Here is a 57671-nt window from a genome sequence, read left to right as displayed (position 1 = left end):
AACGGGGTCACTCGCGAGCTTCGCAAGGCGCGGACGGCGGCCGCCGCCGGTCAGGTACGCGAACTGCGGCGCGCCCTGGAGGTGGCGGCGGGGCTGGCAACGGAGTTGGCGGCCGCGGCGGGTGAGGGCCGCGCCGCGTTCGACTTCGACGAGACCGCGTACCTGGCGTCGGGTGAGTACTCCAAGGAGCTGCTGTCGGTGGCCGCGGAACGCCGGATAGCGATGTTCGAGGAGGACGAGCGGCTGCTGTGCTACCCGTCCCTGGTCCGGGTCGTGCCGAGCGACTCGGCAATCGAGATCGACCGGCGTCGGGAGCGGCGCTTACGGCCATCGGTCGTGGTCGAGCTGCTGGCGGTGCTCCAGCAGCGTCCGCCGAAGTTCCGGGCCGATCAGTTCCTCGAAAGCCTCGCCTCAGGCTATGAGCTGGCCGTCGCTCGGACGGGCAAGAAGCCGGATGCAGTCGTTCGGCTGACCGACGTCTGGGCCGTCCTGACCTTGCTGCCCGGCCAGGCGAGGGATTACACCCGGCCCGAGTTCGCCCGCGACCTGTACCTGCTTGACCAGACGGGCACCCTGACGACCAAAGGCGGCCGGACGTTGCGCTGGCACGCGAGCAGCGGCACCCGCAACGCAGGCGTGCTCACCACCGTCGCCCAGACCGGCCAGCAGCAGCGATACTGGGGAGTGTCGTTCACCGCGCCAAACGCCCGATGACCGCGCCCGGGCCGGCCGCCGTGCCGCCGAGCGGTGTCCTCGGCGGCGGCGTCCTCAAGGTCGACGACTATGCGGCCTTCCTGGCCGACGAGTACCTGACGTGCTATCTGCCGGCCGGCGGGGGTGCGGTCAAAGTCGCGGTCGTCGGCGACGCCGGCGCGGCCGACCGGTTCGAGGCGACGCTCGCCGCTGCTGCCGCGCGTGTCGGCTGCCTGCACCTGGCGGTGTCCGCGGAGTCGACCCGACTGCATATGGTGGACCAGATCTTCTTTGCCGTCTCCAGGTCCCTTGACTGGGACGACCTGGCCGGGGCGCATGTCCGGGCGGCCTATGACGCCGCCGGCTTCCCGGTTCCGCCCGGTGACGGGCTGATCCTCGAGGCCGTCGCGCGGCTCCACGACGTCGACTCCCGTGAGCTCTACCGCAGCGTCCGCCGGGTGCTGGAGCGACGCCTGCTGGCCGACCAGGCGCTGGCCCCCGAGATGCGCCGCGCGATCCTGCGGCTCGCCCAGAGTCGGCTCGGGGCAGGTGACGTCGACCCGGCAGAACGCGAGGCGGTGCTCGGCTGGCTCCGAGGCGAATTGCGCTCGATCACCGCGTTGCGGGGGTCGCTCATCTACCAGCGGATCGGCCGGCATAACGCACGAGCGATGCTCACCTCGACGGCCGCCCTGATGTTGTCCGCAGGTCACGCCGGGCTGGTGCTGTATCTCGACTACACCCGCGTGGCGGAGGCGCGTCGGCCGCCGATCGATTCCCGTTCCGGCTTCTACTACGCGAAGGCCGCCGCGCTCGACGCATACGAGGTGCTCCGCCAGTTCATCGACGCGACGGACGAGTTCCGCGGCGCGCTTGTGATCGCTGTCATGCCGCCAGAGCTGGTGACCGACGAGACGCGCGGGTTGCCCGCGTACACCGCATTGCAGCTGCGCGTCGCCGATGAGGTTCGCGACCGTCGGCGGGCGAACCCGTTCGCCGCTCTGGTCCGCCTGGACGTGCGCTTGGAGGCGGTTCCGTGAGCAACCGCATGAGCGCCGAACAGGTCAGTCGCCGCCGCGCCGTGGAGGCGCTGCGCTCGGGTGTGCCGAGCTGGGACGCGGTCGCCGCCCTGGGTTCGGGTCAGCCCGAGGCCGAGGACCGGTTCACTGCGTTGCTCTCCGCGCTGGACGGTTCGATACCCGCTTCCGGCGCTTCGACGGCGCTGCTGGTCGGAGGTGGCTTCGGATCCGGCAAGTCCCACCTCCTGACGCATCTGGCCCATCTCGCGTTGTCCGCCGGCTTCGTGGTCAGCACTGTGGTGATCAGCAAGGAAACACCACTGCACGACCCGGTGAAGACCTTTCGGGCAGCGGTCCACGGCGCTGTCGGCCCCGGCCGCACCCACGGGGTCGTGTCGGACGCCGCGGCGTCACTCGACGCCGATTCCCCGCGTTACGCCGAGCTCAGCCGCTGGCTGAACGCGCAATCCGGTGCCCCGGACGAGCGCTTCGCGGCGACACTGCTCTGCCATGAGCGGTTGCGGGGTGGGGAGGTGCCGGGCAGCGACGAAACCGTCGACGCCCTCGTCCGATTCTGGGCGGGTGACCCGTTGCGAGTGTCCGACCTGCGCCGTGCCTTGCGGGCGGTCGGCGCCGGCGGGATGTACACCTTCTCCCCGATCTCCGCCCGTGACCTGGCCAGGCAGCGGTTCCGCTTCATCGCCCGGCTGCTGCGAGCCGCGGGGCACGCCGGCTGGGTGATTCTCTTTGACGAGGTCGAGCTGATCGGGCGGTACACCCTGCTTCAGCGCGGCCGGTCGTACGCGGAGGTGGCCCGTTGGCTCGACGGCGACGCAGCGCAGCGGGCGCCGCTCGTCGGTGTGCTGGCCATGACGGACGACTTCGAGGCGGCCGTGCTGTCCGGCAAGGACGATCGCGGGCAGGTGCCCGCGAAGCTGCGGGGGAGGGAGACCCCGGAGTGGGACGAGACGGCGACTCTCGCCGAGGCGGGCATGCGCCACATCGATCGAGACATGCTGTTGCTCAGCCCACCCGACCGTGGCGAGCTTGATCGAGCGTACTCGACGATCAAACAGCTGCACGCTGCCGCGTTCGGCTGGTCACCGCCGGACGTCTCGGGTTTGGAAAGACTCGGCGCAACACGGATGCGACAGTACGTCCGGGCCTGGATCAACGAATGGGATCTGATCCGGCTCGACCCCGGGTACCAGCCGCAGAGCGAAGCCATCCAGATCGCCAGCGACTATCGGGAGGACGAGGCGCTCGGCGGCAGCGCCTCGGGGGACGACCACGACGAGCCTGGCTAGTCGGGTATCTGGGATCGGCGCCGGATGCCCGGCTGAGGCACCCAGTCGGCGACGATGAGGGGGCAAATCCGTTGACCGCGGTGGTGAAATGTTCTGGTGTTGCACGTTGCTCGCGGTCTTTCGCCGCGTGACCTTCGGGCGATCGCCGACCTCGAGCGGCGCGTTGTAGAGGCCGACGGTGGTCGCCTGAAACTGGAGTGGGGCACGTTGCAGGCTCGCACCGGCGAGCAAGTCGAAGACCTGCTGTGGTGGGATGACGAGCATCTGCTGGGGTTCCTCGGCATGTACGCGTTCGGCTCTGCGCTGGAATTGGCCGGGATGGTCGCGCCGGCTGCACGTCGACGCGGTATCGGCGCCGCCCTGCTGGATGCCGCGCTGCCGCTGGCCCGTGTGCGTGGTCATCGGCGGGCGCTGCTCGTCGTCCCCCGCCCGTCCGAGGCCGGCCGCTCACTGGCGCTGGGTCGCGGCGCGACCCTGGACCATTCCGAGCATGCGCTCGTTCTCCTCGCTGAGCCGGCGGGCGTGCCCCGTGACACCGCGATGACGCTGCGCCGTGCGGGGCCCGCGGACGCCGCCCAGGTCTCCCGCCTGCTGGAAGCCGGCTTCGGGCACCCGGCGGTAGGGCTCGCTGAGCAGCTTGCCGCCGAGGGGGAGCAGACTCTGCTGATCGAGATGGCCGGCTCCCCGGTCGGCTCCCTGCGCCTGACGCGCCGGGGCGAGGACGCTGGGATCTATGGGTTTGTCGTCGACCCGGCTTGGCAGGGGCGCGGCGTTGGACGCGACGTGCTGCGGCGGGTCTGTCAGCAGCTTCGCCGGGAGGGGGCTCAGCGCATCTGCCTGGAGGTGGCGGTGGACAACGAACGCGCACTCGGGCTGTATTCGGCCATCGGGTTCGCCACCGTGACGACGGAGGACTACTACATACTGCCGCTGGGCTGAGCCCGCTCGACCCGATGCGACTTTCGCAACCGGTGGGTGCCGAACATGCGGCGCGGACGGCTGCCCGACCCGGGGGAGCCCGGCTCTGGTCGTGCCCGCGGCGGTCACTCAGCCAGTCAACACGACCCGAACTCCCTGATCACGGGCCCGACGAGTCGTCACTCCTGCCGCGCCGCACCCGTTCGATATTCTAACGATGTGTGGGTCGAACATTCCGACGCTGGCTGCCGCTGACGCGGCGGTGGACGAGCGTTTGACGGCCATCCTCGCTCACCTCGAGGGGAGCGAGGATCGGGTGGCGGCCCTCGACGACTCGGGTCGGTGGCGTGCCGCACTGCAACGTCACCGAGCAGCCAAGATCGCGGTACGGCGGGAAGCTGAAGGGGAGCGGGCCGTGGACTCTGGGGTCTTATGGCCGTGAGCGTGCCGACCGCGCATTCGGCCCCGGACGTCGCGGGCACGTCCACTTTCGTCCCGGTGGCGGTGCAACCGAGGTACCGGGCCCCGCGTTCTGGAATCGACCCGGTGCGGACGCACTCTTGGCTGCGCAGGGCGATGCCGCTCGTGCTCGCGCACCGGCGGGCCTTCGTTTCCGCGCTCGTGCTGTCCTTCGCGGGTCTCGTGATGACGGTGGAGATCCCGAACCTGCTCAACGAGGCTATTACCCGCTCGATCGCCTCGCATGTGACCCCGCTCGCGCACTATGTCCGATGGGTGCTGGTGCTAGCGGCGCTGGCCGCGGTCAGTGGCTACCTGGCGCGGCTGCTGCTGATGAGGACCGCGTACGGCCTCGAGTTCGATTTGCGCAACCTGCTCTACGAGCACCTCAGTCGCATGTCGTTCGGGTTCTACGACCGGGTGCAGTCCGGGCAGCTCATCTCCCGGGCGAACTCCGACATCCGTTCGGTCCAGATGTACCTGACGTTCGCGCCGTTCATCCTCGTGCAGTGTGCGATCGCCGTGGTCGCGTTCGGCTTCATGCTGTCCATCGACGTGCCGCTGGCGTTCGTGGCCATGGCCACGACTCCGCTCGTGTTCTTGCTCGGGGTCCGGATGCGCAACTGGATGTTCCCGGTGTCCTGGCTGATCCAGAGTCGGCTCGCCGACGTAGCCACGATCGTCGATGAGAACATCAGCGGGGTTCGGGTGGTGAAGGCGTTCGCCGCCGAGCCGCAGCAGTTGCGGGCGTTGGCGCGAGCGGCCGACAAGTTGCAGTGGGCTTACGTGAAGGACGCCGACCTGCGGGCCCGTTTCGCACCGCTGGTGCAGAACCTGCCGCAGGTCGGACTGGCCCTGGTGCTGCTCTTCGGCGGGTATCAGGTGCTGCACGGGCAGCTCGGGGTGGGAGCGATCCTCGCGTTCAGCGCCTACATCGTCATGTTGCAGGCGCCGTTTCAAATGCTCGGCATGCTCGTCATGATGGGGCAGCGGGCGGCGGCCTCCGCGGGGCGGATCTACGAGATCCTCGACGAGATGCCAACGGTCGTGGACCGTCCGGGCGCGGTGGATCTCGTCGGGGCCGCGGGCGAGGTCCGCTTCGATGCGGTCGACTTCAGCTACGGGCCGGATCGGTCGGCCGTGTTGCTCGGCTTCGACGTCGGCTTGGCTCCTGGGGAGACGGTCGCCCTGGTGGGCCGGACCGGGTCCGGCAAGTCGACGGTGGCGCGGCTGCTCACCCGCTTCTACGACGTCGACGCCGGGGCGGTTCGCATAGACGGGTTGGACGTGCGGGACCTGACGCTGACGAGCCTGCGGGCGAACGTCGGCATCGTGCTCGACGAGCCGTTCCTGTTCTCGGTGTCGATCCGCGACAACATCGCCTACGGCCGGCCCGCGGCGACGCTCGCCGAGGTGGAGGCGGCGGCCCGGGCCGCGGGGGCGGAGGAGTTCATCCAGGAGCTGCCCCACGGCTATGACACGGTCGTCGGTGAACGCGGCTACACCCTGTCCGGCGGTCAGCGGCAGCGGATCGCGTTGGCCCGCACCCTGCTCGTCAACCCACCGATCCTGGTGCTCGACGACGCCACGAGCTCGATCGACGTCGAGGTCGAGCAGCGGATCCACGACGCACTGCGCGTGCTCATGCGAGGTCGGACGACATTGATCATCGCGCATCGACTGTCCACGATCAGTCTGGCCGACCGGGTGCTCCTCCTCGATGAGGGTCGGATCGTCGCCGACGGCACCCACGCAGAGCTGATGGCCAGCGTGCCCCTGTACGTGCAGGTGCTGGCGCAGGCCGACGCCGACCCGGACCCGGACGGCTGACCGCGTGGCTTGGGACGTGGGTGGCGCGGGATTCGGCGGTGGACCGCGTGCGGGGGCCAACCCCGGCGGGGGCCTGCCGTTCGCCGGGGTGCCATCGGAGATGCAGCCTGGCGTGGACGCCCTGCTCGCGGGCGAACCCGAACACGGGGAGCCGGCCGCGCAGTTCAGCTACTCCGAGCCCGCGAGGGAGCGAGCCGGACTGACCCTGCGCCGGCTCCTGTTCGCGCACTGGCGTTCGGGGGTCGTGGCGGTGGCCCTCGTTGCGCTGGTGAGCGTCACCAACCAGGCCGGTCCCAAGCTGGTGGACATCGGAATCGACGACGGCATGCTGCGCCATCACAGCTTCGCCACCATCGTCGTGGTCGCGGTCATCTACCTGCTCGCGACCGTGGTTACCGCGCTGGCCCAGCGGTCCCTGGCCCGGGTCACCGGGCGGCTGGCGGCCTGGGTGATGAACGACCTGCGGGTGCGCGTGTTCAGCCACCTACAGCGGCTCGGCCTCGACTTCTACACCGGTGAAAAGGCCGGCGTCGTCATGACCCGCATGACCTCGGACATCGAGAATCTCCAACAGCTACTCCAGGACGGGCTGGCGCAGATCGCCGTGCAGGTGCTGACCATGCTGGTCATCGCCGGCCTGCTGTTCTCGATGAACGTCAGGCTAGCGGCGATAACGCTGGTTCTAATCGTGCCCGCCCTGACGGGGATGTCCCTGTGGTTCCGCTCGCGGTCGGAGCGTGGCTACCAACGGGTCCGCGACGGCATCGCAAACGTGCTAGCCGACTTGTCGGAAAGCCTCCACGGCGTGCGGGTGGTCACCGCGCACAATCGGCAACGGCACAACGTGATCCATCACCGCAACGTTGTCGGCGCCTACCGGGACGCCAACATGTACACGGCGCAGATCGCCGCGATCTACGGCCCGGGTACCCAGGCCCTGGGCTACCTGGGTCAGGCGGTTCTGCTCGCGGTCGGTGGCGAGATGGTCCTGCACCACTCGTTGAGCATCGGAGAGCTCGTCGCTTTCTTCCTCTACCTGAACCGATTCTTCGCGCCGATCCAACTCCTTGTTCAGCAGTACAACACCTATCAGCAGAGCCAAGCTTCGATGGTCAAGCTGCGGACCCTGCTCGCCACGACGCCGAGCGTCGCAGAGCTGCCGGACGCCGCCCCCCTGCCGCCGATCGAGGGTCGGATCGAGTTCGAGGACGTGACCTTCGGCTACGACCCGGCCACGCCGGTCATCTCGCAGGTGTCGCTGCTGATCGAGCCGGGCGAGACCGTGGCTTTCGTCGGGCCGACGGGAGCCGGCAAGTCGACCCTCGCCAAGCTCGTATCCCGCTTCTACGACCCGACCGAGGGCCGTCTGCTCATCGATGGCCACGACCTGCGCCAGGTGACGCTTCAGTCGTTACGCAAGCAGGTCGGGGTGGTGCCCCAGGAGCCGTTCCTGTTCGCCGGGACGCTGCGGGAGAACATCGCCTTCGCCCGGCCCGGCGCCACCGACGACGAGGTCGAGCACGCCGTCGGCGCGGTCGGGCTGAGCGAACTGATCTCCGGGATGCCGGACGGCGTCGACACCGTCGTTCACGAGCGGGGGCAGTCGCTGTCTTCCGGGGAGCGGCAGCTGATCGCCCTGGCCCGAGCGTTCCTGGCCCGGCCGCGGGTGCTTGTCCTCGACGAAGCCACCTCGAACCTCGACCTTCGGTCCGAAGCCCGGATCGAAGCGGCGCTCGACCTTCTCCTCGACGGCCGGACCGCGATCCTCATCGCGCACCGGCTCACTACCGCGATGAAGGCCGACCGGATCGTCGTCGTGGACGACGGGGCGATCGTCGAGTCCGGCTCGCACGCCGAACTCGTCGATGCTGGCGGCCGTTACGCGCAGATGTACCGAGCCTGGATCACCCACGTGGAAGACCAGCCCTGCGGGGTAGAGAACTGCTCACCTAGATGGTAGTAGTTAGTAACTCATGGGCGTTCGTGGTAGTAGGGTGATCGTGTGAAGTTGGCCGATTGGGCTCGGGCGAACGGCGTGCACCCGAAGACTGCGTATCGGTGGTGGCGGGCGGGGACGTTGCCGGTGCCGGCTCGCCAGGTCAACGCCAGGGTGATCTTGGTCGACGACCCAGGTATGGCGGCGCGGGCTAAGGGTGGGGGCGGCGTCGGGCTGTACGCCCGGGTGTCTTCTCCCGATCAGCGTGCCGATCTTGACCGGCAGGTGGCCCGGCTGAGCGAATGGGCGGCTAAGGCGGGAAGGCGAGTCGAGCGCGTCGAGGCGGAGGTGGGCTCGGGGATGAGCGGGGCTCGCAGCAAGGCGCGCCGGTTGCTCGCTGACCCGAAGGTGACCACGGTGGTCGTCGAGCATCGGGATCGTCTGGGGAGGATGAACATCGAGTTGGTCGAGGCGGCATTGTCGGCCCAGGGTCGCAGCGTGTTGGTGCTCGACGCGGGCGAGGTCGACGACGATCTGGTCCGGGACATGACCGAGGTGCTCACCAGCTTCTGTGCCCGCCTGTACGGGCGGCGTTCGGCCAGGAACAGGGCGGAAAAGGCGCTGCGTTGCGCCGGGCACGACGTAGGACCGATGGCACTGTCACATGCCGGTGGGAAGATCGCGCCATGACTACCACGGCCTGTCTGGGCGAAGCGAGGCGCGTGCTCTCCGTGCTGCCGCCGGTGCTGAAGGCGCTGCGCTGATGGGCCGTCGCCGCCGTTTGCGGACTGTCGCCGCCCCCTTCGTAGTGGCGCCGCCGGCCGGGGCGAGGGTGCGCACCCGTTTGATGGCGGACGACGTCGACGCCGAGGTGCTGTGCGCACTCGGGGAGCATCTGGGATCGCTGGCCGGAGCTGACCTAGCCCGACGCTGCGCTGAGGGCCGTTTGGACGCCAAGGGTGCTGCGGTGTCGCGCCGGGAACGCAAGGCCGCCCTGACCTCATCGTGCTCGTCGCGTTGGGCGGGTGCGATCACCCGGACTTCCGAGGACGCCTGGTGCCTGGCCGAGCGCAACCTGGCCGCCGAGGCCCGCAGCCTTCGGGCCAGGATCGGGCGTATCCGAGCCCGCCTTGGCGTCGCGGTGGGCGAGCGGCGAGGTAAGACCCGCGGATATGCGACCACCGCCGAGCGCTTCGAGAAGGGCCGCCGGCTCCAGGCACTCCAGTTTCCGTCTCGGCGAGGTCAGCTCCGGTCTCGAAGCGGGTCGGGTGTCGATCTGCCGGGGCGGGAAGCGCTTGGCCGCTACCCGCCACCACCTCGACCAAGCCGGCCTGAGCGAGCACCGGTGGCGGCGCCGGTGGGAGTCGTCGCGGTGGTTCATCACCGCGGACGGCGAGGCGGGAAAGACGTGGGGCAACGAGACCATCCGCTGGCACCCCGACCAGCATTGGCTGGAGGTGAAGCTGCCAGCACAACTGTCCCATCTGGCCAACGCTCCCCATGGCCGCTATCGAGTGTCGACACCGGTGAGCTTCCCCTACCGCAATGACGACGTGGCCGCCCAGGCGGCCACGGGGGCGGTCCGCTACGACATCTCCTATGACCCCGACAGGGCCCGCTGGTACCTGGACGCGTCGTGGAAGACCGACCCCGCCATCGTGGTGCTCGACGACGTGCGCCGTGATCGTGTCCTGGCGGTCGACTTGAACGCCGGGCACCTGGCTGTCGTTGTCGTCGACGCCTCGGGCAACCCGGTGGGTGCGCCGGCCACGGTCCCCCTGGACCTGGCCGGGTTGCCGGCGCCGACCAGAGACGGGCGCCTGCGCGCCGCCATCTCCGAACTGGTGGGCATGGCTCGGGCCAACGGCTGCCGTGCGGTCGTGGTCGAGGACCTCGACTTCGCCGAGGCTCGGGCCGAGGGACGCGAGCACTCCGGGCGCCGCCCCGGCCGGGGCCGGCGGGGACGGGCCTTCCGGCGCCTGGTTGGGGGCATCCCGACTGCGAAGTTCCGGAACCGGCTCACCCAGATGGCCACCAACGCCGGGCTGAGCGTCATCGCCGTCGACCCGGCCTACACATCACGTTGGGGCGTCGAGCACTGGCTCGGCGCCCTGCACGATATCTCGCCCGACGCGAGCGGCCACCATGCGGCGGCCCTGGTGATCGGCAGACGCGGGCTCGCACAGCGAGCACGGCGACGGGAAAGGTGTGACTCGACCCGACCAGAGGATCGGCAACAGAGAGCTACCGACTCCGCCGTGCGGCCCACGCCGGCATCGCCCGGCCTGCGCGAGCAGCGAAACAGGGAACCCGGAAACAGCGAGGCCCGGGGGCAGCCGCACCAGCGGCAGAGGACCCGACCGGCCGAACCACCTCCCCGGGCGACCAGGACGCCGAAGACCGCTCGCGGCGCCCCGAGGAGCACTGTCCCAAGTGCTACCTCGTAAAGGAACGGTGTGAGGAATCGGCACCCCGCGCTGCGGTGCGGGTACGCAGATGCCGGTCACGCGCCGACCGTGGCGTTTTCCGCTGGCCCGCGATTCCAGTACCAGCGCATTACCTGGCGCGATGCGAAGTAACCTGCAACTGATCCTACGAGGCCGATGAGAAGGTTGAGCCAGCCAGGCCAACCCAGCCAACCCGGGATACGCGAGCCGATCGCACCAGCTGCTCCGAAGATCAGAATCGGCACGAAACCCATCCAGGCATCCCGAGGCCGAACGTCGCGCCCCACGCCCGTATAGCGACATGGCCGCAGCATCTAGACCACCGCGGTGATCCCCCATCACCTCCTGGAGCGTTGCCACCTGAGCGGCAATGGGGGGAAGCTGGCACCGCCGGCGCGAAAGGCCTCAACTCCCGCATCCAGGCGATCCGCGTTTCCGCCCGGGGCCACCGCAATCGGGAGCACTTCAAGACCGCCATCTACTTCCACCTCGGCGGGTTGCAGCTTTACCCTCAAACCCACGGACTTTCCCGGATGAGCCTTTTCTTCGAGCGAGTTCGAATACGGCGATCTGGTGGAGAAGATGATCTCTATTCAAACCCGGCTGAGCTGCGGGAACGCCCCGATGCACTGGCTTGGAGATCGTCCTAGGCACCGACTCGCCCCACGACACAGCCGGTCCTGCCACGATCCTGACGTGGGAGAACGAACCGATGTGCTACGCTATCGCACATGAAGGTCGGCGTGCGTGAACTCCGCAATCAGACGAGTCAGGTCATCGATGCCGTGCGGGCTGGCGAGCGGGTGGTCCTCACCGTGCACGGCGAGGCGGTCGCCGACATCGTGCCCCACGGTCAGCGGGCTCGCTGGCTGCCCGGTGATCATCTGTGGCGGGAACTCGCCGAACGGGCAGCCGACCCGGCGCTTCGTGACGATCTCGACAGCCTCGCCGGACAGACCCTGGACGAGCTTTGAGCGAGCCGGCCGGCCTCCTCGACACCTCGGTGTTCATCGCCCGAGAGGTCGAGCGACCACTCGGCGAGCTGCCGGCCCGGGTGACGGTCTCTGTGGTCACCATTGGCGAGCTCGAACTAGGAGTGCTAAGCGCCGTCGATGCGGCCTCCCGGGCTCGCCGGGGTGACACCCTGGCGCTCGCCAAGACGGCGGAGCCTGTCCCGATCAGCGAGTCAATCATGGGGGCGTGGGCTCGGCTCGTGGTCGATTGCCGTACCGCCGGTATCCAGCGGACGGTCAAGCTCATCGACGCGCTGATCGCCGCGACTGCGATCGACCTCGGCTTGCCGGTGGTGACCCAGGACGACGACTACGACCAGATGGCGAGAGCGCACCGAGCACTCCACGTCCTCAAGGTGTAACGGGCCGGTGCCAGGACGGATCTACCAACTGAAAGCCACGATCGTTGGCACCAAGCCGCCGGTATGGCGTCGGGTTCTCGTACCGGAGGCAGCCACGCTCCTTCGGCTCCACGAGGTGTTGCAAGCGGCCTTCGGCTGGTGGGATTCCCACCTGCACGAGTTCGAGATCGACGGTGTCCGCTCCGGCACCGACGACGGAGAGGGCTGGGGTCCCCCGCCGAGGAGCGAACGCCGGACTCGGCTGGGGGGCGTAGATCGAGGAAGGAACGACCTTCGAATACGTCTACGACTTCGGCGACAATTGGCAGCACAGGCTCGTGGTGGAGAAGATCGTCACTGCCGCGCCGGGTACGACCTACCCGGCCTGCGTCGCAGGACGCCGAGCCTGTCCTCCCGAGGACTGCGGAGGCGTGTGGGGCTATGCCGACTTCCTCACCGCCATCAGCGACCCGACACATCCCGAGCACGACTCGATGCTCGAATGGGCGGGCGGCGCCTTCGACCCCAAGGCGTTCGATCCCAGCGACTTCTCCCACCGCTTGCAGCTCGGCCGGTTCGTCGAGTGACGTAGTTGTCGGAGAGCAACGCGTCTCTCACCACACTCCGTCGAACAACAGTTCGTCCAGCTCGCGACTCACAGTTCGAATAGCGCCGCGATCACTCGATTTGGTTGGTGAGGTCTTCACGTAAGGGTTTGACCTGGGATTTCGTTGGGTTGTCGGGGGGCGGTGCACGGGTTAACAAGTGATCATCCACACCGGCCGGGCTGGCGGGCTAATGCCGTTTGCCGGTGCGGGGGTCGTTTTCAAGGGTGGCGATGCCGAGCGCCTCGAGTTGGGTGAGTAGCTCGCGGACTCGCCGGTGGTTGTCGACCCAGGGTTGGTAGTCCGCGGCTTGGTCTTGGCTGAGCCATCGGCCGACGGTTTTGGCGGCTATCTTGCGGGTCCATTGCCAGTACGGGCCGTGGCGTTGCGGGGGGTCTTGGCGGCAGCGGCAGGTGGGGTGCCCGCAGCGGGTGAGCCGGGAGCCGATCGAGCCGGGCAGGAGCTGCCCGGTGCGTGCGATCGCGGCGAGTTCGGCGGTGATGCGCCGGGCTTCGGCTCGCGCGACCGGGTCGGGACGCATGGTTCTACCTTGACACGGCATCGAGATCCACCCCTTCCAGGGTATCTTACGGTATATAGACCGTGTGAACGGGTTGCCGGTCCTTGATCCGACGGTGGCCGCGGCGATCGACCGGTGGCGGCCATGGTCGCTGCCGGAGCCGGCCATCACGTTCGCCCGCTCGGTGGTAGCCGCAGCCGGGCCACCCAGCGCGGAGCGGGCCCGCAACCTGTTGTGGGCGACGGGGAAACTGGCCGCGTTCGGCGTGTCGGTCGGGCTGTGCTGCGAGCCTGAGGTGCTCCTGCACCCGTCGGTGATCGAACGGTTCGCCGTCGCCGGTTGCGCCACGGCGTCCCCGGCGGCGCGGCGCACATGGCGGACGAATCTACGGTTCGTCGCGTCCCGGGTCGGGCCGCCGTCGGCTCCGCCGCCGGCACGACTGCCCCGGGAGAAAGCCCAAGTTCCTTACACCAGTGCCGACATCGCCGGTTATCTGGGCTTGGCCGATGCGCAGCCCACCCTGGCTCGGCGGATGCGGCTGTCCGCGTTGATCTGCCTGGGTGCCGGAGCCGGGTTGATCGGCGCCGACCTGCGTGGGATCACCGGCGCCGACGTGCACCCGCGCTCGGGCGGGGTCGTCGTCGACGTGCGCGGCCGGCGCCCGCGGGCCGTGCCGGTGCGCGCCAACTACCACGATCGGCTGCTGGCGGCAGCCGCCTTCGCCGGCACCGCCTCGCTGATCGGCGGGGTGAACGAAACCCGCCGTAACCTGACCACTCCGCTGGTGTCCTCGCTATCGGGTGGGCTGGACCTGCCGCGGCTGCACGCGGGCCGACTGCGGGCCACCTGGCTGACCGACGCTGCCGCCGGACTGGGTCTTTCTGCGTTCATGACCGCCGCCGGGATCGTGTGCTCACAGCGCCTCGGCGACCTGCTCGCCACCCTCCCCCCGGTTGACGAGGCGAGCGCGGTCGTCCTCCTCGGCGGCACCCGGCGGTGAGCGAACCGAGGACCCTGGCCCGGCTGGAAGCCGTCGTGGACCGCGCCGCGGTGGCCATCCGCGTCGAGTTGGCGCTCCCGATCGGTGGCCGGCCCCGCCAGCTACCGGTCCGCACCCTGCTGCTCGGCATCCTGCTGGCACTAGCCGATGGCCGCCCCGCGCACCTGACCCGAGTCCACCACGCGCTAGTCGCGCTACCCGAGGCCGACCAACGCCGGCTACAGGTCCTGCTCGACTGGGCCGCCGGCCCGCACCAGCTCACCTACCGGCAGGTCGAACGCACCTACCGCCTCGTGGTGCGCGCGCTAGCCAAAGACCTCCCCAACGGCACGCCCAGCGCAGCGCTCTCCCAACTCGTCGACGCGCTGCTGGAGGCCAGCGTGCCCGAGGAGCACAAGACGGCGAGTAGCGCGCTAGCCATCGACTGGAGCGACCACGAGACCTTCTCCAACCCGCCCGCCGAGAAAGGCGGCCCGTGCGCGGACGACGAAGCCGCCTGGGGACACCGCCGCGGCGGTGCCCCGGGGCAGAAACACGAACTGTTCTACGGCTACTACCTGCAAGCCGCCACCATGGTCAACGAGGAGACCGGACCCCCCGTGCCCGAACTCGCCCGCCGTATCTCACTCACCGCCTGCGACCACGACCCGGTCCGCGCCTTCCTCCCCGTCCTGGCGAACCTGACGGCCACCGGCGTAGCTCTCGGCGACGTACTCGCCGACTCCGGCTACGCCCACCGCGACGCCGAAGCCTGGGCCCTGCCCCTGCGCCAGCTCGGCGCGGCACTGGTCACCGACCTGCACCCGCACGACCGCGGGCCCAAAGGCACCCACGCCGGCGCGGTCATCTCCAACGGCAACCTGTACTGCCCGGCCACCCCGCGAGCCCTCCTCGAACTAGGCCCGCTCGCCCGCGGCGCCAGCGAACAGCAAACCGCCGACCACGACCGGTCCACCACCGAGCTCTCCCACTACAAACTCGGCCGGATCACCAACCACGACGCCGACGGCTACCACCGGGTCACCTGCCCGGCCACCACCGGCAAACTCCGCTGCCCCCGCCGAGGCGAATCGATGACCCTCGGCTACCAGCGTCCCGAAGTGCTCACCCCACCCGAACCCGCCCCGGTCTGCTGCACCCAGCGCACGATCACCGTGCCACCGGAAGTGACCGCGAAAACCGCACAGAAACACGACTACCCCTCCCGCGCCCACCGGGCGTCCTACGCGCGTCGCAGTGCCGCCGAACGGACCTTCGCCACCGCCAAAGACCCAGCCAGCAACGACATCAACCGGGGCTGGTGCCGACTGATGGGACTCACCGCCATCACCGTGTTCGCAGCCTGCCTATTCGTCGTGCGCAACGAGCGGATCCTCACCGCCTACGACAACCGGCAAGCCGACAACACCCGACGACTCACGGCCGGACTCCCACCGAGGACCCGCCGTCGGCGGCGGCGCACCCTCGCCGACCTCGTCACCGCCGCCACCCCGCCCTAGCCGGCAACGACCCACCCCGCTCCACCGAAAGCCAGCCGGCCGGTCGCGCGCGGCCCAAACATCCCGCCCGGCCACTCCCAGGCCAAAACACAGCCCGTCCAGCCCCACGCCAGCGCCCCGCCCGAAAATGTCACACCCTTCGGTGAACATGAACAGGCGACTTCGGTGAAGACGTCCTTGTGGAGCTGAGGGGATTCGAACCCCTGACCTCTTCGATGCGAACGAAGCGCGCTACCAACTGCGCTACAGCCCCAGAAGATCCCGAACCTACCATTCGTGCCGGCTGGCGAACTCCAAGATCCACCGGCGGCGGTGGCCCGGGCGGGGAACCGAGGCCTCAGTCTCCGACTGCGCGGCGCCGCTCGACGATGACGTCGAGCTCGTCCTCGTCGTCCTCCCACAGCCCGAGGTCGTCGATCAGCCCGGTCCCGGCCTGGGTCAGGTCCACGATCGTTTGCGGGGCCTCCGGTGATCCGGCTTGTGACTTGGTTACGTAGGTGGGCGGCGGCACCGGAACCGGATCCCAGCTGTCCCCGTAGCCGACGGCCGGGTCGAGTTCCTGTCCGACCAACGGCTCGGTCAGCAGAACCTGATCCGCCTCGTCGGCCACGACGTCACCCCGGTACTCCCGCGGCACGGCGGTGGCCCGGCGACGGTGGCGGGACACGGCCGCGGCCCGCCTCGCCTCGCCGCGCAGATGCACGGCGTACCCGGCGAGGGCAAGATCGAGGAGAAGCTGCAGCGGCCATGGGAACGCTCCGACGACGACCAGCAGAGCCGTCAGCACGACCCCCCCGCCGAGGCCGGCGGCTAGCCGGCGACGGCGCGCGAGCAGGCGGGACCGTGCAGTGACGGGACGCAGCACCCGGGCAGGATCCTCCTGCGGAGCCGCCGCGGTGGTCGAGCGGCCGGCGCGGGGGGAAGCCGGCGTGGGGGAACCGGAGACGTGCCAACTGACCGAGTCGGGCAGGCGACGGGGCATGACTACATACCTCTTGTCCGGGGTGGAAGAGGTGCGACGGGACAGCGTGCGCATCGCGGCGGCGAACTTGTCGACCGACCTGGACTCGGTCGCCGAGTCGTGGCGGCGCAGCCACATCGGGACGAGCACGACCGCCCAGATCACGACGATGGCTGCGTAGATCACCCCGTTGCTCAGCGGATCCTCCCCGGACCGGTCTCGGAATTCGCTCGTCTCCGACGCTAGCTATGCCTCCGCCAGTCTTCACGCACCGCCGTCGGTGTGTCGCGAAGTCGCCAAAACACTTCGCCAGCGAACCAGCAGCCCTTCCGGCACGTCTTCGGGCGTAATCGCGAAGCAGAGATGATCCCGATAGGCGCCGGCGATGTGCAGATATCGGCGGCGAGCCCCCTCCTCCCGGAACCCCAGCTTTTCGACCACCCGGCGACTTGCGGTGTTCTCCGGCCTGATGTTCGCCTCGACCCGGTGGAGCCCCACGGCGAAGCAGTGGTCGACGGCGAGGGCGAGGGCCGTCGGCATGATGCCGCGGCCGGCCACCCGTCCGTCGACCCAATAGCCGGCGTAGCCGGAGTTGAGCGATCCGCGCACGATGTTGCCGATGGTCAGCTGGCCAACCAGCCCTCCGTCGAGAGTGACGACGAAGGGGAAAGCCGTTCCCTGCCGCGCCTGACGGCGCAGGGCGCGGGTCATGGTCGTGAAGGTCGCCACCGAATCGCGGTAGGCGAGATCACCCCCCGGCGGGGTGGCCTCCCACGGTCCGAGCCATTCGGCGTTACGCCGACGAACCTCCGCCCACACGACACCGTCTCGAAGTCGCAGCGGGCGCACGCCCACCGAGCCCTCTTGCAGACTCCTCGGCCAGCCCCGGGTGCGCATGCGCTGCCTTCCGTGCGCGCTCACGACCCGGCCGAACACCGGGTCGGTACCGACGATCGTGTCGACCGAGCCACCGGTCTGTCACCTCACCCGTGCCGGCGTTCCAGCATCATGACCGCCACCGGATCGCCCGGGGGCACGTCCGTGACGTCCTCGGGGATGACGATCAGGGCGTTCGCCTCAGCCAGACCGGCGAGCGAATGGTCCCGGCTGCTGAGCGGCTCGACGGCGTAGGCACCGTCGCGGACAGCAAGCCGGCCGCGCAGGTACGAGCGCAGCCCGGATGGGGAGCGCATCGCCGCGGTCGCGGTGGCCCGCACCTGGGGACGCTGGATCGGCTCTACCCCGAGCATCCGGCGCAGCGCAGGGCGGACGAAGACTTCGAAGGAGACGAACGCGCTCACCGGGCTGCCGGGAAGGGCGAAGAATGGCACTGCGTCCGGGCCGATCGTGCCGAAGCCCTGCCGTTCGCCGGCCGCCAGGGCGACCCGGCTGAACCGGACCGACCCCATCCGGCTGAGAACCTCGGTCATCGCGTCCCCCGAGCCGCGGCTCAGGCCGCCCGAACTGACGACGGCGTCCGCCCGGATCAGCTGATCTTCGAGGGTGTCCCGCAGCGTTGCCAGGTCCTCCGGGAGGATCCCCACCCGATAGGCGATCGCGCCGGTCTCGCGGACCGCCCCGGTGAGCAGGAAGCTATTGGAGTCGTATCGGCGACCGGCCGTCGCCGGCTGACCGGGGTCGAGCAGGTCCCGGCCGGTGGACAGCACGACGACCCGCGGGCGTGGTCGCACCCGGAGCCGGTCCAGCCCGCTCGCCGCCAGCAGACCCACCTGCGCCGCTCCGAGGTGCACCCCCGCCGTCAGGAGCGGCGAACCGGCCGTGACGTCCTCGCCGGTCCGGTGGATGTTCGCCCCGTCCGGCGGGGAACGGTGGATGGCCACCTGGACCGAGCCGCCGTCGGTCCACTCCACCGGGACGACCGCCTCGGCACCGGGTGGCACTGGCGCTCCGGCCGCGATCCGAAGGCAGAGCCCGGGCTGGACCGTGTACGGATCGGTAGAGCCCGCCGTCACCTCGCCGACGACCGGCAGGACCGCTGGCACGCCTTGCGTCGCAGCGGCGACATCGGCCAGCCGCACTGCGTACCCGTCGGCCGCCGCGCTGTCGAAGGGAGGTAACGGGATCGGCGACGAGACGTCCTCGGCGAGCACGCAGCCGTGGGCGTCGAGCAGGGTGACATCGAACTCGCCGAGCGGACGGACCGCGTCCAGGACAACCCCGAGGTGATCATCGACCGCGACCAGCTCGTCCGTCATGGCGTGAGCGGCTCGACCGACTGGTCGCCCGGGCGGCCCGCGAGAAACTCCCGGAGCCAGCGGAGGAAATCCGGGCCTAGATCGGCTCGATCGCACGCTAGTTGCACGATCGCCCGAAGGTAGTCGGCCCGATCGCCGGTGTCGTAGCGCCGCCCGCGGAAGATCACGCCGTGCACCGGCCCCCCACCGCTGTCTCGGCCGGTCAAGGTCTCCAGGGCGTCGGTGAGCTGGATCTCCCCGCCGCGCCCGACATCGGTCTTCTCCAGCACCCCGAAGATCTCGGGGGCCAGCACGTAGCGACCGATGATGGCCAGGTTGCTGGGGGCCTCACCGACGGCTGGCTTCTCGACCAGCCCCCGGATACGCACCACATCCGCGTCGTCGGTCGCCTCCACCGCCGCGGCACCGTAGAGGCTGATCGACTCGGCGGGCACCTCGAGCAGCGCGACGACGCACCCGCCGTGCCGTTCCTGAATGTCGATCATGCGCGGAAGCAACGGGTCGCGTTCGTCGATGAGGTCGTCGCCGAGCAGCACGGCGAACGGCTCATCGCCGACGTGCCGCGCGGCGCACAGCACCGCGTGCCCCAGCCCGCGCGGCTCCCCCTGCCGCACGTAGTGCACCGTGGCCAGCTCGCTCGACACGCGAACCAGGTCGAGTAGGTGCCGCTTGGAGGGATCGCGTTCGAGGCTGGCCTCGAGCTCGGCGTTACGGTCGAAGTGATCCTCGAGCGGACTCTTGTTCCGGCCGGTCACCATCAGCACGTCATCGAGTCCAGCGCTGACAGCCTCTTCAACGACATACTGGATCGCCGGCTTGTCGACGACGGGAAGCATTTCCTTGGGCGTGGCTTTCGTCGCCGGCAGGAAGCGGGTCCCCAGCCCGGCAGCCGGGATGACGGCCTTTCGTACGCGCCGGTGCATGCCGCGACCCTACCCAGCGCCCCCCAGGCGGTCAGGGTGGAGCGGCACCGCTGTGGCCGGTGGCGAGCCACCACTGATCCCGGCCGGCGTGCTTGGCCTCGTAAAGGGCACGGTCGGCGGCACCGATCAGCGCTTCGGCGGTCGCGGCGTCGGACGGTACCGCGGCTACCCCGATCGAAATCGTCACCGATATCGGTACGGCGACCTCCTCGGCGATCGGACGGTCCCGGACGGCGGCGCAGATCCGCGCAGCGGTGACCGCCGCCCCCTCCGCCTCGGTCTCGGGGAGGATGACCGCGAACTCCTCACCGCCGTAGCGGGCCACAGAGTCCACCTCCCGGACGCAGCCGGAGATCCGACGGGCCACCTCGGCGAGGACGGCATCCCCGGGCAGGTGGCCGAAGGTGTCGTTGACCGCCTTGAAATTGTCCAGGTCGAGCATGAGCAAGGCGACCGGCCGGTCGAACCGGCTGGCCCGGTCGACCTCGTGGCGCAAGGTCGACTGGAAGGCCCGGAAGTTGGCCAGACCGGTGAGCTCGTCGGTAGCCGACAACCGCCGGGCCTCCTCGTGCAGCCGGACGTTGTCGATCGCAACGGCGGCCTGGGCGGCGAACCCGCGCACCGCGAAGTCGGCCCGCTGGTCGAAACCGGTGCCGGGTGACGCGAATAGCAGGAGGATCCCGCGCACGGCCCCACTGCTTCTCAGCTCAACGACAATCTCCCCCTCCCCGCCCCGATCCACCACCGGGATCGGCAGCATGGGTGGCACATCCCGCCCGGGCAACCCACGCCGATGCGCAAGCCAGGCCTCCCCCGACGTCCGGGGCAGGTAGATGGCCGCGCTGGCGGCACCGGTCATCGTCATGGCGCCGTCGAGGACGGCGGAGAGGATGTGGTCCAGATCCAGCGTTCCGGACAGGGTCTCCCCGAGCCGGTCGAGGGTCTGGCGCAGCGCACCGTGACTCGACTCGATCTGCCCGATGTAGCCGCGCAGATCGTCGGTCATGGCGTTGAAGGCCCGCGCCAGCCGGCCGACCTCGTCCCGCGAGCTCACAACGATCCGCGTGTCCAGGTCCCCGCCGGCGATCCGGGCGGCCGCGTCGGAGAGCTCGGCGAGCGGGCGCACGGTCAGCCGCGCCAACTGCCATCCGATCACGCCGGCCAGTGCCACGCCGGCGACGACGACGATCCAAAGCACAGCTTCCAACCCGGCGAGCGACGGATCGGAGGTGCTGACGACCACGACCGCGCCATTGGCCGGCGCGCCGAGAGCGATCCCGCTCGGGATGTTGAGCGGATGGGGATCGGTGACGGCCCGGGCGGCGACCGCCGCGATCGAGCGGGCGGCGGCGGCGGGCAGCGTGCTCGCGACCGACCGACCGCCCGCGACGAGGGTGACGTCGACGTGCGACCCCGCGGCCAACCGGGTGAGCGTGGCGGCGATCGGCAACCCGACCGCGGCCTGGCCAAGGATCCGCCCGGCCGGGTCGCGGACCGCGACCGCGTCGCTGACGACGCCCGGCTCCGGTTGGGGGCGACCAGCGCCGCAGCTGCCCAGCCCCGCTACGGACGGCGCGCTCGCCGTGCCCGGAAGGGAACCGGCGTGCGCCTCAGTGCGGCCACGGGGGTCGGCGACCACCGCGTAGGCGCCCAGGCCGCGACGGACAACGTCGACCACCGCTGCCGCCGGCGACCCGGCACCCGTGGCCTCGCGGCCGAGCACCTCCGCGGCCAACCGGGCCTGGGTGCATGCGGCGGTGATTGCGTCCACGGCCGCCGCCCGGGTGGCGACCAGCCGGGTCATCACCTCGTTGTCCAGCGTTCGAGGCACGATCGTGCCGACGAGGATCGCGGCCACGACAAGCGGCGCGAGCACGACGAACGCGAACACCACGGAGAGGCGCACCCGCAAGGTCACCGGGCACCTCCCGCACCTGTTCCCGTGTCCGGTGCGATGCTCGCACGCGCAGCATCGGGCAGCGGCCCGTCCATACGATCGGCGGCACGAACGTGATTATCGAGTCGAAACCGGTGGTTCGCCGCCGGCTGGCCGGCGCGCGGGCGGCGCTCACCGCGGCCGAGCAGGCGGTCGCCGGGGAGGCGATCGGCCGCGCCGGCGTAGCCCTGGCGGTCGGCGTCGGCGCGCAGCTCGTCGCGGGCTATGCGTCGGTTGCCCCGGAGCCGCCGACCGGGCCGCTGCTCGCGGCTCTGGCCAGGGCCGGCCGGCAGGTCCTGCTGCCGGCGGTGCGCAGCGACGGCGCACTCGACTGGATCCGCTACTACCCGGGCGAGCCGCTCGTCCCGGGCCGGTTCGGCCTGCCCGAACCGGTCGGGGAACGCTTTGGACCGGAGGCACTGGCGAAGGTGGGGCTGGCCTTCGTCCCGGCGCTCGGCGTCGACCGGAGTGGACGTCGGCTGGGCCGCGGCGGTGGGTACATCGACCGCGCCCTGTCCGGTGGACGACCACGCCTGGTCTTTGCGGTGGTGTACGACGGCGAACTGCTCGACCGGGTGCCCGGCGGGGCCGCCGATCAGCCGGTCGACGGGGTGCTCCGGCCGGCTGGAACGGAGCGGTTCGGCTAGGCCTGGATCAGGCCGAGCCGGCCAGCCAGCTGGACCAGGACATGTTCCAGTCGGCCATTCCCGGGTCGCCGGTGTCGGTCGGCGCCCCGCCGTCGATAACGTCGACGACATCGCCGCGCTGGGAGAAGTAGTAGAACCACTGGGCGTTGGCCGGCGCGAGGTTGATGCACCCATGCGAAACGTTCACGTGGCCCTGCTGGGCCACCGACCACGGGGCCGCGTGCACGAACTCGCCGCCATCGGAGATCCGAACGTCCCAGTAGACCGTCTCGTCGTATCCGTCCGGTGAATTGACCGGGATTCCGACCGTCGAGGAGATCATCTGCACGGAGGGCTCCTTCTCGAGGGCGATGTGCACTCCCTGCTTGGTCGGGTACTTGTCCCGGCCGGCACTGATCTTGAACACGTTCACGACCCTGCCGTTGTCGTACACCGTCATGATGTGCTGGTTGATGTCGGCGATGCTTACGTGCGAATCGCCGATCCTGAACGACACCGAGTGGATGCCACGCCCCCAGACGCCGTTCCCGAGGTAGAGATCGGCGAAGTTCTCGGAGACGTGAACGGCCGTTCCCGGGGCCCAGTAGTGCTGCGGCCGCCAGTGCACCTCCTGGCCGTCGATCCACGACCAGGCCCCCACGACCGATGGCGAGGTGCTAACCCGCAGCCGGGCCTGTACCGCCGCACGCTCGGCCTCGGGAACCCATCGGTCCAGGTAGAGCGCCACGGGCTGCCCGACGCCGACGACGTCCCCGTCGCCCGGGGTCAGCGTGCCATCGAGGTGCTCTCCGGAGTCACTGGCGGTGACCGTCGCGGTTTCCCGGGCGAGCTGGTGCGCCAGGTTGGCGTAGGCGATCGTCAACGAGTAATGGGTCAGCGGAATCAGTGTCGTCGCGCCCCGCCACACGCTCTGGCTCGGATCGAAGCTGCCGTTTACGACGCCGCCCGACGGGTCGGTGGCCACGACCGCGACCAGCCGCCCGTTGGTGACCGAGACGGTGAGCGGGTGGCTCCAGGGAACCACGCCGGCCCGCAGCCCGACCACCGACACTCCGACCGGCGGCGGCGGCGCCTTGGTCGCGGTTGGGGCAGCCGCCGCCGAGCCGTGCGAGGACCCGACGACGACAGCTGCGGCGACGCCTCCGGCCACGAGCACGGCGCCGGCGATCATGGGCGGCACGATGTAGCGTCCGAACCTGACCCTCATCGTGTCGTCCACCCTTTCGGCCCCCGCGCCGGGTCCAGCGTATCCGCGGGACTCCTATTGTGCCCGGGTGCCGGGTTCCGCGCATCCGGCATCCCCATTTAGATGACGCCGTAACCCGGTGGAGGGTTGCTCAGTCGTGTAGCCCGGCCTCGTGCGCCGCGTGGTCCGCGGCCTCCAGCTGGAACGTCGAGTGATCGACGTCGAAATGACCGACGAGGCAACCCTGGAGATCGTCGAGAATCCGCGGCGCGTGGTTCTCTCGGAAACAACAGTCGGCGACGACCACGTGCGCGGACAAGGCGGGCAGGTCACTGGTCACCGTCCAGACGTGCAGGTCGTGTACGTCGCGCACGTGGGGGGTCTCGAGCAGGTGCGCCCGAACCGTGGCCAGGTCGACCGACTTGGGCGCTGCCTCGAGTAGCACCCGCCCGGACTTCGCGAGCAGCCGCCGACCTCCGTCGACCATCAGCAACGCGACGAGCAGCGAGGCAACCGAGTCCGCCTGCCGGGATCCCGTCGCGAGGACGACGACCCCCGCGACGAGGGTGGCTAGAAAAGCCCCGAGGTCGGCAAGGACGTGGCGCAGGCTGCCTTCGACGTTGAGGTTGGACCGGTCGGCCCGGAGCAGCACCCACGCCACCGCGAGGTTGAGCACGATCCCGGCCGCGGCGACGGCGACCATCGTCCGGCCGCCGACCGCTGACGGGTGCAGCAGCCTCCGGATCGCCTCGACGGTGACCAGTGCCGCGGCGACCAGCAACGTGACCCCGTTCCCCGCCGCGGAAAGGATCTCGGCCCGCTGGAAGCCGAACGTCCACGAGCCGCGGGCCGGTCTCGAGGCCAGCCGGGCGGCGAGGATCGCCGCCGCGAGTGACACCGCGTCGACGAGCAGGTGGCCGCCATCCGCGAGCAGTGCGAGGGACCCCGACCACACCCCGGCGACGACCTCGATCACGGTGAATCCGCCGACCAGGGCGAGGGCTGCGGTGAGCCGGCGCAGATCGGCCGGACGCCCGTGACCGCTCATCGAAGCGCTGCCATCGGTCAACCGCTCGCGGTCATGGGTCCGTCCCACCGGCGCGGTGGCTCACCGGCGAGCTGGCGAACGAACTCCTGGAGGAACCAGTCCCGGAAGCTCTTCTGCTCGGCGTCGGGTGCGAGGGTCAGCAGCTGCTCGTCCCGACAGTAGGCGTCAGCCTCCACGATCAGGTCATGCAGGCTCGCCATCTCCGCGCCGGCCGACCGAGGCACCTGGTAGGTGAGATCCATCGCCAGCTCGCCTCGGGCGACCGCCGCGTCCCGGCTCGAGTCGATGCGCACCCCGGCCGCCGCGTAGCGCCGGCCGAGCAGCTCGACCAGCTGGGCGAGCCGGGCCGGAAGCGCGCGGCGGTCGGCTTCGAGGTCGGGCGCGAGCGCGAGCAGTGCGAACTCACGCATCAACTCGTCGTGGCGCTCCCGGGCCGCGGCGAACAGCTGAAGCGGGAAGTTGAGCAGTTCCACGGAAACGCTCTCCTCGCCGGGGGGAGCGCCGGCCGTGTACCGGCCGAGAACCGCCGCCGAATCGTCGCCCGCCGTCACTTCCGCGTGCCCCCCGACCCGGAGCGGCCGGAGTCGCCAGCTGCCAGATCGCTCGCCGGAAGGAACCAGACCACCTTGCCGTCGTCCGGACCGGCGCGCTCGACTCCCCAGGCGGTCGACGCCGACCCGAGAAGCAGCAGGCCCCGCCCGGTCCCAGAGGTCGGCCCGTAGGCCCGTGGCTGCGGGGGGACGGCGGACCCGTCGGCGACCTCGATCCGGACCTCCCCGCGGCCGGACAGCCGGACTCCCACGGTCATGGGGGTCCGGGCGTGCAACACCACGTTGGTCACCAGCTCGGTCACTCCCACCGCGGCGGCCTCGACGAGCGGCTCGCATCCCAACCGCCGGAGCAGCACCCGAACGTAGTCACGGGCAAGGCGCACCGACCCCGGACTCGGCGGCAACGAGATCGCCTCGGCAGCGAGCGGCCAGCGGGCGCTGTCGCCGCGCATCGCCACGCGCAACCTCCGAAGGCCCAAGTCCGCCCCAGCCCGATCCTCCTATTGTGTCGGGCGAGACCCAGGGTCCCGTGGGCGCCTGGCTACGATGCCGAGGTGCGGCAGGCGGAGCGTGTCTTCCCCCCGGATGCGAGCAGCGTCCGCAGCGCGCGCAGATTCTCCGCGGAGGTTCTCGCCAGCTGGTCAGCCACGGACTTCGAGTGGGTCGCCGGGCTGGTGCTCAGCGAGCTGGCCACCAACGCCGTCCTGCACGCGAGCACCCCCTTCACGGTCACCCTCATCCTGTCCGACGGTTCGCTCCGGCTGGAGGTTCGGGACGGCTCGTCCCGCCGACCCGGCGTCCGGAACTACGGTCCGGACGCCACGACCGGCCGGGGACTCGCCCTGGTCCGGGACGTTAGTCGGGCCTGGGGAACGCATCGGGACGCCGGCGGCAAGGTGGTCTGGTCCGAGCTGGTGAGCCACGACGTGGCGACCGACGACGTCGAGGTCGCCGACGTCGAAACCCTGCTCGCCGCATTCGAAGACGGCGGCCGGCCGGCTCCGGGCGGACCCCGGGCATCCGCCGCGTGACCGTGATCGCGGAGTTGCACGAGGTCCACCTGCTGGAATTGCCGGTGGGCCTGTACGCCAGCACGCAAGAGCACAGCGAAGCGCTCCGGCGGGAGCTCTCGCTGATCGCCGAGCAGCTGCGGCAGCGAAGCGAGACGGCGCTCCCGCTCCGGCTGATCGATCTGATCGGGGAGCTGAATGCGAGCTACGGCGGCCTCGCCGCCGAACAGGAAGAGCGTCTCGCGGACGCCGTGGCTGACGGGGAGACGACGATCCCCGATCTCACCTACCACGTGCCGGCCGAGGTCGGTCCCGCCGTGATGCACCTGGCGGAGATCCTCGACGAGGCCGACGAGTACTGCCGGGCCGGCCGGCATCTGCTGACCCTCGCCACCGCGCCCGATCAAGTCCGGTTCCGCCGTTGGTTTCTCGGCGAATTCAGCCGCCAGTTGGCCGGTGCGGCCCCTACCCCGTGGCCGGAATACCGATAGCCGGGCCGAACCTGGGACCTTTAGGGTGACCCTGTGACCGACAGCGTGCACCTCTCCCAGCTGCTCGGCAGGTCAATCGTCGATCGGCGTGGCGAGGCGGTAGGCCGGCTCTCCGATGTGGTGGTCCGGCTCCAGGGTGACGCCTACCCGCTGGTCATCGGGATCGCCGCCAAGGTTGCGCGGCGCGAGGTGTTCGTCCCCGCCGGCGGGATTGGCGAGCTGTCGCAGGCTCCGCTCCAGCTCGCCCGGCAGACCGTCGACGTCCGCCGGTTCGAGCGCCGTGAGGGGGAGGTGCTGCTGCGCGCGGACGTCCTGCGGCACAGGCTCATCGACGTGGCCGACGCACGGCTGGTCCGCGCCTGGGACGTCGAGCTGGTCCACGGGCCGGAGGGCTGGTCGGTCTGTGCCGTCGACACCCACCGACCGTCCCGGTTGTTCCGGAGGGGCTCTGGAGCGATGGCCCAGGGCAAGGAGGACTGGAAGGCGCTGGAGCCCCTGATCGGACACGCGGCCAGCGCTACCCTGCGCGGCCCCTTCGGCCGGGTCAAACGGCTCAAGCCCGCCCAGATCGCGGATCTCCTCGAGGACGCGTCGAAAGAGGAGGGCACCGAGATCCTCGACGTGGTGCACAGCGACCCCGAACTCGAGGCGGATGTGTTCGAGGAGATCGACCCGGACCTACAGAGCCGCCTGTTCGGCGCGCGGACCAACGATCAGGTCGCCGACGTGCTCGCCCACATGCGGGCTGACGATGCCGCAGACGCCGTCGCGGAGCTGCCGCAGAGCCGCCGGCAGCCGGTCCTCGACCTGCTTCCCGCGGGCCAGCGCACCCGGGTCCTGACCCTGCTCGGGTTCAACCCGGGCAGCGCCGGTGGCCTGATGGGGGTCGACTTCGTCTCGGTACCGGCGACCGCCGACGTCGCGGCGGCGCTGCACGCGGTCCGGGTGGCGACCGCGGTCCAACCGGAGGCGCTCACCGGGATCTACACCCACGATGAGTTCGGCCAGCTGGCCGGCTTCGTCCGGCTGACGACGCTCGTCCAGTCCGCTCCGGACGTTCGGCTCGCCGAGATCGGCGAGTCCGACCCGGTTCATGTCCACGCCGACTCGGACGTTATCGACGTGGCGCTGCTGATGAGCGATTACAACCTCGTGACGATCCCCGTCGCCGACGACGAGCATCACGTTGTCGGGGTCATCACGGTCGACGATGTGCTCGAAGCGACCATTCCGGAGGACTGGCGCCGTCGAGAACCCGCCCCCCATCCCGAACCCGCACCCGCCGAGCTGAGTACCGAAGAGCCGGCGACGAGTCCGGAGAGTCCGGTCGGATGAGCCTCGGCACCCCGGCCGAGGGGCAGCGCGCTCGGCTGGCGGCGCCAAGCGCGGTTCTCGACGAAGCCCACCAGGGCGATATCCAGGGCGCCCTCGGCAGCATCAGGGCCGACGACGGCCGCGAAGGTCGCTCCTTCAAGGTCCGCCTGCTCACCCTGCTCGCCATCGTCGGACCCGGCCTCATCGTCATGGTCGGCGACAACGACGCCGGGGGGGTATCCACCTACGCCCAGGCCGGACAGAACTACGGGTACTCGCTGCTGTGGGTCCTTCTCCTGCTCGTCCCCGTTCTCGTCGTCAACCAGGAGATGGTGGTCCGGCTCGGGGCGGTAACCGGCGTGGGCCATGCCCGGCTGATCAACGAACGTTTCGGCCGATTCTGGGGCTGGTTTTCGGTTGGCGACCTGTTCCTGCTCAACTTCCTCACCATCGTCACCGAGTTCATCGGCGTCGATCTGGCGTTCAGCTACCTGGGGGTGAGCAAGTACGTCGCCGTGCCGGTTGCCGCTGGAGTCCTGGTCGCGATCACCGCGAGTGGCAGCTTCCGCCGGTGGGAACGAGCCATGTTCCTCTTCATCGCGATCAGCATCATCTTCGTCCCGCTGGCGCTGATGTCCCACCCGCGGTGGGGCACGCTGGCTCACGACTTCGTCGTCCCCGGGATCCAGGGCGGGATCAGCTCCGACGCGGTGCTCCTCGTCATCGCCATCGTCGGCACGACCGTCGCGCCGTGGCAACTGTTCTTCCAGCAGTCGAACATCATCGACAAGCGGATCACCCCGCGCTTCATCAACTACGAGCGCGTAGACACCGTGTTCGGCAGCGTCATCGTCGTGGTCGGCGCCGCCGCGCTGATGATCATCGCGGATTACGCTTTCCGCGGTTCGTCACTGGCCGGGCATTTCACCGACGCGGCGGGGGTGGCTCACGCGCTGGGCCGACTCGGACATCCGCTCGGGGTGATGTTCGCCGTCGTGCTCCTCGACGCAAGCATCGTCGGCGCCGCAGCGGTCACGCTCGCGACCTCCTACGCGTTCGGCGACGTGTTCAACATGCGCCATTCCCTGCACCGGAACTTCCGGGACGCGAAGGCGTTCTACGCCAGCTACACCGCGCTCGTTGCGGTGGCCGCCGGGGTCGTGCTGATCCCGCGGGCGCCGCTCGGCCTGATCACGACCAGCGTGCAGGCGCTGGCCGGCTTGTTGCTGCCCTCGGCGAGCGTGTTCCTGCTGCTGCTGTGCAACGACCGTGAGGTTCTCGGACCGTGGGTGAACCCGCGTTGGCTCAACCTGCTGGCCGCGCTGATCGTCGGGGTCCTGCTCGTGCTGTCCGGGACTCTGATGGCGACCACGCTGTTCCCGAAGCTGGACGTGACCCGGCTCACCGAATACCTGGGGGCGGCCCTCGTCCTCGGTGGCGGCGCCGCCGCGGCGGGGGTCCGGATCGCGCAACGCCGGCGCGGGGTGGTCCCGCCGGCGGTGGATCGCAGCCAACGCGCGACCTGGCGGATGCCGCAGCTGGCCCTGCTGAAGCCGGTGAGCTGGTCCCCGGGGCTGAAACTGGGGATGGGCGCGTTGCGCGGCTACCTGGTCCTCGCGGCCGCGCTCCTGCTGATCAAGGCGATCCGAATCGGCCACTGAGCCGGGCCACGCGACGGTCGAGCCTCCGGCAGGTCCAGGCGACACCGACGATCGCCGGGGCGTCGGCCCCAGTCTGCCCGCGCGGCGCTGGACGTCGGCGACCGCGATGTCGCACAATTAGCAGTCAAGGCTAAAGAGTGCTAACGGAGGGCCAGTGCCGACCTACCAGTACGCGTGCACCGAGTGCGGCGAGCACCTCGAGGCGGTCCAGGCATTTTCCGATGACCCGCTCACCGAATGCCCGGCCTGCCAGGGTCGATTGCGCAAGGTGTTCTCCTCGGTCGGCGTCGTCTTCAAAGGCTCCGGCTTCTACAAGAACGATTCTCGCGCCGCGGCGAAGGCGGGCACGGAGAAGAAGAAGGACGCCGAACCCGCCGCCGGAACGCCCACCGGAACGACCCCGGACGGGACCGCTGCCCCCGCCGCGGCCAAGGACGCCAAATCTGGGGACGCCACTCCGGCGAAAGGTGCGGCCGGGACCACCGCCCCGGCGAAGGCCGGCGACTCCTCCAAGGTCGCGTAGTCGTCCACAGCCAGCTGCCGGCACCCCCGCCGAGGCTCCGGCCCGGCTAAGGTCGGCGGATGCCGGACGGCAGTCGCGCCGACATCGCGGTCATCGGCGGCTCGGGGTTCTACGCCTTCCTCGACGGCGTCGAGGAAGTGCACCCTTCGACACCCTGGGGGGCGCCGAGCGACCCCGTCGTGCTCGCCGAGGTCGCGGACCGACGGGTCGCCTTCCTCCCCCGCCACGGTCGTGACCACCGATACCCACCGCACCGGATCCCGTACCGGGCGAACATCTGGGCGCTGCGCGAGCTGGGCGTCCGGCAGGTCCTCGCCCCGTGCGCCGTCGGATCCCTGACAACGGCACTGGGCCCCGGCGCGCTCGTCGTTCCCGACCAGCTGGTCGACCGCACCGGCGGCCGGACGCAGACCTTCTACGACGACGGCGCCGTTCACGTGTCCTTCGCCGACCCCTACTGTCCCGCGGGCCGGTCGGCGGCGATCGGCGCGGCCCGGGCGGCCGGCTGGCCGGTGACCGACGCGGGGGCGCTCGTCGTCGTGGACGGCCCCAGGTTCTCCACCCGGGCCGAGTCCCGCTGGTTCGCCTCCGCGGGATGGACGCTCGTGGGCATGACCGGCCACCCGGAGGCGGTGCTCGCCCGGGAGCTTGCCCTCTGCTACACGGCGGTCTGCCTCGTCACCGACCTCGACGCGGGGATCGACCCGGGCGAGGGCGTAAGCCACGCCGAGGTCTTCCGCGTGTTCGAGGCCAACGTCGCCCGGCTCCGCTCCCTGCTCGTCGATTGCGTCGCCGCCCTGCCGGAGGTGCGGGCCTGCCGGTGCGGCGACTCCCTCGACGGGCTCAGCCTGCCGATCCGGCTACCGTGACCGGCCCGCAGGTCGACCCGCGGGTGCGCCGGCTCCTGCTCCGCCACCGGCGGCCTTTGGCCGGGGCGTTCGCCGCCCTTGCGGTGGCGGCGACCATCTCCGCGCTACGCGCGCAACCACCCGGCGGGGTCACCGTTCTCGTCGCCGCCCGCGAGCTCCCCGCCGGCACGGTGCTCACCCCCGGCGATCTGCGCGCCGAGCAACTCCCGGCCGCCGACGTGCCCGACGGTGCGGCCGGCCCGGGCGCCGCGCTGTTCGGCCGCACCTTGGCCGCGAGCGCCCCGCGCGGTCTGCCGATCACCGGGGAAACGCTCGTCGGGCCGGCCATCGTTCCGGCCGGCCGGGTCGCGGCCACCGTCCACCTATCGGCCGACGGTGACGCGTCGGTGCTGACGGTCGGCGACGTGGTCGACCTCATCGCCGCGCGGGCGGACGGCTCCGCGGCCCGGGTCGTAGGTGCCCAGGTGCCGGTCCTCCTGCTCCCGGCGAACGGGATCCTGGTCGTCGCCGTCACGCCCGCCGAAGCGTTGACCATCGCCGCCGCCGCCGCCGTGGACCAGATCTCGGCGGTCCTGGAATGACCAGCTACCGCGTCTGGGGCTGGGGAGAACCCGCCGACGCCGCCACCCTCGCGGATCTGACCGCGGCCCGGCCGGCCCTCGAGGCACATCTCGGGTTCGCCCTGCGCGACCCGGAACCCCCGGCCCCGATGCCCCGGTTGCCGCCCGACCGGGTCAGCGCTCGGCTGGCACGTGGGCTGGGGGCGGTTGGCGTTGAAGATGAGGATCGGGCCCGGCATGGGATCGGGCGTTCATATCGCGATGTCGTGCGCGGGTGGCGCGGCCAGTTCGACGCGGTTCCGGACGCGGTGCTCTACCCGGCGAACGAGGCGGAGGTCGAGGCAGCCCTCGACTGGTGTTCGGCCGAGCGCGTCGCCTGCGTTCCGTTCGGGGGCGGCACGAGCGTGGTCGGCGGGGTGGAGCCGGTGGTCGGCGACGGCTTCACCGGAGTAGTCAGCCTCGACCTGTCCCGGCTCGCCGGCGTCCGGGAAATCGACCCGGTGTCGCGTGCGGCCCGGGTCGCAGCCGGCACGCGCGGGCCGGATCTCGAGGCCGCGCTCGGCCGGGCCGGACTAACCGCGCGCTTCTACCCGCAGTCCTTCGAGCGGTCCACCGTCGGCGGCTGGGTCGCTACCCGCGCGGCTGGTCATTTCTCCACCCGGCTCACCCACATCGACGACCTCGTCGAGTCGGTGCGGGCGGTGACCCCGGCAGGCTGGTGGGAGTCCCGCCGGCTGCCGGCATCCGGAGCGGGCCCAAGCCCGGACCGTTGGCTGCTCGGCAGCGAGGGCAGCCTCGGCGTCATCACCGAGGTCTGGCTGCGGGTCCAGCCCCGACCTGCGCACCGCTGGTCGGCGACCTATGCCGCCCCGGACCTGTCGACTGGTGCGCGCGCGGTCCGTGAGCTGGTCCAGGCCGGGCTGATGCCCGCGACCTGCCGCCTGCTCGACCCGACGGAGGCCGCGATCACCGGGGCTTTGACCACCGGGGAAGCGGCGCTCGTGCTGGGTTTCGAGGCGATCGCGGTCACCGTCGACGCGGCCGCCGCGGAGGCCGGCGAGCTGCTCGGCACGCACGGCTTGCGCTGCCTGGAGTCCGGCTCCCGCGGAACGGCCGGCACGAATTGGCGGGCGGCGTTCCTGCGCGCACCGTACCTGCGAGAGCAACTGGTCCAACTTGGGGCGCTGGCGGAAACGTTCGAGACTGCGGTCCCCTGGTCCGGGTTCGACGCTCTCGTCGCCGGAGTGCTCGAGGAGACCCGGCAGGCACTGGCCCGCGTCTGCGGTGGCGGCACGGTGACGACTCGGCTCACGCACGTCTACCCGGACGGCGCGGCTCCGTACTTCACCGTGCTGGCTCCCACCCGGCCCGGTTCGGAACTAGCCCAGTGGGCCGAGATCAAATCCGCCGCCAGCGAAGCGATCCTCCGCGGCGGCGGCACGATCACCCACCACCACGCGGTCGGCCGCGACCACGCCTCCCACTACGCCCGGCAGCGCCCGGAACCGTTCGCGGCCGCGCTTCTCGCGGCGAAAGGCGTGCTCGACCCGGCCGGCGTGTGCAACCCGGGCGTTCTCGGGCTCGGGGCGGCGAAGCCCTCCCAGTAGCGCACCCCTCGGCTCCTTCCGGTCGTCGCGCTACGGGTCAAGGTCTGTCGTGGTGCGGCGGACGGTCCGCGGTGAGCCGGGTCACCTCGTCGTCCGGCCGATCGCCCCAGGACTCGTCGCTGTCCTCGGCGGCGCCGACCGGCAGGACCGGGGGCTCCGGGGCCGACCTGGGCGTGGGTGTCGGCGTGGGCGTAGGCGTAGGTGCCGGCGTGGGCGTGGGCGTGGGTGTCGGCGTCGGCGTCAGCTCAGTCGAGGTCACCGTGCTCGATCCGGGCCAACCGACGCTCACGGACTAGCTCGTCGGTCGCCAGGCCGGCGGCCTCGGGGTCCTTGCTCAGGGCGGCGAAGACCCCGACGAGGTCGCGCTGGCTCACCATGCCGACCACGGCTCCGTTGTCGAGGACCGGCAGGTGCCGGATCCAGCGCAGCGCCATCAGCCGGGCCGCCTCGTGCAGCGAGCTGTCCGGCGCGACCGTGAGCACCCCGGTCGTCATGATCGAGCTGACCGGGGTGGAGTCGACGTCGGTCCCTTGGGCGACTGCTTTCATGATGTCCCGCTCCGTGATGATGCCGACCAGATCGTCACCGTCCATGACGAGCAGGGATCCGGTCTGCTGCGACCACATCCGAGCGGCGGCGGCCTTGAGCGAGTCCGAGGGTGATTCGGACACGCTGGCCTTCGTCATGATTTCGGCGATGTACACCGGAAGGCTCCTTTGCGCGGGGCTCCGCACAGCCTAACGCCCGCCGCGAACCCCTCGATACGGCGTGACCAGCCGCGAGTGTGCAATTTCCGACGCCTCTTGCCGGCGGTCAAGCGTGGGCCCGTGTCGGAAATTGCACACTCGGCGCCCAGCGGCCAACCCCGACCGGCCCCCGACCGGCCCCCAGCGGCCACCCGGGGTCGAACCCGGCCGCCGGGCCGTGGGTCGGCGGAGGATGCTGGGGGCCGGGCCCCGAGGAGGCTGCTGTGACGCAACGGAGCCGGGACCGGGATGCGTTCCTCGTCACGACCGCCCCGGAAAGCCCACGCGACGAACTCGCCGCACGGCAGCGCCGCTACCTGTGGACCATGGCGGTGCGGGTGGTCTGCTTCGTGCTCGCGATCGCGCTCTACGAGGTGCTGCCCGGCGCCACCGGGGTTCGCGTGCTCTCCTCGGCGCTGGCCATGGTCTTGCCTTGGGTCGCCGTTGTCGTGGCCAACGCCGGACCACAGCGCAAGCGCGGGACCCCGATGGCGTTCACGCCGACGCCGCGCCCGGAACTCGAACCGGGCCGGGGTTCGACCCCCGCAACAGCCGAACGGGAGCCGCCGGATCTGGCCTAGCCGGCCCGCGGGGAAGCCCCGCGCCCGGCCGGGCCCGGTCCGGGGGGAAACGCGCCGAAGAGCAGGTCGACGACGTTGCCGACCAGGACCCGCCGTCCACAGGGTCGCTCCTCCAGCCACCAGTCGCCGGCCGCCTGGACCATCCCGACCATCGCGTGTCCCCAGGTTCGGCCGCGGACCGCGGCCGAACCGCGGAGCCGGCGTTCTGCGACGATCGCGCTACCGAGTTCGTCACCGAGCCGGCGCACGAACAAGCCGAGATCGCTGGCGACGCCGGGATCCTCGACGGTCGCCCGCTGTAGCAGGAATCGGTACAGCGTCGGACGCGCTTCGATCAGGGCGAGGTACCGGTCGACGGCCGCCGTCACCCGCCGGCGCAGGTCACCGGGCGCGCCCAGCGCGTCCCGGATCTCGGCCAAGACCTCGTCGGTATGCCGTTCGGCGAGCGCCCGATACAGCCCGCCCTTGTCCCCGAAGTGCCGATACAGGATGGGTTTGGTGACACCGGCCTCGGCGGCGATGACGCTCATCGACGTGTCCGGCCCGTCGCGCAGGATCGCCCGGTCAGCCGCCTCGAGCAGCGCCCGCCGGCGATCGGGGTTCCGCCTGGGCACACCCAGCCCCTGGGGGCCCGCGGTCGAAGACATCGGCGGAGGCCGGAACGTCAGCGGATCGGCAAGCCGGAGATGGCCCGGCTGATGATCAACCGCTGGATCTCCGACGTTCCCTCGAAGATCGTAAAGATCTTGGCGTCCCGCGCCATCCGCTCTACCGGGTAGTCGCGGGTGTAGCCGTTGCCGCCGAGGATCTGGATCGCCCGCTCGGTCACCCAAACCGCGGTCTCGCCGGCGAACAGCTTCGACATGGAGCCCTCGGCGTTGGTGAATTCCTTGCCGTTCCGGCCCATCCAAGCGGCCCGCCAGACGAGTAGCCGGGCGGCATCGATCCGGGTCTTCATGTCCGCCAGGGTGAACGCCACGCCCTGGTTGTCGATGATCGGGCGACCGAACTGGATGCGCAGCTTCGCGTAGTCCAGGGCGAACTCGTAGGCGGCTCGCGCCACGCCGACCGCTTGCGCGCCAACCGCAGGCCGCGACGCCTCGAACGTCGCCATCGCGGCCTGCGAGCGCCCGGTGCTCGTCCCCTCCCGCGCCCGGGCGAGCCGCGCGTCGAGCTGCTCCTTGCCCCCGAGCAGGCACGACCCCGGCACCCGGCAGTCGGTGAGCACGACCTCGGCCGTGTGCGACGCGCGGATCCCATGCTTTCTGAACTTCTGGCCCTGCGCGAGGCCGATCGTGCCGGGCGGGACGATGAAGCTCGCCTGACCGCGCGAGCCGAGGCTGGGGTCGACCGCCGCGACCACGACGTGGACGTTGGCGATGCCACCGTTCGTGGCCCAGGTCTTGGTGCCGTTGAGGACCCACTCGTCATGTGCCTCGTCGTAGACGGCCCGGGTCTTCATCGACCCCACATCCGAGCCGGCATCGGGCTCAGAGACACAGAACGCGGCGACTTTGACGTCGTCCGGCGTGCCGAACATCTGCGGCACCCACTCGCCGACCTGCTCCTCGGTCCCGTTCGCCAGTGCACCCGCCGCGGCCAGGGTGGTGCCGACGATGGACAGGCCGATCCCGGCATCACCCCAGAACAACTCCTCCATGACCAAGGCGATCGAGATTCCGCTCTCGTCGAACCACTGCTGACCGAAGAAGTCCAAGGAGTAGAGCCCGACCTTTGCCGCCTCCTGGATGATCGGCCAGGGCGTTTCCTCACGCTCGTCCCACTCGGCAGCCGCCGGCCGTATGACGTCGACCGCGAATTCGTGCACCCAGTCCTGCACGGTGCGTTGATCGTCGGTGAGGGCGAGGGAGAAGTCGGCCATCTGGGCTCCTCGGGTCGGTACCCGCACTTCGCTCCGGGTCGCGTCCAATGGTGTTACCTAGGGTAACGCGTATTGTCCCGGTCTGCGCAAGCGCCCTCTGACCGGCGTAGGGCGTTGGTCAGGCGGGCGTGGTCGACAGCTCGGCAAGCGCCTCGGCAGCCGCATCGCGCGCCGACTCAGCAGCCGATCGGACCAGCCCGAGCCGGGTACGGCGCTCGAGCAGATCCTCGACGAGCATGGCCCCCTCGTGCCGGACTCCGAACACGAACTCCACGCCGAGCACGGCCAGCCCTGGCGCGACCGGGGACAGGAGTTCAGGGCGGCCATCGGCCAGCCGAACGAGTTCCTCCGCCTCGACGCCATAGCGGCGAACCAGGCGCTCCGGGGCCCGGATCGTGGCCAGCCGGGCGCGGGGCGCGGCGCCAACGAGTGGGATATGTCGGGTTCGGCTCGGGCCACCCCTGCCGAGCCGGGCGACGACCGCATCGACCGCCTGTTCCGCCATCGCCCGGTAGGTCGTGAGCTTGCCCCCGACCAGGGCGAGGGCATCGGTGCCGGGGTCGCGGACCAAGGCGTGCCGTCGGGACAGGTCTGCGGTGGCCGACGATCCGCCCGCCACGAGCGGTCGCAGTCCCGAGAATCGACCGACCACATCGTCCGGGCGCACCTCCCGATCTAGCGCAGCAGACAGCACACGAAGCAGGAAGGTCTCGTCGTTCGGCCCAGCTTCGGGGATCTCGGTGGGTAGCCCGTCAATCGGATCGTCGGTGAGTCCGACGAGCACGGTGTCGGCCCCCGCGAGATATGGGTCCGGCTGGGGCAGGGCGAAAACCCAGCGGTTGTTCGTTCCGGGGACGATGACATTGAGCGCCCCCTGCGGGTCACCCAGGGCGCTGGCCCGGACCACGAGATGGGTCCCCCGACTCGGCCGCAGCTTCACCGTCTCGACGAGTTCACCGGCGAAAACCCCGGTGGCCACGACGACCTGCCGCGCCCCGATCCGCAGCGACTCCCCGGTCATCTCGTCGCGCAGGTCCGCGCCGCGGCTGTCGACCGAGACCGCGAGGGTGCGGGTGAGGATGCGCGCGCCGTGTGCCGCGGCGGTCCTCGCGACCGCGATCACCAGCCGGGCGTCGTCGATCAGCTGGCCGTCCCAGTGCACGAGGGCCCCCCGGGTCGGTCCGAGACGCGGCACTAGGGCGCGCGCCTCGCGGTCGCTGATCCGTCGGAATCGCGGCAGGACCGAGGTAGGGGTGCGTGCGGCGGCCCGCAGCCCTTCTCCGACGACGAGACCGGCCCGGGCCAGCGCGCCGCCGACCCGGTCGAGGTCGGCGTTCAGCGGCACGACGAACGCCAGCGGCCGGACCAGATGCGGCGCGATCGCGGTCATCAGGGCATGGCGTTCCCGAGCCGACTCGTAGGCAACGCCCAACTGGCCGGAGGCCAGGTAGCGCAGGCCACCGTGGACCAGCTTCGAACTCCACCTGCTCGTACCGAAGGCCAGGTCGCGTCGCTCTACGAGCACCACCGACAGGCCGCGGGCGGCGGCATCGAGCGCGACACCGACCCCCGTGATTCCACCGCCGATGACCAGCACGTCGATCGCCGGACCTTCCGCGAGATCGACGAGGTCGCGGGCCCGGGTAGCGGCGGAGAGCGTCGCGGTCATCGGCGCGGCCGCCGCTCCGGCGTCGCCGGGGAAAGCCACCGATCGAGCATTTGACGAACTTCCTCTTCAACGACCGCCTCCCCCATCGCCCGCTCGAGTAGCGGCCGACTGAGTGCGAAGGCGGTGAGCGCGACAACGACGGTCCAGGCCCGGGATTCGGGATCGCAGCCGGCGACGCTGCCGTCGACCAACCCCTCGTGCAGCAACCGGCGGACATGACCCTGCGCGATCCGCTGCGTCGACCCGAACCGCTCGGTGACGTAGGGCAGGAACAGTTCCGGGTCGACGTCCACGACCCGGCGGAACAGGGGCTCGGCCGGCAACCGGGCGATGACCCGGGCCGCGGTGGCGACCAACCGTTCCCGGGCCGTTGGCAGCTCCCGAGCGGCCGCCTCCGCCGCCAGCACCAGGGCGCTGAACTCGCGGGTCACCACGGCGAGCAGCAGGGTGTCGACGTCATCGACCTTCCGGTAGACGGTCATGCGGCTCACCCCCGCCCGGCGGGCGATGTCGGTAAGCGTCGTCCGGCGGATCCCGACCGCCAGCATGCAGTCGCGCGCCGCATCGAGGAGTGGCTCCGGGATGTGACTGATGGACGTCATATGTCACACTGTACCAATGCAGCCAGTCGCCCCGCTACCGGATTGGGCGGCTTGGGGGACGCACCGGCCGCAGCTGTCCCGGGACGCGTGGTCCTTTCTCCGCGCGGAACTCGGTCCCGTTGACCCCGGCTCCCGACCGAGCGCCGCCCTGCACGCCGTTCCCGTTCCACCCGCCCGGCTTTCCGCGGTGTTCCGATCCCGGCTGGAGGAGTTGGTCGGCGCCACGGCGCTGCTGACCGACCCCGAGACCAGGCTTCGACACAGCGGCGGGTTGAGCTACCTCGACCTGGTCCGTCGCCGTTCCGGGAGTCCGGCGGCAGTGCCGGACGCCGTCGTCACGCCCGCGACCGGGGACGAGGTCGAGAGCGTGCTCGCGGCCTGCGCCGAGGCCGGCGTCGCCGTGGTGCCGTTCGGCGGCGGGACCAGCGTGGTCGGTGGCGTCGAAGCCTTCGCCGGCCGGTTCCCGGCGGTCATCGCCCTAGACCTGCGACGGCTGGACCGGGTGGTCGAGGTCGACCGGACGTCCTGTCTAGCGGTGCTCGAACCGGGCTTGACGACCCCGGCGACCGAAGCGGCGCTTGCCGAGCACGGGCTCACGCTCGGGCATTTTCCCCAGAGTTACGAGCGGGCCACCCTGGGTGGCTACGTCGCCACCCGGTCCGCCGGACAGGCCTCGACCGGTTATGGCCGGATGGACGATCTGGTCGCCGGCCTGCGGGTCGCCACGCCCTCGGGCATGCTGCACCTGCCGGCCGGCCCGGGCTCCGCTGCCGGACCGGATCTGCGCCGACTCTTCCTCGGCTCCGAGGGCGCGTTCGGGGTGATCACCGAGGTCACGCTGCGGGTGCACCCGGCGCCGGAGACCCGCCACTACGAGGGCTGGACGGTCCGCTCCTGGCCGGCCGGTCTGGCTGCACTGCGCCGGCTCGCCCAGGACGGCCCGGCGCCGGACATCGTCCGGCTCTCCGATCCGGACGAGACTCGAGTGGGCCTGCGGCTGTCCACCGCGCCGCGGCTGGTCCGGTCCGGGCTCAGCCGATACATGTCGGCCCGCGTCGGCGATCAGGCCTGCCTGGTGATCCTCGGTTTCGAGGGGCGACCCGGCGAGGTGCGCCACCGGCGCCGGGTGGCAGCGGCGGCGCTTCGGGCCGCGGGCGCGGTCCGGCTCGGCACCCGGCCCGGGACCGCCTGGGAGCACGGCCGATACGCCGGGCCCTACCTGCGCGATTCGTTGCTCGACGCGGGGGTCCTCGCCGAAACGCTCGAGACCGCCGCGACCTGGACCGACCTGGCCGGGCTCTACGCCGGCGTAGTCGCCGCCCTGCGGGCGTCGCTCGGCCCCCGGGTCCTCGTCGGATGCCACGTCTCGCACGTCTACCCCACCGGCGCCTCGCTGTACTTCACGGTTCTCGCAGCGGCCAGGCAAGGCAGCGAAGCTGCCCAGTGGGAGCCGGCGAAGCGCGCCGCCGGCGATGCCATCGTCGCGGCTGGTGGGACGATCACCCACCATCACGCGATCGGAACGGCGCACACCGAGTGGCTGGAGGCCGAGGACGGCGTCCTGGGTCTGGAGATCCTCCGCGCGGTCAAGCAGCGGGTCGATCCGGCCGGGATCATGAATCCGGGAAAGTTGCTGCCCTGACCGCATCCGGTTCGCCGTGGCGGGTAAGGATGGCGTGAGAAGTCGATGCGGAGGCCGCCGTGGAGGACCAGGAGATCGTCGCGCGGATCGACGCGCTGATAGCCGAGGAGCACAGCCTGCGAGCGGGCGGCCACGGCCTCGGCTCGGCGGAACGCAGCCGGCTCGGCCACCTCGAAGAGCACCTCGACCAACTCTGGGACCTGCTCCGCCGCCGCCGCGCGTTGCGGGAGGCTGGCGAGGACCCCGGCTCAGCACGCGAACAGCCGGTCAGCCAGGTCGAGGGCTACCAGCAGTAGCCGCGCCCGCCCGGTCCGGCGCGGTGAACGGCGCATGCGTCCCAGCGGAACCCGGCATCGGACCGGGCTCGATCCCCGAGCTCGCCGCCGGCGGCGACGTGCCGGCCCAGCACGAGGATGACGATCCGGCCGACGCCGGCAAGCTTGAGCCATTCCGCCGCCCGCTGGGCGTGCCAGCCGGTGGTCCACGTGTCGTCGAGCAGCAGGACACCCGCTGGCCCGGCCCGCCCGGCGCCTCGGAAGCCGCAGAGCCGCGAGCGCAGCCGCGGCAGGGTGGCCACCAGCTCGGCCAGCGGGTGGATCCCCGTCCGCCGGGCCGACGGCACCACGGTCACCTGCTCGAGTTCCGCCAAGCCTGCGGCGCCGGCGACGCACGGCTCGTGGCGGTCCAGAAAGCCGGCGAGCACCCGGCGGAGGATTTGCCGGCTGTCCCGGCCTTCGGCGTCGGGATACTTGTAGCGCCACAGGGCCTGCGCAAAGCCACCGCCCTTCACCGCGAGCGACACCGGGACGACGGCATCGGCCACGGCTTCCAGTACCCGGACGTGACCGGCGCAGCTGAAGCAGGTGGCGAACCCGGCCAGGATCGGACCCCGGCAGGTCCGGCACACGCCCGGCCCGGAAACCGGGATCGGCCGCAGCATGACGGCGAGGTCGTCGAGCGGGTCGGGTGCCACGCCGGCCACGGTAGGCCTCCACCGGATCCGCGGGAAGCCACCGTCCACAGGGCGCTTCTCGTCGCCTGCCACGCCTGGCCGTCGGCCGCGTCCTGACACGATACGGGCCGGTGCCCGGCGTCGGGATCGACCGCGAGTGGGGGCGATGGCCACAACAATCGGCGACGGCCTCCCCGGCCAGGGGCTCGTCTACCACAGCGCCCGCGGCCGGTGGGTGTTGGTGGCGACCGTACTCGGCTCGGGCATCGCGGCGATCGACGCCACCGTGGTCGGGATCGCATTGCCCAGCGTCGGACGCGATTTCCGGGTCGGCCTGGGGAGCTTGCAATGGGTGGTGACCGCGTACACGCTGACGGTCGCCGGCCTGCTCCTGCTCGCCGGCGCGCTCGGTGACCGCTACGGTCGGCGCCGGGTCTTCCTGCTGGGAGTCACTTGGTTCGCCGGCGCCTCCCTGCTCTGCGCTCTGGCTCCGAACGCGCCGACGCTGATCGCCGCCCGCGCGCTCCAGGGGGTTGGCGGAGCCCTGCTCACCCCCGGCAGCCTGTCCCTGCTCGAGGCGTCTTTCCGGCCCGCCGACCGGGCTCGCGCGATCGGCGCGTGGTCGGGTCTCGGGGGTCTAGCGACGGCGCTGGGCCCCTTCGTCGGTGGCTGGCTCATCTCTGCGGTGTCGTGGCGGCTGATCTTCTTCATCAACCTGCCACTCGCGGTTGCGGTCGTCGTCATCTCACGTCGGTACGTCCCCGAGAGCCGGGATGAAGCCGCGAGCGGACGGATCGACGGCACCGGTGCGGCCCTGGCCACGCTGGGCCTCGGCGCCCTTTGCGCCGGCCTGATCGACGGCCCCAGCGCCGGCTGGACGGCGGCCACGGTAGTGGGCGGCCTGGTCGGTGGGGTCGGGCTGCTGGTCGGATTCGTGGTCCGGCAGCGCCTCGCCACCAACCCGTTGCTTTCGCTCGGACTGTTCCGATCGAGGCAGTTCACCGCAACGAACTTGGTGACCTTCGCGGTGTACGGGGCGCTCGGCGGCACCCTGTTCCTGCTTCCTGTCGAACTCCAGCAGGTAGCCGGCTACAGCCCGCTGCGGGCCGGCGCCTCCCTGCTTCCGGTCACGGCCTGCATGCTGGTGCTATCCGCTCGCTCCGGGGCGCTGGCGAGCCGGATCGGCCCCCGGCTTCAGATGAGCGTGGGACCACTCGTCGTGGCCGCGGGGCTCGCCCTCTTCTCCCGGATCACCGCCTCGGGCGGATACCTACCAGAGGTGCTGCCCGCGGTACTGGTCTTCGGGCTTGGCCTGTCGGTGACGGTTGCCCCACTCACCGCGACCGCGCTCGCGAGCGCGCCGGTGCAACGGGCCGGAATGGCATCGGCCGTCAACAACGACGTTGCCCGGACCGCCGGACTGATCGCAGTCGCGGTGTTGCCGGCGGCATCCGGCCTCAGTGGCTCGGCGTACCTGCATCCGGCCGTGTTCGCACCCGGATTCCGGACCGCCTGCCTGATCGGCGCGGTGGTCTGCGCCGTCGGTGGAGCCATCGCGGCGGTGACCATTCGTAACCCCGCCCGGCGGCTCGACGGACCGGGCGTCGGCTACCACTGTGGGCTGGACGCGCCACCGTTGCGGGAACCGGCGGGTGAGGTCAGCACGTCGGTCTCGCCCTGACCGGCCGTTCTCATCCGGCCGCCCCCCCGGCGACGATGGTCCCGATCTCCGGAGCCGGGGATCAGTTTTGGCGGCGCCCACGTAAGCCCAGCGCGAGACCGATCGACAGGAGCACCAGGCCCGCCAGCCCCAGTCGGCCCGTCGAGCCGGTCAACGCCAGGGTTCCCGCACCGCCCCGAACCTTGCCGGGGCCCGCGGCCCCGGCAAGGGACACCCGGGTCGGGGATCGGAGGGCTCCGAAGACATCCAGCCAGTGGTGGGTCCCGGCGGCCCCGATCCACCCGCGCGTGTTCCGGTCCGCACGGAGCTGCGGGCGGCCGGATAACGACAACCAGGCGGCCGGTCGCACGATGACGCCTCCGGGCAGCCAGACCGCAACCGCCGGCCCGTCCGGGTGGAACAGCGTGTCGAGCGAGCACTTGACCGAACCCGGGGTGCCGAGCGGGTCTGGAGAAATCAGCCCATCGGGCAGCACGTAACGTCCCGGCTGGATGTCTTCCGCGGGACCGCCTTCGGCGTCCAGGACGCTGACCAGCGCAGCCCCGATGATGTCGCCGGCCTGCGAGCTCGCGGACTCTGAGTCGTCGGAGTGACCGCAGTCGAACCGATCCGTGCCGCTGGCCTGCGGGTTGGTCACCGGGTACTCACCGGGAACGCCCACCCCGTTCCCGCGCGGGAAGATGTAGCCGATCATGTCCTCGGCGAGCCCATCGACGAACCGGTAAGGCGTGTGCATGTGCGGGATCAGCCACGGCGGCAGGGGGAACTGCGGATAGGACATGTCCGGGGCTTGGAGGAAGCTGCGCAAGAAGGTGAAGGGGAAGACCTCCCCCGGTATCGAGACGAATTCCCCGTCGCCGATTCGGAAAGCCGCCACCTCGCTCAGGACCGATGTCCCGGCGGAGGAGCCGTTCGGTAGCGTCGGGACCTGCGCCGCGCAGCCGGGGGTGTAGCCGGGGCGTTCGGCGAAGACCCCGGCCGCGGCGGCCGCCGAGAAAAGAAAGTTGGCCAGCGGCACGCAGATCGTCGTCCGAGCGCCCCAGATCCGGTTGGTAGCCGACCACGTTCCCGAGTCGGCGATCGCACCCGCTACGGCGTCGGCGAGTTGGCGACCCAGGGTCGCTGTCTCCTCCTGATAGCCAAGCGGGACCATGGCGCCATTGGCGGCGAACAGCGTGCGGCATCCGGCCGGGTGGTCCGCGGAGAAGTACTTCTGCGGAACGCGGGAGATCGGACCGGAGAACACGGCAGGTGTCTCGTTGCTGCCGACCGATCCGGCCATCTCGATGCCGACGCCACCGAATCGGGCTTGCAGCTCGGCCCGGAAGAAATGCGGCCAGTCCGCACTCACCCAGTCCGCCTGCACCGGGTTGGGGTTGAAGCCAAGGGTCTCGGCGTGCTGGCTGACGTCGGCCAGTGTGGCGATCACCGATCCGCTGTTCGCCACCGCCTGCACGGTCGGCATCAGTTGGTCGTCGACAAACGGGTAAGACGACCAGCACTGCCGCAGGTCGGCCGGTTCGAGCGCCTCCGCGAATTTCAGATGAGCCGGCACCAGGTGCGCCGCGGCGTGTTCGATGGCCAATGCGGACTGGTGTACGAGGTAATCCACGAAATAGTCGTTCGTTCCCGACGTGGCGCTGTTCACCCCGCCCAACCCGAGGCTGTCCGGCGCGGACTCGTCATGCGTGGCGGAGATGAAGATGCCATCCAGGTGGTAGCCATCCGCGGCCACCTCCGCCCGGATGCGCGCCTGGTAGACGTTGAACAATCCCTCTTGATCTACTACCTCTACCGCGATCTCCTGCCTGCCGTTGCTCACCACGAGGGCGCGCGCCGTTACTGGGTCCGCAACGTGGTCGTAGAACCGCGGTGTGCTACCGCCCCCGCCGAGTAGGTCTCCGTCCCAGCGGCCGTTGTGGTTGCAGTCCAGGTAGGGGTCACCGAGGACGTAGTGGCCAACGTGCGACTGATCGACGTAGGGCTCTTCGAAGGCGAACTGGCGCGGGCCGCTGTAGACCGAGGCCAGCGCCGTGCCTGCTGCGCAGTCCGCGGGGTCGATCTGCCCAGCGAGCGGCGGGGTGAAGTCCGTGACCGCGGCACCCGCCAGAAATGCAGCCCCGTGGCTCGGTGCCGTCGCCGAGACCGCAGGCCCACCGGTGGCCAGCGCAATTGGCATGACTCCGGCTAGCGCCAGCCACCGCAGGCCCCGACGTCCGATCATTGGGAGCACCTCCAGTCGCCGCACTGTAGGCGCTGGCAGCGAAGGGTCGAGTCGGTACCCGGCCGCGACGGAGCCCGGAATTCGCGTCGACCCGAGCGCGCCGGGGGCGCATGATGCCGTTATGAAGATCGATGGCTGGAACGTTCTTCCCCGCGGCTACGGGCTGTCCTGGATCTGTCCGCCGCGCCCTGGTGGCTAAGACTGTGGTTCCACACTCCTTTCCTGGACCGATTCGCCTACCCGGTGGTGATCCGTCGCCGGCACGCCTACCTGGCGCGACATCCGTGTTGGCCCCTTGAGCAGTGCGACCCGGTCCCGACCGGCTGGCTCGTTATTACCGGCGCAGACGAGGCCCGGCTGGACGGCTCCGGCATCAACGGCTCGGCGATCCCTCCCACGGCTGTGCTCCGCCGGGACCGGGACCGCCGCCCCTCGAATCCGCCGGCGTGACGATGGAGGGATAAGCCGACCTCGACACCCGCTATCGCGTTGCCGGGGACGGCGAGCCGAGCACCACTTTGGACGGTTCGGCACCCCCGTGGCTTGACCCACTGGGCCGCAGACCCAGCCCCGCTGCCGCCTTGCCGCGGCTCATGGAAGGGAGGGCGGCGTTGGTGCGCCCCGTCCGCCAGTCGCCGGGAGTTTCGGGGTCCCTGCAAATCGGGCCTGCAGCCACACACCCGCCTGTGCGACACCGAAACCGGCGGCGGTGGTGGCCGCTCCGGCGATGGTGTCGAGGAGGTAGTGATTGGCGGTGCCGAGCACCACGACGACGGTGAGAACCGGGTAGGCGGCGGCGAGCACTCGGAGCCACCGCGCCCGGGTGAGCGCCCAGATGGTCACGGCGCACCAGACAGCCCAACCGGTGTGCAGGGACGGCATCGCCGCGTATTGATTCGACACGGCGGCGACCGAGTGTTGGCCCCAGCCCCCCCACGTGCCGAATCTCAGGACCGTGTCGACGAAGTCCGCGTGGGGAAGCAGCCGTGGCGGCGCCAACGCGTATAGCCAGAAGCCGAGCAAGCCGATCAGGTTCATGGCGAACCATGCGGCCGCATAGCGGCGCGCGATATGCGGAGCTCGTGAGTAAGCCGCCACCAGCACGGCGATCGTGATCAGGAAATGCCCGGTCGCGTAGTAGTAGTCGGCGATCTGGGCAATCACCGGGTGCGCGGATAGGTAGTTGTTGAACGCGTGTTCAGGATCGAGGTGGAGGACCGCTTCGAGATGCAGAATGGCCCGTCCGCGGGCGACTGCCACCGGGGCGGACCCCTGGACCGAGTCGCGGATCACGGTGTAGGCCGCGTAGGCGGCGACCAGGAGGACTGCCTCGGGCGCCAGCCGGACCGGCCATCGTCTGGCAACGCGGCGGCTTCGGGGCTGCCTCACCGGCTCGGCGCCCCTCGGGTGGCCCCGGACCTCCGGCAGCCGCTCCGGCGCGGTCACGCGACCCGAGCCATCGCCCGCTGCCGGGGCCGAGCGCGCGACGGCAGGGCCGCGATCAGTGCCGCTCCCATCGAGAGGCCTACCAGGACGAGCAGGGCGGCGCTGAACCCGCGGCCGGTCGATCCGGCGGGCCCTAGCCCGGAGCGGTGCCCGGCGACTAGCCCGAACACCAGTCCGCTAACCGCGACCCCAAGCGCGGTCCCCACACCGCGGGTCATGTTGAGCACCCCACCGGCCACGCCAGCCTGGTGGCGCGCGGCGCTGGCCATGATGGCGGCATTGTTGGCTGGGGTGAACGCGCCGAGGCCGACGCCGACGACCGCCAGCTCGCTGAGCAGAACCACGGTCCCGGTATGGACCAGGGCGGCCAGCGCTAGCCCAACCGCGGTCAGCGTCATCCCGACGACCGTCGGGATCCGGGCGCCGAGCCGGTCGCTGAGCCGGCCGGTTGACAGGGCCGACGCCCCGAGCGCCACGGGGAGGACGGCTAGCTCGAGGCCGGTGCGCGTGGGGCTCGCATGCAGCACGGACTCGATGAAGAACGGGGTGATGAAGAGCACCCCGAACAGCACCAGGTACGAGAGCAGCCCGGAAGCGATCCCCGCGGCGAAAGGCATCCGACGAAACAACTCGAAGTCGATCATGGGTGCGGTTGCCCGGCGCTCCCAGCGGACGAAGGCAACCGAGCAACCAACCGCGGTGGTGGCCAAGCCGAGCGCTGCCGGAGAGGTAAAGCTTCCGCGGCTACCCAATGAGAGCGCGGCCAACAGTGCACCTATAGCCGGGGCGAACAGGGCAAGGCCAGTCCAGTCGAACCGAACCCGCGGGGCCAGACCTCGACTCCGGGGCAGGAGGAACCAGCCGAGCAGGATCCCGATCAGGCCGGCCGGGACATTCACGAGGAAGATCAGCCGCCAGCCTCCGATCCCGATCAGCGCCCCGCCGACGGTGGGTCCCAGGGCCAGCCCGACCGCTTGTGCGGCGCCCTGGACCCCGATCCCTCGGCCCAGCTTGCCCGGCGGCAGGGCGGTCACGATCAGCGCAACCGAATTCGCCTGCAACATCGCCGCGCCGAGCGCCTGCACCGCACGGAACACATCCAGCGTTGGGAGGTTCGGAGCCAATCCGCAGGCCACCGACGCAACGGTGAACACGACGAAGCCGTAGATGTAGAGCAGCTTCCGGCCGACCATGTCGGCGAGCCGCCCGACCGCGACCACGGTCGCGGCCAGGACCAGGAGATATGCGAGCGCCACCCACTCCACCTGGTCCAGCGACGCGTGAAATGCCTCCTGCAGGGTCGGGAGGGCCAAGCTGACGATGCTTGCGTCGAGCTGACCCATCACAGCGCCGACACAGACAGTGCCGACTACCAGCCAGTGGGCGTTCGGCCAGGTTCGGATGCACGCGGGCCGGGCCGGCTCGACGAGTAGCCGGCTCCAAAGACGATGTCGCGACTCCGACCCCAGGGGATCTACTCCCACACCGACCACCGAGAAAGCAGCGCGAGAGCCGCTGCCTCGGTGAACACGACCAACAGCAAGCCAACGGCGCCGCCGAGCGCCGCGAAGCCTAGCCCGGCCGCGCCGAACACGATGATCCCGGCGAGCAGTTCGACAAATCGCACGTGGCGGGATGCGGGCGCACTCGGGATGGCGGACTCGGGTGGTCCAGCGGGGCTGCCGGCGCCCGACGGTTCGTCCCGGCCGCTGGTCATCCGGCGCTCCTGATCGCGCCGGGAGCGGCATGCATGCTGTACTCGTGTTCCGGAGACCACTCCGCGGACAGGCTGAACCGGTCACCACGGACGTGGGTGATCCGCCACTCCGCGGGCTGGCTGCGCCAGGTGGCCAGCCGCTCGATCCGGAATACCGCGATCCGGGGCCCGATGCTGAGCAGACGGCGCTGGGCCACCGTCGGCACCTCCGCATAGATCCGCTCGCCACCCTGCTGCACGCGCAGACCGCAGTGGCTAGCCAACTCGTCGTAGAACGCGGCGTGGGTGAAATCAGCCTCCAACAAGGGAGCGGCGAGTTGGGCCGGCATCCACAACCGGTCGAAGGCGAGCGGTTCGCCGTCGGCCAGCCGGAGCCGCTCGAGGAAGACCAGAGGGGAGGCCTTGCCCACGCCCAGATGAGCGGCCGCAACCGGGTCGCGACGCTCCTCCAGCACTCGTACCAGGCTGCGCGATCGATGGCCGGCGGTCTCCACGGCTCGAAACAGGCTGTACAGGGCACCTAACGGCTGATCGATCTGGCCGCCACCGACCACGCGGCTCCCCCGGCCGCGTTCGGCCACCACCCGGCCCCGGGCGCGAAGGTCCTGGAGCGCCTGCCGCACCGTCTGGCGGGACACTCCATACACACGGGCCAGCTCCGCCTCGCTCGGGAAGGCCGCGGCGAACTCGTCGGCGTCCAGCCGGCGGGCGAGCCCGTCACGAAGCTGGGCCCACAGCGGCATCGGACTGGCGCGGTCCAACACGGGCACCGGACTGCGCGTCCATTCGCCTCGCCAAGCATCAAGCACGGACGCGATTGTACGCATGTACGTACTACCGGCCGCACAGCCCTCAGCGCCAGGGCGGAGCCGGGAGCGCTCGTTGCCTCCGGCTCAGGTCTGGCGGCCCGCCGGGTCAGTGCTTCTTGCCGCCGCCTCCGCCGCCTCCGCTGACCGCACAGGGATTCGACTGCACCGGACCGGCGAGGTTCCCGAAGTAGCGGCTGCTTGGCGTGCCGTACTGGCTATCGGGAGCAGCGCCAGCCTGGCTAAACGTGTTGCCCGGCACCTGACCGAACTCGAAGACACACGTCGAGTTCAGCGTGTTCTGCGACCAGTAAGGGTAGAAGTTCCCCGGCCCCGGTGGGGGCGCGGTGCAACCGGTAAGCCCCGGGTAGCTGGCGGTGTTGCAGGTGTACTCGGTTGCGGCCAGGTCGGTCTCGACCCTCAGTTGCGAATAGGTGGAGCTACCCGAGACGGGCTGCTGCTGAATCATGGTCGACGGGAAGGAAGTCGCGGAAGTGCCGCTCGGCCAGTCCGGGTAGTACGGCGTCCCGTCGTAGTCGAGGTCCCCCCCGTTGTAGAAGTCGTCGCAGCCGGTCACCGTCACCGGGTCACTCGTGGCACCGCCCACTCCGAGACCGGGGAACGTCTGCCCGTTAACGGCGCAGAATCCGTCGTTGCCGCTGGAAACGTAATGCGCGCCGATGTACTTGCTGTTGTTCTCGGGGTTTGAGTTGTCCGGGCCGGCCGCCGTTTCGTAGGCGCCCATGCATTCCTCCTTGGTCCCGCTACCGCCGGCGGTCCGGTAGATCGACGAGCAGGGCGTGAAGTGCCCGGTCTCGAACTCGGTGTTGATGTTGGCCTGCAGCGCCGCCCATGGGCTGATGTTCGCCGACGAGGCGGTGTTGAACTCCGGCTGGAAGTTGAAAGCGGTACCGGCACAGGTCACGTAGTTGGTGTTCATGAATCCGTTTGCCGCGGAGGCCTGCATGGAACCGGTCTGCCCGGTCGTCAGGTCGTCGACCACCACCTTGAAGGCGTTCGTTCCGCTGCGTTCGCCCGGAACCTGTGCGTCGTACATGTGCACGCTCAGTTGATCGTTCGGATTCATCAGCAGCGTTCCGCCGTCCGGAATGAACGTCGAGGCATCCGCCAGCTGCGGGCTGGGCGGCCCGCTCGGTGCCGGGTTGTCGTTGTTCGCCGCCGTGTCCCGTTCGATGAACCCGAAGTTCACCGGCTCTGTGCAGGCCGGGTTGATATAGGCGAAGTTGTTCGTGGCCTCGAGGCTGTCGATGGTCAAGGCCGCACACCAGTGCGTGTCGTCACAGCTGATCGCGTTGATGAACGGCGGCGAGCCGGGCGGGTAGAACTGCATCTCCATGAAGGCACTGCCGCCGCCCTCGCCGCCGTACGACGTGGCGTTGGTATCGCTCTGCGGATTGCACGGGGTTTCCAGGTAGGAGTTCGGGTCGCACATCATCATCGAGAACCACGGGGCGACGGTGAGCTCGAAACTGTGAGTTACCGGATTGGCTGGGCTGTTGTCGGTCGGCGCGACCGTGGGCTCCAGGGGCAATTGCTGGCGCCAGGTCACGTTGTCGCCGGTGCCGGGTGCGGTAGACAGAAACTGGATGGTCGGCTCTTCGTGGCCGATGTACCAGCCGTTGTCGTAGAAGCGGCCCCCGTTCGCGCCGTGCAGGTCGGCGCAGACGAATCCGGGGCGCACGGAGGTCTGGATCGTCGAGTACCCGTTGCAGTCCAGTTCCCCGGTCGCGCGAGGGGACACCGAGCCTGTTGCGGCCGCGGCGAAAGTCGCTCCGGTGGCCGCGATCGAGGCAGCCACAAGCGCCGCGACCGCGCCTACGGTCGCTGCCATGCGCCACCCGTTCAGCCGACGATGGTGCCGTACCTCAGGGGTCATGGGATAGTCCCTCCTCGACGCTGGTGCGGGAATCAACGGCCCTAGCCGGTCGCAGGCAAGAGAACATTCGGGTTACCGTGCCGTTGCGCCTTCATGTTCCGCATCCGCTGCGCCACGGCGGCGCCGGGCTCGGCCGTTGAGCCCGTTCGGGGACGCCGTCGCGCGGCGCGGTTCATCGGCCTGCCCAGGGCGCCGATCACGCCCGAGGTTCTCGGGCCGAAACGGGTCAGGCGCAGCAGGAGGTGGGGAGTCGTTCGCCGGGCGCGAACAGTTTCGCGGCCAGGCGGAGGCTCTCGGCCATGGTCAGGTACGGCGCCCAGGTATCCGCCATGTCGCGCACTGTCATCCGGGCTCGGATCGCGTAGGTGGCAGCGAGCATCAGTTCGCCGGCGCCTTCGGCGGCCGCATGCACCCCCAGCAGGCGGCCGGAAGCGCCGTCCGCGATGAGCTTGACCGCGCCAAGAGTGTCGAAGTTGACCAGGGCGCGGGGCACGTCGGCCAACGACAGGGTTCGGCACTCGCAGTCGTACCCGGCGGCTAGAGCCTGCTCTTCGCTCAGTCCGGCGGAGGCCAGCTGCGGCCGGGTGAACATCACCGCGGGGAGCCCGGCGTAGTCCACGGCATCACTTGCGCCGAAGGCGTTCAAGGCGGCGACCCGACCCTGTGCAGCGGCGACGTAGACGTATTGGGGACCGCCGGTGACGTCTCCGGCGGCGAACACCCGTGGGTTCGTGGTGCGCTGCTGGGCATCGACGACAATGAAACCCCGCTGGTCGGTCTTGACTCCGGCAGCCGGCAGGTTCAGCCCTGCGGTGCGCGGCGTGCGCCCGGCGGCCAGGAGCAGTCGGCCGGCGGCCACGCGCAGCCCGGTATCGGTGACTACGGTGACCTGGCTGGCGGCGCCATCCCCGTTGCCGGCCGCTTCGACCGCGAGGGCGCGGTGCTCCACGACCCGGATGCCTTCCCGTCCGAACGCGGTGCGCATCACCTCACGAAGTTCGGGCTCCGCGTTGGGCGCCAGCCTGCCCACCAGCGTGACCCGCACCCCCAGGCCGGCGAACAGCTGTGCCTGCTCCATCCCGACGTAGCCGCCGCCGATCACTACCAGCGAATCCGGTAGCTCCAGGAGTTCCATCGCGGTGGTGGAGGTGAGGTAGTCGACCCGGTCCAAACCGGGCAGGTCCGGGCGGGCCGGCTCAGCGCCGGCTGCGAGCAGGTAGTTGGTGGCTTCCAGGGGCCGGCCGTCGATGGCCAACGTGCCGTCGTCGGCGAATGCGGCGGCGGCGGGCCGGACCTCGAAGCCGTAGGCGTCGGCGACCGCGGCGTACTTGCCGGAGCGGAGGCGGCCGACGAGTTCGTCTTTCTGCCCGATCAGCGCGCCCAGCTCGACGGGCCCGGCGGAGGTCGGTGCGCCGACAAACGGGTTGGCGGCAGCTTCGGCGCGGTGGGCGGCGAAGCGCAACAGCGCCTTGCTCGGGACGCAGCCGGCATTCACGCAGGTCCCACCGAGCGTCTTGGCCTCGACGAGCAGCACAGTCCTGCCAGCCTGCCGGGCGGTGATCGCCGCACTCATCGCCGCGCCACCGGAGCCGACCACGAGCAGGTCATACGGATGCTTGCTCACAACTGACGTCCAGTCGTCGTGACCGCAGCGAGCCGGTCAGGTGGGGTAGCGGCTGCTAGATCAAGTCCGGCCCCAGGCGGCCACCACTGGTCCGGAGGCTAAGCATGGTCTGCATCGCTTTGGTCTCTGACCAGCGGGGATCGGACAGCCGACCGTCGAGCATGCCACGCTCGTCGTCCCTGTTCGTGACTGCCATACAGCGCCAACCCTCGGGCGTCTGGTACCGGAGGACGCCGACCGGCTGGCCGGGTACCACGGCTTGGGGTGCGCCGGGTCTGATCGGCGGGAATTGGGCTGTGAGACGAACAGAGTCGCGCCTAAGCTTCAGGAGGCGCGGAAGGCGACGCCTGGCAGGTCGTGAAACGCTGTCACGTCGGCGCTGACCACGATGCGCTCCCGCGCGATGGCAGTGGCCGCGATGATCAAGTCGTGGGCCCCGCGAGGACGCCCGGTTCGGCGCGTGTGCGCGAGCAGTGGCGCGTGCGCGCGGGCCACGTCCAGGTCGTATTCCTCGACCGGGATCGTGTTCAGAACGCTGCGGACGAACGCGGTGCGGCTGGCGCGGCGCGCATCGTCGGCAAGTTCGACGCCAACCAGCATTTCGGCGGCCGTGACGGCCGCGATGGCCACGTCGTCGTCGTCGGAGATGAGCTGATTGAGCACCTTGACGCTGCGCTCGGCCGCGATGATCACCGTGCTGTCGAGGATCAGTCGGGCCACGGTCGCTCCTGCGTGCTCAACAGGCCGCGCACATCGCTCAACTCGCGAGACCAGGCGTCGTCTTTCGGGTAGTGGCGCAGTAGTGCCTTGACGGCCGCGCCGGACGTGCCCGCGGCCGGCTCGATCCGCGCGATGACCCGCCCCCCGCGGGTAACCAGAAAGGTCTCGCCGCCCTTTTCCACCGCCGTCAGCAGGGCGGAGAATCGTCGGGCGGCCTCGGTGGCCGTCACCTCGCGCATTGGATCAGATTATCTGATTCACTTGGCTTCCGCCACTCGCCTGAAGCGAATCAGCCCGCTGTGTTCGGGACGCGTGGGCCGGCGTGCCCGAAAGAGTTGCCCGAATGTCGCACCGGCGGGCGGAGGCCTAGTCCGCAGGGCCGTACGAGTCGCGCAGCAAGGCCGATCCCGCTGCCGACCCTGTGCCACTTCGTCGACGTGATGCCCAGGGCGGTCGGAAGCTAACGAACTAGCAACCTGACGACATCGCGCACTCTCCAGGGTCCAAAGGTGGCCTGCGGATTCGGTGCGCGCTGGGCACGCTTGCCCACGCCACAATCAACCCACCAAGACCACGTCCCCGTGGCGCTAATGACGCGACTGCAACCATCGTGCTCTCGACTACCGGATGTGTGGCGCGCGCCCCCCGTGACGACGCTTACCCGATCGATAGTTGCAGAGCCTTGCCGTCGGTCGTCGCCGCCGCGCTGGTGCGGACACTGGTCGGGCGGCTACGGGGTGCCGATCTCGGATTCGGCGAGTGGGGTGCCAACCAGGTTCGAGCTGGGCAGGCCACCACCGGTGACCAGAACCTGTCCACTGGTCAGCAGGGTTGCGATCGGGTCGTTACGACCGACCAGAAGCGAACCGCCCGACGTCCACGTGCCCGTCGACGGGGTGTAGACCTCTGTGCTCGTTAAGTCTTGCCCTTGTGTACCGCCGAGGACGAGTACCCTGCCGTCGGCGAGACGCACCGAAAGCGGTGCCACCCGGGGCGCGGGCAGCGGGGCCGTGTCCGTCCAGGTGTTCGCGACCGGGTCGTAGATGCTCGCGAGGACCTCCCCGCCGACGGTCGAGACGTTGCCGCCGCCGATAGTGATGGTGCCGGAGGGGGACCAGGAAAATTCCTGGGGCACGGACGGCACGTAGGTGTGGTTGTCGCCGCCGACGACCAGGACTCGGCCGTCGGGCAGGAGGCTCATCGCGCAGTGCGTGCGCAGGTGGGGATCCAGCGCGGTCAGCTGCCACAACCCCGTCAATCCCGTCGTCGGATCCGCGCCCGGGTTGTAGATCTCGAAGTCGCCCGGGTCGTTTCCGCAGCCGACGAGGACCCGGCCGTCCGGGAGCACCACGGATTGCAGCCACTGGTCCGACTGGAGCATCCGTCCCGTTACCTGCCAGGTGTTGGTCGTGGGGTCGTACAACTCCGACGGCCCGCCTGCCGTCGGAGAGGCGTCCATTTCCTCGACGCCCGGCACCCGCGGCACGTCGCTGGTGGCGCCGCCCGCGACCAGCACCCGACCGTCGGGCAGCGTCGCGACCGCGGCGGCGGAGTGCGGGTAGTTCATGTCCGGCCCAGTGTGCCAGGTCCCGGTGGTCGGCGAGTAGATCTCGGTGCTGAACGAGCGGGAGCCGAGCGACAGGCTCGTGCCCCCCGCCACCAAGACGTCGCCATCGGGGAGCAGGGCCGCGACATGATCCAGCCGGTCCAACGCCAACGACCCGGTCGGCGTCCACTGACCGGTCTGCGGGTCGTACAGCTCGGCCCCCGCCAGTGACTTGTTGCCGTCGGTCCCACCCACCAGCAGGACGTCGCCCGACTGGAGCAGGGTCGCGGTGGCGAGCCACCTGGCCTGGTTCAGCGAACCGGTCTCGGTCCACGTGAGACTGGTGCCCGACCCCGCCGACGCGGGAAGGGACAAGCCGGCCAACAGCATCGCGACGACCCCCGCGATGACCCGCCGGCGGGTCCACCAGATGCCAAGACGATCGCCGTCCCGCTCCTTGTCGAGCTTCCGTGCCGGCATTCGAAACCCCCCCGGAAGCCGGTGACAGCAGGTCAAATCACCGCAAAGCGCATGCTAGCCACGAACCAGGTTCAAGGTCAACGGGTCGCGTTGACTCATCAAAAATGCGCGCGTAGGTGGGGTCGTTGACTCATCGAGAAATGCGCGTAGAGCGCGCCTCCCAGGCTCCGGGTCCGGTTGCCGGTAGGGCCTGATCAGGCCGGTGACGAAGACGATCGCGACCCGGTATAAGCGGGCGAGCAAGGGCCGACAAGGGCAAGAGCCTCGACGAGTTATGCGCCACCACGGGGCTGGCATCGCAACCATGCCCGTAGGGCGTTGGCTGCCGCGTTGCGGCCGAAGGTGGTCCGTAGCGCGCCGGCCGCGGCCAGCGCGCTACGCGTCCGGAAGTCGTTGTGGCGCTGCGGTTTTGCTGGGCGGTGCTCGGAGCCCCGACCGGCAAGCGGCTGGTCGCCGTGATGGGCGAGCGGGTCGGCGCGCTGCGCCGCTTCGGGGAGCTCGAGATCAGCGACCCGGTCGCCGCGTTGCCGTCGCTTGGGCTGACCGGCGGGCGGGGTCGCCTGGCGGGGACGAGACTTGGGCGACGGCCTCCTCAGCGAGTAGCGGAGTGATCACCCAGGGTGTCGAGCGACGCGGATCCCTTTGATGCGGCCGAGGTCCGCCGGGCCGCCGAGCGCAGTGTTCTGGCGCGGCTGGCACCGGCGCTTCGGGACGCCGTCCTCGAGGGTGCGGTCCGCTCGGAGTTGCCCGCCGGGCGCTTCTTGTACGACCCGCCGCTGGGGCTGGTTGTGGCCGGGCTGCTGCGGGTGTCCATCGCCAGCTACGACGGACGCCGGTTCGCCGTCTCCTACCTGCGCTCGGGCGACATGGTCGGTCTGGACCGCCTGGCCGGCCGTCGCTTTCCCCTCGACCTCCAGACCGTCACCGACGTCCGGCTGCTCCGGCTGTCGAGGAGCCGGCTGGAAGAGCTCCGAGGTACCCAGCCCACCCTCGGCGTGGCCGTGGCCGAGCAGCTCGCACGGCACCTCGACGACATTCTCCACGAGACGACCCTGGCCGCCTTCGGCTCGGTGGGGGAGCGGGTGCTTCGCCACCTGCTCACCCTGGCCGTTCTCCGCCCGGGTGACAATGAGGGTGCAGTCTGCGAGATCACTAACCAGCAGCTTGCCGACGCCGGCGGTGCGGTGCGGTGCGCGAGACGGTGGCCCGGGCCCTGACCGACCTGAGGCACGAGGGCCTCCTCGGCGGGGACCATCGCCGCATCGTGATCCCCGACCCGGCCCGGCTGCGCGCCCACCTGACCTCGGTGGCCCGCCACCCAACGCGGCGAAGTGATCAAAGTCGCTCAAACCGGGACGACGGTCACACCCTCGACGACGGGGGTCACTGACTAGTCCAATGGAGCGACCGCCACAATGGCGATCCTCCGGCTCGGCGGCGGAGCTACCGGCAACCGCGGGGGCCACTCGTCGTCCACCCGCCCCAGTTCGTGCCGCTGCCACCGGAGGATGAGCAGCGCGCCCTCGCCGCCCTGGCCGAGCTTCTTGCCCCCCTGTTCCGGCCAACCGCGGGGGAAGAGCCCGACCAGGACAGCTGACCGATCCCTGCCGGCAAGCGCTCCAGCTCGACACGATCCGCCGGTACCACACGCAGCCTGGCGGGGCGGGCGCCTGGCCAGTCCGCTGGCCGACTTGACTTCGCCGACCCGTCGAGCCCTCCTCAAGCAGGTTCACCCGGCCGCGGCGAGCCTGTGACCCAAGGAGCCGAACCAATGCGTGTCGCCATCTACCGGCGCATCTCCACCGACGAAGCCCACCAGCCCTACTCGCTGGAAGCCCAGGAGCAACGACTGCGCGCCTACATCGAGTCCCAGCCGGACTGGACCCTGGTGCGTACCTTCACCGACCAGGCCTCCGGCGCCGCCACCGAGCGGCCCGACCTCCAACGAGCGCTGACCGAGGCCCGAGCGCACCGCGACGACCTGCTGCTCGTCTACCGGGTCGACCGGTTCGCCCGTTCCGTGCGTGGCCTCGCCACGCTTCTGGAACAACTGGACGCCGCTGGCGTCGCCTTCCGTTCGGCCACCGAGCCGTTCGACACGACCACCGCCGCCGGCCGGATGATGGTGCAGATGCTTGGCGTCTTCGCTGAATTCGAACGTGCCACGATCATCGACCGTGTCATCGCCGGCATGGAGCGCAAGGCTGCACGTGGCGAATGGCGCAGCGGCTCCAGGCCCTTCGGCTACACGATCGGCCACGCCTCCGGCCACCTGCAGATCCACCCGGACGAGGCGCCGCTGGTGCGGGTCATCTTCGACCTGTACACCAAGAAGCACCTCGGCGCCCGGTCGATCGGCAACTGGC

56 protein-coding genes and 1 tRNA gene (1 of these 57 running past the window's edge) are annotated in these 57671 nt (G+C 70.4%); 30 read left to right on the top strand and 27 right to left on the bottom strand.

Annotated elements, in window-relative coordinates; all coding sequences use genetic code 11:
- The 11 genes from VNG13_07705 to VNG13_07655 form a co-directional block, all read left to right on the top strand.
- A protein-coding gene (locus VNG13_07705) for a hypothetical protein (protein HVA60408.1) crosses the window boundary here: on the top strand, positions 1–714 show its 3' portion. The gene continues 69 nt to the left of window position 1, outside the view; 714 of the gene's 783 nt are visible here — the last part of the coding sequence; its start codon lies off the left edge, out of view; the stop codon is at positions 712–714.
- Positions 711–1733: a BREX system ATP-binding domain-containing protein gene (locus VNG13_07700; protein HVA60407.1), complete on the top strand. Its 1023-nt coding sequence runs from the start codon at positions 711–713 to the stop codon at positions 1731–1733. Before VNG13_07705 ends, VNG13_07700 begins: the two co-directional genes overlap by 4 nt.
- Positions 1730–3019, top strand: a complete 1290-nt coding sequence (locus VNG13_07695; GenBank protein ID HVA60406.1) for a BREX system ATP-binding domain-containing protein — start codon at positions 1730–1732, stop codon at positions 3017–3019. The genes VNG13_07700 and VNG13_07695 overlap by 4 nt, the downstream gene beginning before the upstream one ends.
- A 96-nt stretch (positions 3020–3115) precedes the next feature.
- Entirely contained in the window at positions 3116–3958 is an 843-nt protein-coding gene (locus VNG13_07690; protein ID HVA60405.1) for a GNAT family N-acetyltransferase, read from the top strand.
- Between the two features lie 417 nt (positions 3959–4375).
- Positions 4376–6226 (top strand): ABC transporter ATP-binding protein, encoded by a 1851-nt coding sequence (locus VNG13_07685; protein ID HVA60404.1) that lies wholly within the window; start codon positions 4376–4378, stop codon positions 6224–6226.
- 4 nt (positions 6227–6230) lie between these two features.
- Positions 6231–8186, top strand: a complete 1956-nt coding sequence (locus tag VNG13_07680) for an ABC transporter ATP-binding protein (GenBank protein ID HVA60403.1) — start codon at positions 6231–6233, stop codon at positions 8184–8186.
- A gap of 42 nt (positions 8187–8228) precedes the next feature.
- A complete protein-coding gene (locus tag VNG13_07675) occupies positions 8229–8852 on the top strand; it encodes an IS607 family transposase (protein ID HVA60402.1) in 624 nt (207 codons plus the stop codon).
- A gap of 578 nt (positions 8853–9430) precedes the next feature.
- Positions 9431–10609, top strand: a complete 1179-nt coding sequence (locus tag VNG13_07670) for a hypothetical protein (GenBank protein ID HVA60401.1) — start codon at positions 9431–9433, stop codon at positions 10607–10609.
- A gap of 731 nt (positions 10610–11340) precedes the next feature.
- Entirely contained in the window at positions 11341–11583 is a 243-nt protein-coding gene (locus VNG13_07665) for a type II toxin-antitoxin system prevent-host-death family antitoxin (protein ID HVA60400.1), read from the top strand.
- Positions 11580–11984 carry a PIN domain-containing protein gene (locus tag VNG13_07660; GenBank protein HVA60399.1) on the top strand — a complete coding sequence of 135 codons (405 nt, stop codon included), beginning with the start codon at positions 11580–11582 and terminating at the stop codon, positions 11982–11984. Before VNG13_07665 ends, VNG13_07660 begins: the two co-directional genes overlap by 4 nt.
- A gap of 254 nt (positions 11985–12238) precedes the next feature.
- Positions 12239–12550 (top strand): plasmid pRiA4b ORF-3 family protein, encoded by a 312-nt coding sequence (locus VNG13_07655; protein ID HVA60398.1) that lies wholly within the window; start codon positions 12239–12241, stop codon positions 12548–12550.
- Between the two features lie 208 nt (positions 12551–12758).
- Here VNG13_07655 and VNG13_07650 read toward each other — a convergent pair whose 3' ends face one another.
- Entirely contained in the window at positions 12759–13109 is a 351-nt protein-coding gene (locus tag VNG13_07650) for a DUF6788 family protein (protein ID HVA60397.1), read from the bottom strand.
- 64 nt (positions 13110–13173) lie between these two features.
- Between VNG13_07650 and VNG13_07645 the strand changes: the two genes are divergently transcribed.
- Together VNG13_07645 and VNG13_07640 are read left to right on the top strand one after the other, a co-directional pair.
- Positions 13174–14088, top strand: a complete 915-nt coding sequence (locus VNG13_07645; GenBank protein ID HVA60396.1) for a hypothetical protein — start codon at positions 13174–13176, stop codon at positions 14086–14088.
- Complete coding sequence (locus VNG13_07640; GenBank protein ID HVA60395.1) at positions 14085–15587, top strand: hypothetical protein; 1503 nt, start codon at positions 14085–14087, stop codon at positions 15585–15587. The genes VNG13_07645 and VNG13_07640 overlap by 4 nt, the downstream gene beginning before the upstream one ends.
- A 180-nt stretch (positions 15588–15767) precedes the next feature.
- Here the strand turns inward: VNG13_07640 and VNG13_07635 are convergent.
- The 6 genes from VNG13_07635 to VNG13_07610 all read right to left on the bottom strand — a co-directional run bounded on the left by VNG13_07635 (position 15768) and on the right by VNG13_07610 (position 21605).
- Positions 15768–15840: transfer RNA gene (locus tag VNG13_07635), tRNA-Ala, on the bottom strand.
- Between the two features lie 84 nt (positions 15841–15924).
- Positions 15925–16734 (bottom strand): hypothetical protein, encoded by an 810-nt coding sequence (locus VNG13_07630; GenBank protein ID HVA60394.1) that lies wholly within the window; start codon positions 16732–16734, stop codon positions 15925–15927.
- A 78-nt stretch (positions 16735–16812) separates the two neighbouring features.
- Positions 16813–17403, bottom strand: coding sequence for a GNAT family protein (locus VNG13_07625; protein HVA60393.1), 591 nt, complete (start codon positions 17401–17403; stop codon positions 16813–16815).
- Positions 17404–17531: 128 nt separating this feature from the next.
- Entirely contained in the window at positions 17532–18764 is a 1233-nt protein-coding gene (gene glp, locus VNG13_07620; GenBank protein HVA60392.1) for a gephyrin-like molybdotransferase Glp, read from the bottom strand.
- On the bottom strand, positions 18761–19687 hold the full coding sequence (gene galU / locus VNG13_07615; GenBank protein HVA60391.1) for a UTP--glucose-1-phosphate uridylyltransferase GalU: 927 nt from the start codon (positions 19685–19687) through the stop codon (positions 18761–18763). Before galU ends, glp begins: the two co-directional genes overlap by 4 nt.
- Before the next feature lie 31 nt (positions 19688–19718).
- Positions 19719–21605: a diguanylate cyclase gene (locus VNG13_07610; GenBank protein ID HVA60390.1), complete on the bottom strand. Its 1887-nt coding sequence runs from the start codon at positions 21603–21605 to the stop codon at positions 19719–19721.
- 92 nt (positions 21606–21697) lie between these two features.
- Here VNG13_07610 and VNG13_07605 point away from each other — a divergent pair, with 92 nt between their 5' ends.
- On the top strand, positions 21698–22270 hold the full coding sequence (locus tag VNG13_07605) for a 5-formyltetrahydrofolate cyclo-ligase (protein HVA60389.1): 573 nt from the start codon (positions 21698–21700) through the stop codon (positions 22268–22270).
- A 7-nt stretch (positions 22271–22277) separates the two neighbouring features.
- Here VNG13_07605 and VNG13_07600 read toward each other — a convergent pair whose 3' ends face one another.
- From VNG13_07600 to VNG13_07585, 4 genes are all read right to left on the bottom strand, one after another.
- Entirely contained in the window at positions 22278–23477 is a 1200-nt protein-coding gene (locus VNG13_07600; protein HVA60388.1) for an Ig-like domain-containing protein, read from the bottom strand.
- Between the two features lie 130 nt (positions 23478–23607).
- Positions 23608–24504 carry a cation diffusion facilitator family transporter gene (locus tag VNG13_07595; GenBank protein HVA60387.1) on the bottom strand — a complete coding sequence of 299 codons (897 nt, stop codon included), beginning with the start codon at positions 24502–24504 and terminating at the stop codon, positions 23608–23610.
- Between the two features lie 17 nt (positions 24505–24521).
- On the bottom strand, positions 24522–25055 hold the full coding sequence (locus VNG13_07590; protein ID HVA60386.1) for a hypothetical protein: 534 nt from the start codon (positions 25053–25055) through the stop codon (positions 24522–24524).
- Entirely contained in the window at positions 25052–25507 is a 456-nt protein-coding gene (locus VNG13_07585; GenBank protein HVA60385.1) for an ATP-binding protein, read from the bottom strand. The genes VNG13_07590 and VNG13_07585 overlap by 4 nt, the downstream gene beginning before the upstream one ends.
- Positions 25508–25609: 102 nt before the next feature.
- Here VNG13_07585 and VNG13_07580 point away from each other — a divergent pair, with 102 nt between their 5' ends.
- The 8 genes from VNG13_07580 to VNG13_07545 all read left to right on the top strand — a co-directional run bounded on the left by VNG13_07580 (position 25610) and on the right by VNG13_07545 (position 33090).
- The gene (locus tag VNG13_07580; protein HVA60384.1) at positions 25610–26086 is read left to right on the top strand and encodes an ATP-binding protein; all 477 of its coding nucleotides are present in this window, start codon (positions 25610–25612) and stop codon (positions 26084–26086) included.
- Entirely contained in the window at positions 26083–26556 is a 474-nt protein-coding gene (locus VNG13_07575) for a hypothetical protein (GenBank protein HVA60383.1), read from the top strand. The genes VNG13_07580 and VNG13_07575 overlap by 4 nt, the downstream gene beginning before the upstream one ends.
- Positions 26557–26589: 33 nt before the next feature.
- Positions 26590–27891, top strand: a complete 1302-nt coding sequence (locus VNG13_07570) for a CBS domain-containing protein (protein HVA60382.1) — start codon at positions 26590–26592, stop codon at positions 27889–27891.
- Complete coding sequence (locus VNG13_07565) at positions 27888–29531, top strand: Nramp family divalent metal transporter (GenBank protein ID HVA60381.1); 1644 nt, start codon at positions 27888–27890, stop codon at positions 29529–29531. The genes VNG13_07570 and VNG13_07565 overlap by 4 nt, the downstream gene beginning before the upstream one ends.
- A gap of 154 nt (positions 29532–29685) precedes the next feature.
- A complete protein-coding gene (locus VNG13_07560) occupies positions 29686–30054 on the top strand; it encodes an FmdB family zinc ribbon protein (protein ID HVA60380.1) in 369 nt (122 codons plus the stop codon).
- Positions 30055–30113: 59 nt separating this feature from the next.
- Positions 30114–30923 (top strand): S-methyl-5'-thioadenosine phosphorylase, encoded by an 810-nt coding sequence (locus VNG13_07555; protein HVA60379.1) that lies wholly within the window; start codon positions 30114–30116, stop codon positions 30921–30923.
- Positions 30920–31504, top strand: coding sequence for an SAF domain-containing protein (locus VNG13_07550; GenBank protein HVA60378.1), 585 nt, complete (start codon positions 30920–30922; stop codon positions 31502–31504). Before VNG13_07555 ends, VNG13_07550 begins: the two co-directional genes overlap by 4 nt.
- Positions 31501–33090: an FAD-binding oxidoreductase gene (locus VNG13_07545; protein HVA60377.1), complete on the top strand. Its 1590-nt coding sequence runs from the start codon at positions 31501–31503 to the stop codon at positions 33088–33090. The genes VNG13_07550 and VNG13_07545 overlap by 4 nt, the downstream gene beginning before the upstream one ends.
- 245 nt (positions 33091–33335) lie before the next feature.
- Here VNG13_07545 and VNG13_07540 read toward each other — a convergent pair whose 3' ends face one another.
- Positions 33336–33794 carry a CBS domain-containing protein gene (locus VNG13_07540; GenBank protein HVA60376.1) on the bottom strand — a complete coding sequence of 153 codons (459 nt, stop codon included), beginning with the start codon at positions 33792–33794 and terminating at the stop codon, positions 33336–33338.
- A 266-nt stretch (positions 33795–34060) separates the two neighbouring features.
- Between VNG13_07540 and VNG13_07535 the strand changes: the two genes are divergently transcribed.
- On the top strand, positions 34061–34417 hold the full coding sequence (locus VNG13_07535; protein HVA60375.1) for a DUF3099 domain-containing protein: 357 nt from the start codon (positions 34061–34063) through the stop codon (positions 34415–34417).
- Here the strand turns inward: VNG13_07535 and VNG13_07530 are convergent.
- The 4 genes from VNG13_07530 to VNG13_07515 form a co-directional block, all read right to left on the bottom strand.
- A complete protein-coding gene (locus VNG13_07530; protein ID HVA60374.1) occupies positions 34414–35031 on the bottom strand; it encodes a TetR/AcrR family transcriptional regulator in 618 nt (205 codons plus the stop codon). The genes VNG13_07535 and VNG13_07530 overlap by 4 nt on opposite strands.
- Positions 35032–35081: 50 nt before the next feature.
- Positions 35082–36299, bottom strand: a complete 1218-nt coding sequence (locus tag VNG13_07525; protein ID HVA60373.1) for an acyl-CoA dehydrogenase family protein — start codon at positions 36297–36299, stop codon at positions 35082–35084.
- 118 nt (positions 36300–36417) lie between these two features.
- Positions 36418–37968, bottom strand: coding sequence for a glycerol-3-phosphate dehydrogenase/oxidase (locus tag VNG13_07520; protein HVA60372.1), 1551 nt, complete (start codon positions 37966–37968; stop codon positions 36418–36420).
- Positions 37965–38570 (bottom strand): TetR/AcrR family transcriptional regulator, encoded by a 606-nt coding sequence (locus VNG13_07515; GenBank protein ID HVA60371.1) that lies wholly within the window; start codon positions 38568–38570, stop codon positions 37965–37967. Before VNG13_07515 ends, VNG13_07520 begins: the two co-directional genes overlap by 4 nt.
- Positions 38571–38586: 16 nt before the next feature.
- On the opposite strand from VNG13_07515, the gene VNG13_07510 reads away from it, so the two are divergent.
- Together VNG13_07510 and VNG13_07505 are read left to right on the top strand one after the other, a co-directional pair.
- Positions 38587–40212: an FAD-binding oxidoreductase gene (locus VNG13_07510; GenBank protein HVA60370.1), complete on the top strand. Its 1626-nt coding sequence runs from the start codon at positions 38587–38589 to the stop codon at positions 40210–40212.
- A 59-nt stretch (positions 40213–40271) separates the two neighbouring features.
- The gene (locus VNG13_07505; protein ID HVA60369.1) at positions 40272–40508 is read left to right on the top strand and encodes a DUF2630 family protein; all 237 of its coding nucleotides are present in this window, start codon (positions 40272–40274) and stop codon (positions 40506–40508) included.
- Here the strand turns inward: VNG13_07505 and VNG13_07500 are convergent.
- Positions 40496–41185, bottom strand: a complete 690-nt coding sequence (locus tag VNG13_07500; GenBank protein HVA60368.1) for a hypothetical protein — start codon at positions 41183–41185, stop codon at positions 40496–40498. The two genes, VNG13_07505 and VNG13_07500, sit on opposite strands and share 13 nt — an antisense overlap.
- Here VNG13_07500 and VNG13_07495 point away from each other — a divergent pair.
- Entirely contained in the window at positions 41151–42845 is a 1695-nt protein-coding gene (locus tag VNG13_07495) for an MFS transporter (GenBank protein ID HVA60367.1), read from the top strand. The genes VNG13_07500 and VNG13_07495 overlap by 35 nt on opposite strands.
- Before the next feature lie 61 nt (positions 42846–42906).
- Here VNG13_07495 and VNG13_07490 read toward each other — a convergent pair whose 3' ends face one another.
- The 10 genes from VNG13_07490 to VNG13_07445 form a co-directional block, all read right to left on the bottom strand.
- The gene (locus VNG13_07490; protein HVA60366.1) at positions 42907–45069 is read right to left on the bottom strand and encodes a hypothetical protein; all 2163 of its coding nucleotides are present in this window, start codon (positions 45067–45069) and stop codon (positions 42907–42909) included.
- Between the two features lie 591 nt (positions 45070–45660).
- Positions 45661–46458, bottom strand: coding sequence for a phosphatase PAP2 family protein (locus VNG13_07485; protein ID HVA60365.1), 798 nt, complete (start codon positions 46456–46458; stop codon positions 45661–45663).
- Between the two features lie 53 nt (positions 46459–46511).
- Positions 46512–47999: a DHA2 family efflux MFS transporter permease subunit gene (locus tag VNG13_07480; protein ID HVA60364.1), complete on the bottom strand. Its 1488-nt coding sequence runs from the start codon at positions 47997–47999 to the stop codon at positions 46512–46514.
- On the bottom strand, positions 47990–48232 hold the full coding sequence (locus VNG13_07475) for a hypothetical protein (protein ID HVA60363.1): 243 nt from the start codon (positions 48230–48232) through the stop codon (positions 47990–47992). Before VNG13_07475 ends, VNG13_07480 begins: the two co-directional genes overlap by 10 nt.
- A complete protein-coding gene (locus VNG13_07470; protein ID HVA60362.1) occupies positions 48229–49002 on the bottom strand; it encodes a GntR family transcriptional regulator in 774 nt (257 codons plus the stop codon). Before VNG13_07470 ends, VNG13_07475 begins: the two co-directional genes overlap by 4 nt.
- A gap of 145 nt (positions 49003–49147) precedes the next feature.
- Positions 49148–50890, bottom strand: a complete 1743-nt coding sequence (locus VNG13_07465; GenBank protein ID HVA60361.1) for a hypothetical protein — start codon at positions 50888–50890, stop codon at positions 49148–49150.
- 271 nt (positions 50891–51161) lie between these two features.
- Positions 51162–52559: a mercury(II) reductase gene (gene merA, locus VNG13_07460; protein ID HVA60360.1), complete on the bottom strand. Its 1398-nt coding sequence runs from the start codon at positions 52557–52559 to the stop codon at positions 51162–51164.
- A 324-nt stretch (positions 52560–52883) separates the two neighbouring features.
- Entirely contained in the window at positions 52884–53279 is a 396-nt protein-coding gene (locus VNG13_07455; GenBank protein ID HVA60359.1) for a PIN domain-containing protein, read from the bottom strand.
- Positions 53267–53518 carry a type II toxin-antitoxin system Phd/YefM family antitoxin gene (locus VNG13_07450; protein HVA60358.1) on the bottom strand — a complete coding sequence of 84 codons (252 nt, stop codon included), beginning with the start codon at positions 53516–53518 and terminating at the stop codon, positions 53267–53269. Before VNG13_07450 ends, VNG13_07455 begins: the two co-directional genes overlap by 13 nt.
- A 491-nt stretch (positions 53519–54009) precedes the next feature.
- Positions 54010–55305, bottom strand: coding sequence for a kelch repeat-containing protein (locus VNG13_07445; protein ID HVA60357.1), 1296 nt, complete (start codon positions 55303–55305; stop codon positions 54010–54012).
- A gap of 395 nt (positions 55306–55700) precedes the next feature.
- Between VNG13_07445 and VNG13_07440 the strand changes: the two genes are divergently transcribed.
- The 4 genes from VNG13_07440 to VNG13_07425 form a co-directional block, all read left to right on the top strand.
- Positions 55701–55916, top strand: coding sequence for a hypothetical protein (locus VNG13_07440; GenBank protein ID HVA60356.1), 216 nt, complete (start codon positions 55701–55703; stop codon positions 55914–55916).
- Between the two features lie 9 nt (positions 55917–55925).
- Positions 55926–56522 carry a cyclic nucleotide-binding domain-containing protein gene (locus tag VNG13_07435; GenBank protein ID HVA60355.1) on the top strand — a complete coding sequence of 199 codons (597 nt, stop codon included), beginning with the start codon at positions 55926–55928 and terminating at the stop codon, positions 56520–56522.
- Complete coding sequence (locus tag VNG13_07430) at positions 56495–56695, top strand: helix-turn-helix domain-containing protein (GenBank protein HVA60354.1); 201 nt, start codon at positions 56495–56497, stop codon at positions 56693–56695. The genes VNG13_07435 and VNG13_07430 overlap by 28 nt, the downstream gene beginning before the upstream one ends.
- A gap of 381 nt (positions 56696–57076) precedes the next feature.
- The coding region (locus tag VNG13_07425; protein HVA60353.1) for a recombinase family protein at positions 57077–57671 on the top strand (595 nt) is incomplete at its 3' end.

It is taken from the genome of Mycobacteriales bacterium, from assembly GCA_035533475.1.
Taxonomy (GTDB): domain Bacteria; phylum Actinomycetota; class Actinomycetes; order DATLTS01; family DATLTS01; genus DATLTS01.
This window is presented reverse-complemented; position numbering and strand designations above follow the sequence as displayed.

Bases quoted from the DNA above. Each gene is read 5' to 3' on its own strand.
- VNG13_07700 (HVA60407.1), top strand. From the start codon at position 711: ATGACCGCGCCCGGGCCGGCCGCCGTGCCGCCGAGCGGTGTCCTCGGC.
- VNG13_07665 (HVA60400.1), top strand. From the start codon at position 11,341: ATGAAGGTCGGCGTGCGTGAACTCCGCAATCAGACGAGTCAGGTCATC.
- VNG13_07650 (HVA60397.1), bottom strand. From the start codon at position 13,109: ATGCGTCCCGACCCGGTCGCGCGAGCCGAAGCCCGGCGCATCACCGCC.
- glp (HVA60392.1), bottom strand. From the start codon at position 18,764: ATGACGGACGAGCTGGTCGCGGTCGATGATCACCTCGGGGTTGTCCTG.
- galU (HVA60391.1), bottom strand. From the start codon at position 19,687: ATGCACCGGCGCGTACGAAAGGCCGTCATCCCGGCTGCCGGGCTGGGG.
- VNG13_07600 (HVA60388.1), bottom strand. From the start codon at position 23,477: ATGAGGGTCAGGTTCGGACGCTACATCGTGCCGCCCATGATCGCCGGC.
- VNG13_07595 (HVA60387.1), bottom strand. From the start codon at position 24,504: ATGAGCGGTCACGGGCGTCCGGCCGATCTGCGCCGGCTCACCGCAGCC.
- VNG13_07585 (HVA60385.1), bottom strand. From the start codon at position 25,507: ATGCGCGGCGACAGCGCCCGCTGGCCGCTCGCTGCCGAGGCGATCTCG.
- VNG13_07565 (HVA60381.1), top strand. From the start codon at position 27,888: ATGAGCCTCGGCACCCCGGCCGAGGGGCAGCGCGCTCGGCTGGCGGCG.
- VNG13_07555 (HVA60379.1), top strand. From the start codon at position 30,114: ATGCCGGACGGCAGTCGCGCCGACATCGCGGTCATCGGCGGCTCGGGG.
- VNG13_07545 (HVA60377.1), top strand. From the start codon at position 31,501: ATGACCAGCTACCGCGTCTGGGGCTGGGGAGAACCCGCCGACGCCGCC.
- VNG13_07525 (HVA60373.1), bottom strand. From the start codon at position 36,299: ATGGCCGACTTCTCCCTCGCCCTCACCGACGATCAACGCACCGTGCAG.
- VNG13_07520 (HVA60372.1), bottom strand. From the start codon at position 37,968: ATGACCGCGACGCTCTCCGCCGCTACCCGGGCCCGCGACCTCGTCGAT.
- VNG13_07515 (HVA60371.1), bottom strand. From the start codon at position 38,570: ATGACGTCCATCAGTCACATCCCGGAGCCACTCCTCGATGCGGCGCGC.
- VNG13_07510 (HVA60370.1), top strand. From the start codon at position 38,587: ATGCAGCCAGTCGCCCCGCTACCGGATTGGGCGGCTTGGGGGACGCAC.
- VNG13_07495 (HVA60367.1), top strand. From the start codon at position 41,151: ATGACGGCGAGGTCGTCGAGCGGGTCGGGTGCCACGCCGGCCACGGTA.
- VNG13_07490 (HVA60366.1), bottom strand. From the start codon at position 45,069: ATGATCGGACGTCGGGGCCTGCGGTGGCTGGCGCTAGCCGGAGTCATG.
- VNG13_07475 (HVA60363.1), bottom strand. From the start codon at position 48,232: ATGACCAGCGGCCGGGACGAACCGTCGGGCGCCGGCAGCCCCGCTGGA.
- VNG13_07465 (HVA60361.1), bottom strand. From the start codon at position 50,890: ATGGCAGCGACCGTAGGCGCGGTCGCGGCGCTTGTGGCTGCCTCGATC.
- VNG13_07450 (HVA60358.1), bottom strand. From the start codon at position 53,518: ATGCGCGAGGTGACGGCCACCGAGGCCGCCCGACGATTCTCCGCCCTG.
- VNG13_07445 (HVA60357.1), bottom strand. From the start codon at position 55,305: ATGCCGGCACGGAAGCTCGACAAGGAGCGGGACGGCGATCGTCTTGGC.